This is a genomic window from Thermaurantimonas aggregans (assembly GCF_003851885.1).
Lineage (GTDB): Bacteria > Bacteroidota > Bacteroidia > Flavobacteriales > Schleiferiaceae > Thermaurantimonas > Thermaurantimonas aggregans.
This window is the reverse complement of record NZ_BHZE01000004.1, coordinates 1-57,671: the sequence shown is the minus strand read 5'-3', so window position 1 is coordinate 57,671 and position 57,671 is coordinate 1. Positions and strand designations below refer to the sequence as shown.

Sequence of the window (57,671 nt, the reverse complement as noted above, 5' to 3'; positions counted from 1 at the left end):
TTGCGTTCATTTATGTATTCGAATTTTTTACAAAAATAAAGGCATTTCAAGGCAATAATGTTCTAAATCGCGAATGGGATTTAAAACTTTACAGACCATTTACTTTTTTTTCGAAAAATGAATAAGCAAGTCCTTGATGTTTGGATACGTATTTGAAAAGATTGTATTTAACTTCTCAGGTTCAAGCCAGAAGACATCCGTAATTCCTTCTTCAGTTTGAGGCTTGAACAAGTCCAATGAATTATCTACGGTCATCGGAAACCAATGGGTTTTCTTTAACACCCGCTTGCCATCGATGCTGTACGTGTGATAGGATATCGTTGGCTCTTCTGTATCGAGGGTGCAGTTTTTAATGCCGCATTCTTCGGCTACTTCTCTTAGAGCAGCATCTCTTAGATTTTCATATTCTTCAACCTTTCCTTTAGGCAGGTCAAATTTGCCATGGCGTTTTATTATCAGAAATTTCCCATCTTTATTTTTAACAACACCACCAGCAGCATGGATTATTTCAAAATATTTTGTAAATTCTTTCCATACTTCTTCTTCGTTGCTGTCCGCTTTAATATGGTAGTATAAAGTGACAGGTGAATTTTCTAACTGATTGATTATCGTGTCAAAAGGAAAAAAATTGTAATAATCGATAAGCCAGTCGGGTCTTCGTATAGGTTTGCCTCCTATTGCAAGCAGCGAATTTTGAATGTTCACTTTATACATATTTTTGCGCCATATGATTGCTGACAAAGATATTGCTCAAAAGGCAGCAGAATTTCTCTTGCAAATCAAAGCGGTACAGCTCAATTTGTCATCTCCCTTTCAATGGTCAAGCGGATGGAAGTCGCCAATATATTGCGACAATAGAGTGGTTTTGTCCTTTCCGGCAGTGCGCACCTACATCAGGGAGATGATGGTTAAAAGCATTGAGCGGCACTTCCCTAAACCTGATGTTGTAGCTGGTGTAGCTACGGGTGCCATAGCTATAGGTGCACTCGTGGCCGATGAACTTGGACTACCTTTTATTTATGTAAGGCCAGAACCCAAATCGCATGGCCGAATGAATCAAATCGAAGGTTATATTGTTTCAGGCCAAAATATAATTGTGATTGAAGACTTGATTTCCACTGGCAAAAGTTCATTGAATGCCATTAAAGCTCTTAAACAAGCTGGTCTGAAAGTATTAGGCGTACAGGCTATTTTTTCCTATGGTTTCGATGAAGCTCATAAACTTTTTGAAAGCGAAAACATTCAAGTCATCACGCTAAGTGATTATGAGCATTTGATAAAAACAGCTCTAAAAGTTGGGTATATAAATGAAAATGAATTAAAACAGCTGAATGAATGGAGATTAATGCCCGATAAATGGGGTCAATAATTTAAAAACTTTCACCTATGAATTTACAGAGTAAACTAATAACAGTAAATAAGCCAGTTAGTGAAGTATACAATCAACTGACTTCATCTCTTGAGAAGTACAAAGAAATAATGCCGACTGAAGTTACAGTTTTTAAGGCTGAAGGCGATACTTTTACATTTGGATTAAAAGGATTTCCTGAAGTTCAGCTTCGTGTAAAGGAGAAGGTAGAAAATCAGAAAATAACCTTTGAATCAGCTACTCCTATCTTAAAATTTACGCTTACTTGTGCTCTATCAGAGCAAAGTCCTCAAACGAGTGGCATTCAATTTTTCTTCGATGGTGAAGTGAACATGATGATGCGAATGATGCTCGAAAAACCTTTGCAAAATTTTATTGATAAATTGGCTGAAAAAGCTGGTGCTTTGTAGCCTACTTACATAAGCCATTTTACCTCTCCACTGTGAAAACTTTTTAAAGATTCTTCGTGCTCAACGATTAATCTACCTTGGGCATCTACGCATTTGATTTTAGAGAGTAAAATCTGATTGTTTTTTAACTCTTTTAATGCAATAACTTCACCTAATTTATACATATTTTTTTCATATGCTGAGAGAATGGTAGCATGATCATCTCTGTTGTAAATCGAATAGAAAAATTTAAACGATTCTTCAAAGACATCAATAAAATCTTCTGCCAAAACATCTCTACAGATGATATCCTTTACTGATATAGATGGATAATTGGATTGTTTATCCTTTCGCGCTGAATTCAGATTAATTCCAATACCATTTATTAAGTATATTTTTTTGCCGGAAAGGATAGATTCCAACAAAATTCCTGAAATTTTTTTCCCATGTGCCAAAAGATCATTAGGCCATTTTATCAGAGCGGGAATGCCCAACCTGTCAAAAGTGTTGTGAAGTGCAAGACAAACTGTCATTGAGTGAATGGCTGGTAAAAAATTTTCTCCAACTTTTGGAACTTCAATAAAAAAACTAAAAGCTAAATCTAAGTCAGGTTCCATATGCCATTGTCTGTCAAACTGGCCTCGACCTTTCGTTTGATTTTGAGTGAAAATCAATAAATTGTTTTCGATTGTTCCTTCTTCTAATTTCTTTTTAAGCCAGTCGTTGGTCGATTCTACAACGGGTAAGTGTTTTCGATGAAACATAGAGAATGGCAAAAATTCAAAAACAATTGGCAATTTTATTGCTTATTTTAGCAGTCTTGCAATGAAAGGCTTCAGAATTAGAATTAATTGAATGAAAGTACAACAAGATATTGATACTGACCGACTTATACACGCAGTGATTGAAGGTCTGCGCGAGGTGAAAGGTTTTAACATTAAAATATTTGACCTCTCTGAAATAGACAAAGCTGTATGCGACTGCTTTGTAATTGCCGAAGGTAATTCCACCACTCAGGTAAGTGCTTTAGCTGACTCAGTTGAAGAAAAGGTGTTTGAAAACACTGGAGAAAGGCCATGGCATGTAGAAGGCAAAACCAATTCTGAATGGGTTTTGTTAGATTATGTTGATGTAGTGGTGCATATCTTCCTGCCCGAAAAAAGGCGTTTTTACGACCTTGATGGTCTTTGGAGTGATGCGCGCATTACTGAAATTTCAAATGTCGATTAACCATTATGGCTCAAAAGAAAAAACATCCTACAGAATTCGGTCAATTCCGAAAGAGAAACCAAAATCAAAACTCTGGAAACGGAGACTCCGAACGAAACGGAGGTTTCAATTTTTACTGGATATATATCGTTCTTATAGCGGTAATCTTTGGTATTCAGCTTCTTGGCATGATGAACAGTGCTGCTAAAAAAAGCAGCTTCAATGAACTAACAACGTACTTGCTAAGCGATGATGTAGAGCGCATTAGGGTAGTGAATTCAAAGGAAATTCAAGTTTTTCTACGACAAGAGAGCATTAAAACAAAAGAAGAGTTTAAAGACCTTAGAAGCAGGAGTACAGGGTCAGGGGTTGTTCCTGGTCCACATTTGGTTTTTCAAATGCCAGGCGATGCCTTTCGCGATGAGTTGAGAAATTTTTACGAAGATAACCCTAACCTCGACCGTCGGAAGGTGCCCATTACCTACGAAGAACAGCGCGATTACTGGAGCGATATTTTAGCCTGGGTGCTTCCATTCTTGTTCATCTTCCTTATATGGATGTTTATCATGCGCCGAATGAGCTCCATGGGCGGTGGCCCCGGAGGTCAGATCTTCAATATTGGCAAATCCAGAGCTCAGCTTTTTGATAAAAACACCAATGTGAAGGTCACCTTTAAAGATGTAGCAGGAATGGAAGGTGCTAAGGAAGAAATTCAGGAGATTGTTAACTTTTTGAAAAACCCTGAAAAGTACACCAATCTTGGCGGTAAGATACCGAAGGGGGCTTTGTTGGCCGGCCCTCCGGGTACAGGTAAAACCCTGCTTGCCAAAGCAGTAGCTGGCGAAGCGAAAGTGCCTTTCTTTAGCCTGTCGGGTTCTGACTTTGTGGAGATGTTTGTAGGTGTAGGTGCTTCGCGGGTGCGCGACCTCTTTAAGCAGGCCAAAGAAAAAGCGCCTTCCATCATCTTTATTGACGAGATAGACGCCATTGGTAGAGCTCGCGGAAAAGCCTCATTCAGCGGGGGTAACGACGAAAGAGAAAATACCCTTAACCAGTTGCTCACTGAAATGGACGGTTTTCAGACAAATGAAACCGTAATCGTTCTTGCAGCTACTAACCGTCCAGAAATTCTCGACCGAGCTTTGACACGCGCCGGACGTTTCGACAGAACGATTTACATCGACTTGCCTGACCTGAATGAGCGCAAAGAGATTTTTAAAATTCACTTGCGTCGCATCAAGCATACGCCTGACCTCGACATTGATTTTCTGGCTAAGCAAACCCCTGGTTTTTCAGGAGCAGATATTGCCAATGTATGCAATGAAGCAGCCTTGATCGCTGCTCGAAAAGACAAAAAAGTCGTTGAGCTTCAAGATTTTCTCGATGCAGTGGACCGAATCGTGGCTGGCTTAGAGAAAAAATCAAAAATTATAACACCTGAAGAGAAAAAAGTAATTGCTTACCACGAAGCAGGCCATGCCACTGTGAGCTGGATGCTCGAACATGCTGCTCCACTTGTAAAGGTTACCATAGTGCCACGAGGTCGTTCTTTAGGAGCCGCCTGGTATTTGCCGGAGGAGCGCCAGATCACCACCGCCGAACAAATTCAAGACGAAATGTGTGCTGCTCTTGGTGGCCGAGCTGCTGAGAAGGTAATTTTCAACAAGGTATCGACCGGTGCTCTGAGTGATTTGGAAAAGGTAACACGACAAGCTCAAGCCATGGTAACCATTTTTGGCCTCAACGAACGTATTGGTAACATTACATACTACGACTCATCAGGTCAGAATGAGTTTGGCTTTAATAAACCATACAGCGAAAAAACGGCTGAAATCATCGACGAAGAGGTGAAAAAAATCGTCGATTTGCAATACGAACGTGCCATTGAGATATTAACAACGCATAAAGAAAAACTCATTCAATTAGCAGAATTATTGCTCGAAAAAGAGGTTATTTTTAAACAGGATTTGGAACAGATTTTCGGAAAGCGCAAGTGGGATAAAGAAGCCGATAGCCAATCTAATACCACTGAACTTTCGAAAAATGAAAGTGAAGCTGAAAAGGAACAAAAAGATGAAGCTGAGTTGAGCGGAGCTACTGTTTCAGCCCAAGATTCAAAGGACTAACAGCTTTTGTTTAATGGCGCAGTCATCACTCTTCTCAAAAATATTTTCCTCCTTGCGGCCAAAAGCCTCTGAGAAAACCTCAGAGGCTTCGGCATCGCCGAAACCAGCGATAAATCCTGAACATCTAGAAGCCATCTTCGCCGATCGGTTTGTAACAGCAGGAGGAAAATTTATATTTTGTGAACATAGAGATGAGGTGATTAAAACGCTGCAAGACATTTTTGCTGAAGAACAAATTGAAACATTGTCTTGTAACGATCCGCTTCTACAGACACTTGTAAGAGAAGCAGGTATATTGCAGCCTACAGATTTATCCAAAAATGCAGATGCTGCTTTTATCACTTGCGAATTGCTGATTGCAAGTAATGGCGGAATTATGGTCACTGCCAATCAGACCTATCACATCAAAATTCAGAATCTTCCGAATACCATCATCGTATTAGGCAATACTTCTCAAATTATTGATAAACTCAACAATGCCTTGACGCACATTAAAGCCAAATATCCTCCAAAAGAAATACCATCGATGATTACAACACTCAAGGGGCCGAAAGGCGATGGTCTTGAGGATCCAAATTCTGCTTTTTCAACAAAAAATATTTACCTTCTTCTGACGGTATAGAATGAAAGAACTCATTCAGCGCAGCATTTTTGGGCTTCTTTATGTTTTTTTGATACTCCTGTTGGTTTATTACAATTTCTCCCCAATTCTTTTTTCACTTTTTGGCTCTTTGGCCATGCTGGAATTGGGAAAAATTCTCTTTCTAAAAAGAAATGCTATTCAACTCTGGCTTTTGAGTTTTTGGATTGCCTTTTTGCCTTGGTTTTCCACCGTGTTTGTCAATACCTTTTTCTTCGAAAAGCCCTTTTTTAATTTTTACACTGAGTGGCTTACTTTATTTAAAATTGCTGATCGAATTGTCGCTTTTTTTGAATGGAGGTGGCTTTGGATTCTAGGTGTTTTTTTGGCAACAGTTGTACTATTTTATAGAAAAGGTGGGTATAAGAGCCTCCTGCCTTTTGCTTATATCATAATGCCATTTGTTTTGGCGATAGAGATCGACATAGCAGATCAACAATTGGCCATCTCTCCAATACTGCTGATATTTATTTTCATGTGGACTTTTGACACTTTTTCTTACATCTTTGGCAAGTTGTTTGGCCGCCATGTCATAGCGCCATCTATTTCACCCGGCAAGACGTGGGAGGGATTTGCAGGTGGTATTGCAGGTGCAGCTGTTCTCACATTTTTTCTCAGTCGTTCCGAAATACTCCCTTTTTCACACGCTATTTCCGGATATTTGCTTGCACTTGTTTTGGTGCTTTCTGCCTTTCTGGGCGACCTCTTTGAATCGAAGCTCAAGCGCAAAGCTGGTGTCAAAGACAGTGGCGCGTTTATTCCCGGTCATGGGGGCATTCTCGACCGCATTGATAGTTTCCTCTTTGCCGCCCCGGCATTTTATTTTGTCTATCCTTTATTGCTTAATCTATGATTAAAATTCACCGCGAAGGTTACACCATTCTCTTTGTCACCCTGGTTATCCTTTTTGTGCTCAACGCGCTAATTCATTGGATTACGGATGTCGTCTGGATTCGTAATGTTTTCATCATTGCATCTCTGATTGTATATGGCCTTGTGCTGCAGTTTTTTAGAAATCCTCAGCGCAACATCGTTCGCGATGAAAACAAAATCATAGCCCCGGCCGATGGAAAGGTGGTCATTATCGAGGAAGTCGAAGAACCTGAGTATTTCAAAGGCAAACGCCTTCAGATATCCATCTTTATGTCGCCCCTCAATGTGCACGTAAACCGCTATCCGGTGAGTGGCCGTATTGAATACGCGCGCCATCATCAGGGCCAATATCTAGTTGCATGGCACCCAAAGTCGAGCACGTTAAATGAGCGCACGTCAGTTGTGATAAACAGCCCCGTGTGGGGGCCAGTGCTCTATCGGCAGATTGCTGGTTATGTAGCCCGCCGTATCGTCATGTATGCAAAAGAAGGAACCATCGCTCGGCAGGGCGACGAGAGCGGATTCATCAAATTTGGCAGCCGACTCGACATCTTCTTGCCTCCTGGCACTGTGCCAAGAGTGAAGCTCGGAGATAAAACCGTAGGTGGTATTACAATAATTGCTGAGAAAAAAACCAACTAATACCCCTCTATTGTAAAAGTATTTACCCAGTCTCGATGCTCTAATGCTTTGAGTAACTTGGCCTCCTCACTGCCGGGTTCAGGTTTAAAATTGTATTCCCACCGAGCCGTGGCAGGAAGGCTCATTAAGATAGACTCAATTCTGCCGTCGGTTTTCAGGCCAAAGAGTGTCCCGCGGTCGTACACCAAGTTAAATTCTACATACCTGCCTCGGCGTATCCCTTGCCAATGCAAATGCCTCTCTCCGTATGGTAACTCTTTTCTGCGCTCAACTATTGGCACATAGGCCGGTAAAAAAGCATCGCCCGCATCCATTACAAAGCTTAGCCAGTGCTCGGCCGTCTGAATGTCATTGGGCCTCAGATAATCGAAAAAAATCCCGCCAATTCCTCTGTTTTCCTTGCGGTGATCGATGTAGAAGTATCGGTCGCATTCCGCTTTAAAACGCGGATAGTATTCCGGCGAATGTTTTTCACAAGCCTCTTTTAGAACGGTATGAAAGTGTCTTCCATCCTCCTCAAAGATGTAATAGGGCGTTAGGTCTGCTCCTCCACCAAACCAGCTATCGACTACCGCCCACTCTTCGTCGTACAACTCGAAGTAGCGATAGTTTGCATGCACGGTAGGCACGAAAGGATTGACCGGATGAATAACAAGCGAAATCCCGCAGGCAAAGAATCGATTGTGCTGTACGCCAAGCCTTTGCATCATTACTTCTGGGAGCACACCGTGCACTACTGATGTGTTTACACCGCCTTTTTCAAAGACTTTTCCACCTTGAATGATGCGCGTAATTCCGCCTCCGCCTCCGGGTCGCTCCCAGCGGTCTTCTGTGAAGTGCTCCTTCCCATCGACTTCTTCTAGCGATTTGCATATGCGATCCTGAAGCTCATGTATATAGCTTTCAAATCGTTCTTTAATAGTCATTTTTTTACTATTTTTTTGGGCGTGCCCCAGACGAAGGCGCATCTGGCGCCCTCGTCTGGGTCGGTGTCTTCCGTAGTCCGCTTCGCTTCCGTGCTGCGCTCCACTGCGTGTCGCTTCGCACCACCGGCTTCGCCGGTGTACTTCAGCCACCTCACGCGTGAAGTGAGTGCTTATTCAAAGGGCATCTCAGCAAAGCAAGGGTCGTGATGCCCCAATCGCTTATTTCATAAAAGGATAGGTGTAGTCTGTCGGTGGCACCATCGTTTCTTTAATGGAGCGGGCACTTACCCAACGGAGTAGGTTTAGCTTAGAACCGGCCTTGTCGTTGGTACCGCTGCCGCGAGCTCCACCGAAGGGTTGCTGATCTACCACAGCTCCGGTAGGCTTGTCATTTATGTAAAAGTTACCAGCACTATCCACTAATTTGTTGGTAGCCACTTCTATCACGTATCTGTCCTTAGCAAAAATGGCACCCGTAAGAGCATATTCGCTTGTCTCGTTCACCAGGTCAAGAGATGCTTCCCATTCTTCATCTTCGTAAACATAAATGGTAAGTACAGGGCCGAAGATTTCTTCTACCATGGTCTTCATCTTCGGATTTTTCGTGAGTATTACCGTGGGCTCGATGAAATAGCCCACAGATTTATCGTACTTACCACCGTAGATGATTTCGCTGTCTTTGTCTTTGCGGGCGTATTCGATGTAAGATACAATCTTGTCAAAGGCACCTTCGTGAATCACTGCTGTCACGAAGTTTGAAAAGTCACGTGGTGAACCCATTTTGATTTCGGAGAGCATCCGGCCTAGATCCGCATTTACCTCATTCCAACGACTACGTGGGATATATGCACGTGAGGCCGCTGAGCACTTCTGGCCTTGCAGTTCAAAGGCGCCTCTTACGAGAGCTACTACAGTTTCGCGAACATCAGCTGATGCATGCATCCACACGTAGTCTTTACCTCCTGTTTCTCCAACAATACGAGGATAAGACTTGTAGCGATGGATATTTTCTCCAATAGTTTTCCAAATGCTTCTAAAGACGGCAGTTGAACCAGTAAAGTGAATTCCGGCAAAGTCTGGATGACTTAGCACTATTTGGGCGGTCTCGGCCGGGTCGGTCATAATCATATTGATGACTCCGGCGGGCAACCCGGCTTCGATAAATACTTTCATCACAACGTGTGCAGAGTACACTTGATAGAGCGATGGCTTCCACACCACCACGTTGCCCATGAGAGCTGCGGAGGCAGGCAGGTTGCCGCTGATGGCTGTAAAGTTGAACGGTGTAACAGCAAATACAAAGCCTTCTAGAGGTCTGTATTCCATGCGGTTCCACACACCGGGCATTGAATTGGGCTGCTCAGCATAGATTTCGGCCATGTACTTCACGTTAAACCGAAGAAAGTCGATCAGCTCACAGGCAGCATCGATTTCGGTCTGAAAGGAAGTTTTGCTCTGCGCAATCATGGTAGCAGCATTCACCTCAGCCCGATATGGACCAGCCAGCAAATCAGCTGCTTTAAGAAAGATAGAGGCTCGCTGCTCCCAGCTCATGGCTGCCCACTTGGTGCGCGCTTTCAGGGCAGCATCTATGGCAGCGTGCACATGGCTGGCATCGCCCATGTGATAGTGGCCTACGTTGTGCTGGTGGTCGTGTGGTGGCAGTACGCGCTCAGTTTTGCCCGTACGCACCTCCTGCCCACCTATATACATCGGTATGTCGCGAATGCTGTTCCACAGTTCGTCGTATTTGGCCTGAAGTTCAGCGCGCTCAGCGCTTCCGGGGCCATATTGTTTTACCGGTTCATTTTTAATGTCCGGCAACTTAAAAAAACCCTTTATCATGATTTGGAATTATTAAAATTCTGAAACAAAGCTACGCTCACAGCCTTTAATCGGTCTGAGTAGATAGTCACAAAAAAATATTCTGAAAATCAAATGTATAGTTTAAAAAGACTCTTTCGATGATTCCATGGGAAAAAAACGGATGAAAGAGTGGGGTTTATTTTAAAACGAAAGCATCTTGCGCAACCGTTTTCTTAATCATCTGAAGCATTACATCAGCTTCTTTCTTTTCGCAAGCTACTACCACGCGATAGAGTTTGCCAGACGGTTCTATAGCTCCGTTTATATTGTGTGCAGCCAGTTCCTTAAGTCTGTTTTGTGCATTTGCTTCCACGCTGAAAGCTCCTACGGAAATTTTTACAATTTCTCGTACCTCAGTAACCTCTACGGCAGAGCTGGTCATACTGAGGTCTGGGTTTTCGGCTGATTTTACTTCCTTCAGCGAGGGAGTTTCTGCTGATGATATATACTCATTCTTTTCTTCTAGAGTCCTTTTTTCTGTCGGCTGGGCAGTCTCAGTGGTTTTTGTTGACTCTGGTTCAGAAACCTTAAATTCTTCCTTAAGGTCCTCGGAAGTTGAAGCTACAGAATCGGTAACTGTGAAGCCTATGTATGAAAAACTATCGGTTTTTGACCTCTTAAACATCTGTGTATTCTCAATGGCTAAGTAAAAAATGGAACCCACCACCACTACCACAGATGCTACTTTAACCGTATGGAAAACATTTGAAAGGAAGTATCCAGCATTTGGGCTTTCCATTACCTTGCCTTCAGCTTCTGCTTGCCGGCGAATCGATTGAGCAATTAAAGATTCAGAAGTAATCGCCGGAGAGCGAAACATAGCAAGTCCATACGATGAGGTCAAGAAATTTGCCTCAAGGGCAGGAGTGAATTGTAAATTACCTTCCGAATCGGTGTAAATCTTTCCGATGCCCTCCAGAATTATTTTATTGCCGCTCTCTAAAATTCTGTTCCATGAACGAACGGTAATTTCGAGCATCTGAAGCGCCTCTTGGTACGAAATACCTTCTTTCTGACTGATGTAATGTGCTACAAGCCCATCGTTTTCTTTCAAACGAGCATTGAACGAAATGCGCTTAGAAGGTGGCCGAAACATGTAAGTACCTTCTTGTATTTCAGCTGGAAAGTATCTAGCTACAAATCCACCGAAACCAGGTATGATCACACAATCGTAAGAGTAGAGCAAATTGATGATGTGCTCGTTAATTGTCATCGGCCTATTGACTTTATCATGGCAAAGGTACGGAAAATTAATTTAGCGTATTCCTGACCAAACCACATATTTATGTGAAATCTTTGAGTTTATTTAGCAGCATTGAAACTATTTTATTCCCCCCAATGGTATGAGTACAGTCCCACATTCCCTTTATACTGATTTTGATATTTCTCTTTTTAGCTCGGGTCACCACTTCAAAATGTACGAAAAAATGGGGGCTCATCCCATGGAGCTCGACGGCGTAGAAGGAACGTATTTCTCAGTGTGGGCACCAAATGCAAAATATGTCTCTGTTATTGGTGATTTTAATTTTTGGAATAGAGAAGCCCATCCGCTCTATCCGCGTTGGGATGGTTCCGGCATCTGGGAAGGTTTTGTGCCCGGGGCTTTGGTAGGACACCGTTATAAATACATGATTGTTTCACCATGGGGCTACCACCTTGAAAAGGCAGATCCCTATGGCCGAATGTGCGAAACACCTCCAAAGACTGCCAGCATCATTTGGAAGGATACATATCAATGGAAAGACAAAAAATGGAAAGCCAACCTTAGCCTGCGCAACTGTCATGATTGCCCGATGAGCATTTACGAAGTGCACTTGGGCAGCTGGATGCGTAACCCTGACGGCACCTCTCTGAGCTATAAACAGTTGATAGAAAAATTGGTACCTTATGTAAAGAAAATGGGATATACTCACGTGGAGTTTCTGCCAGTTATGGAGCATCCCTTTTTCGGATCTTGGGGTTACCAAATCACCGGTTATTTTGCTCCCTCTTCGCGATACGGTACGCCCGCTGAGTTTATGGAGCTGATTGATGCTTTTCATCAAGCCGACATAGGAGTGATACTCGACTGGGTACCTTCGCATTTTCCCGGCGATGTACATGGACTGCATAAGTTCGATGGCACTTCGCTCTACGAGCACGAAGATCCTCGAAAGGGATATCACCCCGATTGGAACAGCTATATTTTTAACTATGGCAGATATGAGGTTCGCTCATTCCTGTTCTCGAATGCCATGTATTGGATTGAGCACTTTCATGCCGATGGACTAAGAGTAGATGCCGTAGCCTCTATGCTCTATCTGGACTACTCACGAAAGCCGGGCGAATGGGTTCCCAATCAATTTGGCGGAAAGGAGAATCTGGAGGCAATTTCTTTTATGAAAGAACTCAATGAATACATTTACAAAGAACACCCAGATATCCAAATGATTGCCGAAGAGTCAACCTCTTTTCCAAAAGTCTCAAGGCCTGTGTATGACGGTGGTCTTGGCTTTGGCATGAAATGGATGATGGGATGGATGCATGATTCATTAAAATACTTCAGCATCGATCCACTTTTTCGCAGGTATCATCATAATCAAATCACCTTCAGCCTTGTGTATGCCTTTAGTGAAAATTTTGTGCTTCCTTTTTCGCACGATGAGGTTGTGCACGGCAAAGGTTCTTTACTAAGTCGTATGCCAGGTGACCTTTGGCAAAAATTTGCCAACCTGCGAGCTTTATATGGCTACATGTACACCCATCCTGGCAGCAAACTGATGTTTATGGGCAGTGAATTTGGCCAATCGAGCGAATGGAATCACGATGGCTCCGTTCGTTGGGATCAGCTTTCAAACCTTTCCTTCAGTCAAGGCATTCACCAGCTCGTAATTGATTTAAATCACCTTTATAAAAGCCAGGAGGCACTTTATAAAAAACAATACAGTCCTGAAGGTTTTGAGTGGATCGAAGCAAATGATTGGAAGCAAAGTGTGCTGTCGTATGTGCGCAAATCGGGCAATCCAAAAAATGACTTGATAATCATCGCAAACTTCACCCCTGTGCCGCGAAAAGATTACCGAATCGGGGTCCCTTCCTTTGGAAATTGGAAATTGATACTCAATACTGATGATACAAAATATGGCGGTAGTGGAATGCTTAAAAACGGCATCAAGGTGAAATCAGATTCCACCCCATGGCATGGCCGCGAACACAGCATCGCTGTTGATTTACCACCACTGGCTGTCGTCGTTTTTTCAAAATCAAACACGTAAACCACAAATTCCCCTTGACACATGGCCGAATGCAAAAAGTACATCTGCGTACATGGTCACTTTTACCAGCCACCTCGAGAAAATGCTTGGCTCGAAGAAATCGAGATTCAGGAATCAGCACATCCCTATCACGATTGGAACGAACGCATCACTCAAGAATGCTATCGACCAAACAGTGTGAGTCGAATACTGAACGATGCCGGAAAAATTGCAGATATTGTAAATAACTACATTGATATTTCCTTCAATTTCGGCCCCACATTGCTCAGCTGGCTCGAGATTCACCAGCCCGATGTATATCAGCGTATTATTGATGCTGATATGCAGTCTATTGTTCAATTCGAAGGTCATGGGTCGGCCATTGCACAGGTATATAACCATATAATTATGCCGCTGGCCAACCGCCGTGATAAAGAGACGCAGATCATCTGGGGGATTGAAGATTTCAAAAAGCGCTTTGGTAGAAATCCGGAAGGCATGTGGCTCGCTGAAACAGCTGTTGATACTGAAACTCTTGAAATTTTAGCGGAAAACAAAATCAAATTCACCATTCTGTCGCCTTATCAGGCTGCTCGTTTTCGGCGCATCGGAACAAACGAATGGATTCCAGGCATCGATAGCCGCAGAGCTTACGTTTGCAACTTGCCCTCGGGCAAGTCCATTGCCATCTTTTTTTACCACGCCGAATTATCGCAAGGCGTCGCCTTCAAAGGATATTTAAACGACGGAAAGTTTTTCGCTCACCAGTTGATGAGCGCTTTCGATTCCGACCCCAGTGAGGCACAATTGGTTCACATCGCTACAGATGGCGAAAGCTATGGCCATCACCACCGCAATGGCGACATGGCGCTGGCCTATTGTATTCACTACCTGAAAAAGCAACCCGACATCAAAATAGCTAATTACGGCTATTTCTTGAGAAAATTTCCACCTCAGTACGAAGTTCAGATTCTTGAAAACTCTTCTTGGTCATGCGCTCATGGCGTAGAGCGTTGGAGATCAGACTGCGGCTGTAAAACAGGTGGCGAACCTCATTGGAATCAGAAATGGCGAAAGCCTCTGCGAGAAGCACTTGATTACTTAAGAGATGAACTAGCAAAAATTTTTGAATCTAAACTAAAGGATTATCATCCAAATCCATGGGAGTTAAGAAACAAATACATACACATTTTTCAGCAGAGAAGCCGAACCAAAACTCTTCGATTCATTGAGCAATATATTGGTAAAGACCTCAAAGAAGAGGAGATCATTACCATCATTCGCGCGCTCGAATTGCAACGCATGGCCCTATACATGTACACATCCTGTGGTTGGTTTTTCAACGAAATCTCAGGTATTGAAACCATTCAAATACTACAATATGCTGAGCGAGCTATTCAACTGGCTGAAGATGTAGCACAAGTAGATTTGTATCCGCATTTTCTGGAAATTTTAAGCCAGGCCCAGTCAAACATTCCTTCGCTGGGTACCGGTGCTGACATATATCGCACTATGGTAGTACCTAAGCGCTTGTCGCTTACCCAAGTTGGTATGCATTACGCAGTGAGTACCCTCTTCGAAGAAGATGCGCGCAACCTTACAGTACTCAATTACGAGTGTACTTCTGAAGAGCTCACGCGTATTAAGGCAGGTGGCCAATTGCTCGTAATTGGTCAAACCAAAGTGCGTTCAAAAGTGACTCAGAGTCAAAAGCGCTTCAGCTTTGTAATCTTATATCTTGGCAACCACCACCTCATAGGTAATACAGCTGACAGCCTTACTTATGATGAATACGCATCGCTGGTTAAAAAATTCAGAGAATTCTTCGATGCCGGCAATCTAACCCAAGTACTCGAGCTTATAAAAGACAATTTTGCCTCACGTACCTTTTCTTTCTTCGATCTCTTTAAAGACGAGCAAAAAAAATTGCTCGATCGCGTACTGGATATACAGGTTAAAAATGCTCTCGACTTTTACGAGCGCATTAATGAACGCACCTTCCTACTGCTCAATCTGATGCACAAAGAGGGATTGACTATACCCGAAATTCTTATCACAAATCTTAAAACTCTGGTTATTCAGAATCTGTACGACGAATTGTCATCGCCCACTTTGCCTGATATCGATAAAATTCATGAAATAGAGCAAATCATATTAAAGTGGAAATTTCGAATCCCAACAGAAAGACTCAATTATGCCGCTACTTTAAAAATTAATACCCTCGTAGAAGAATACCGAAAGAATCAAAACATTCACCTGGTCGTCGAATTGTCTATTGATCTGATAAACAGCTTAAAGTCTATTGGAATAACCCCACAGCTCAACGAACTTCAAGATTTAATCTTCACCATCATTAAAGAAGGCAAATTTCCTCAGTCCGAAATGTTTGGAGTGTTACTACTTGCTAATAAACTTGGAATGGAAATACGCGGAAAATTAAATAAATCAGCCCCCAGTATGGCATAAAAATCCAACCTGGAGGCGTTTCTTGTAAACCTGTTTATCTGTTTTTGTACATCTGTTCGTAGTAGTGTTGGTATGCACCTGATGTTACATGGGCAAGCCATTCTGTATTGTTGAGGTACCAATCGATGGTTTCAGAAAGTCCTTGTTCGAATGTTACAGATGGTTTCCAGCCCAGCTCACGATTGATTTTTGTGGCATCGATGGCATACCTGCGATCGTGACCAGGCCTGTCTTTTACAAAAGTGATGAGTTTCTCTGAGTTACCTTCTTCTCTTCCGAGTTTTTTGTCCATCAGGCGACAGAGCAATCGCACCAGATCTATGTTTTTCCATTCGTTGAAGCCACCAATGTTGTAGGTTTCGTGATTTTTTCCCTTGTGAAAAACCAAATCAATCGCAATGGCGTGATCTACTACATACAACCAGTCACGTGTGTAAAGTCCATCGCCGTACACGGGCAGTGGTTTTTGGTTTATTATATTATTGATAAAGAGAGGAATTAATTTTTCTGGAAATTGGTATGGGCCATAGTTATTTGAGCAGTTGGTGATGATATAGCTCATTCCATAGGTTTCGCCATAGGCACGCACAAAGTGGTCAGATGCAGCTTTTGATGCTGAATAAGGTGAGTTAGGCGCATATGGTGTATTTTCAGTAAAGAGCCCGGTTTCGCCCAGCGTTCCATACACCTCATCGGTAGAAATATGGTAGAAAAGCGTCTTGTCGTATCTGCCTTTCCAAGCCTCTCTGCAGGCATTTAAAAGATTAACAGTACCGATGACATTGGTTTTCACGAAAGCCAGTGGATCGTTTATTGAGCGATCTACGTGCGATTCAGCCGCTAAATGAATCACGCCATCGGGTTGTAATTCACTGATGAGTTGCATCATACGCTCACCCTCAGTAATGTCTTCTTTTAAGAAAGTGTAGTTTGGTGCGTTTTCTATGTCTCTAAGATTTTCAAGGTTTCCGGCATAAGTTAGGGCGTCGAGATTGTATATGTGATATTCAGGATATTTCGTTACAAAACGCCTCACCACATGTGAGCCAATAAAACCGGCACCTCCGGTAATCAGAATTTTTTTCATGGTTGTTTGAAATTGTGCAACAAAGAAAACGAATAGATTTATACGCCTTTCTTTTTTTTGATGACAAGTGTTAAAAGTTGTCTAATTTCTGCTTGTCGTTAATCAAAGTAGTAACCTGTGGTTGATGAATTGCTTAATAACGACTTTTCAAAAAATTGATTTTCAATTTTTTAATCAAGTGGTGTAAAGGTTTGAGGACATTCTCAAAATGCTAATAAGAATTTGGAAAAACATTTTGCAAAATAAAAAAGATCTCTACATTTGCAATCCCAAAAATCAAGCCGGCATAGCTCAGTTGGTAGAGCAGCTGATTTGTAATCAGCTGGTCGGGGGTTCGAGTCCCTCTGCCGGCTCTTAATTTTAAAACGTTCTTTTTCAAGAGATTGGGGAGATTCCAGAGTGGTCAAATGGGGCAGACTGTAAATCTGTTGCGAAAGCTTCGGAGGTTCGAATCCTTCTCTCCCCACCGGTGTGCGGAAGTAGCTCAGTTGGTAGAGCATCAGCCTTCCAAGCTGAGGGCCGCGGGTTCGAATCCCGTCTTCCGCTCTTTGGTAAGCCGTTGTAGCTCAGTGGTAGAGTGTTTCCTTGGTAAGGAAAAGGTCGAGGGTTCAATTCCCTCCATCGGCTCTGATTTTTTTTGTTTATCAACATTAATTGAGCTTCCGAAATGGCAAAAGAGCAATTTATTAGAACCAAACCCCACGTAAATGTGGGTACTATAGGTCACGTAGACCACGGTAAGACTACTTTGACTGCCGCTATTACTAAGGTATTGGCTGAAAGAGGTCTTGCTCAGGCTCGCAGCTTCGACTCTATCGATAATGCACCTGAAGAAAAAGAAAGAGGTATTACCATCAACACTGCTCACGTAGAGTACGAGACTGACAAGAGACACTACGCTCACGTTGACTGTCCAGGTCACGCCGACTATGTGAAAAACATGGTTACTGGTGCTGCACAGATGGATGGTGCTATCCTCGTTGTTGCTGCTACAGATGGTCCGATGCCACAAACCCGTGAGCACATCCTCCTCGCTCGTCAGGTAGGTGTGCCCAGAATCGTTGTATTCCTCAATAAGGTGGACATGGTAGATGACGAAGAGCTTCTCGAGCTTGTTGAAATGGAGGTTCGTGAGCTTCTCTCGTTCTATGAATACGATGGCGACAACACTCCCGTGATTAGAGGTTCTGCTCTTGGTGCTCTCAATGGCGAGCCTAAGTGGGTAGATACTGTTCTGAAGCTCATGGATGCCGTTGATACTTGGATCGAAGAGCCTGTAAGAGATAAGGATAAGCCTTTCTTGATGCCAATCGAAGACGTATTTACTATTACAGGACGTGGTACTGTAGCTACAGGTCGTATCGAGACAGGTATCATCAACACTGGTGATCCAGTAGATATCATTGGCTTCGGCGACGAAAAACTTACCTCTACCGTTACTGGTGTGGAGATGTTCCGCAAGATCCTTGATCGAGGTGAAGCTGGTGATAACGTGGGTCTTCTCCTCCGCGGTATTGAAAAGTCTCAAATTCGCCGTGGTATGGTGATCTGCAAGCCAGGTTCTCAGACTCCTCATAAGAAATTTAAAGCTGAGGTGTATATCCTGAAGAAGGAAGAAGGTGGACGTCACACTCCATTCCACAACAAGTATCGCCCTCAGTTCTACCTCCGTACTACTGACGTAACTGGTGAGATTATCCTTCCTGAAGGTGTTGACATGGTAATGCCAGGTGATAACCTCACGATCACTGTCAACTTGATCACTCCGGTTGCTATCAGCAAAGGTCTCCGTTTCGCTATCCGCGAAGGTGGTCGTACTGTAGGTGCTGGTCAGGTAACTGAAATCCTCGAATAATTTACCATTGACTAATATTCTAAAGGTGTTTCGAGAGCCAAACTCGAGACACCTTTTACCACATACGGGTGTAGTTCAAGGGTAGAATAGCGGTCTCCAAAACCGTTGATGGGAGTTCGAATCTCTCCACCCGTGCTCAACTTAGGGGTTCTACCGATGCAAATTGTTAACTCTATTAAAAATGCCTTCAGAGAGTCGTATGTAGAACTGGTGCAAAAAACCACCTGGCCTACACTCTCAGAAATGCAAAAGACCACAGCGCTTGTAGCATTGGCTTCGGTGATCATTTCACTGATCATCTTTGTAATGGACAAGGTTATAACATTTGTTTTAGAGACTATATATTCTCTGTTTTAAAACAGTTCTACCCAAAAAAATGACTGAAAACAAAAAGTGGTATGTAATAAGGGCTATCAGTGGCCAGGAGAATAAAGTGAAGAGCTATATAGAAAATGAAGTTCTTCGCAATAATCTCTCTCATCAGCTTGGCAAAGTCCTTATTCCCACTGAAAAAGTAATTCAAGTACGAAACGGTAAAAAAATCACTAAAGAGCGCAACTACTTTCCCGGATATATCATCATCGAAGCCAATTTAGAAGGCGAGATGATTCATGTGATCAAAAACATACCTGGAGTTATTGGTTTTCTTGGGGAGACAAAAGGTGGTGACCCCGTGCCCCTGCGTCCTGCCGAAGTGAACCGAATGCTCGGAAAAGTAGATGAACTTACCGAAAGTTTAGAGGTTACTCAAGTTCCATTCGTCGTAGGTGAAACAGTAAAGGTTATTGATGGCCCTTTCACCGGTTTCAATGGTGTGATTGAGAAAATTCACGAGGAAAAGAGAAAACTTGAGGTAATGGTAAAAATTTTCGGTCGTAAAACTCCTCTCGAACTTAGCTATATGCAAGTGGAGAGGGAATCTTGATCTGATATTGATGTGAGCTCAATATATTTTATCTACGTGCCAAATGCGCTTCCAGTTTGGCACCTGATAGCAAAAACAAAACAAAATGGCTAAAGAAGTAACCGCAATAATCAAACTCCAGGCTAAGGGTGGACAAGCCAACCCTGCACCTCCCATCGGACCTGCACTCGGTTCGAAGGGTGTGAATATCATGGAGTTCTGCAAACAATTTAATGCGCGTACACAAGATAAAATGGGTAAAATATTGCCCGTTCTTATCACAGTGTATGCTGATAAGTCATTTGACTTTATCGTTAAGACCCCTCCCGCTGCCATTCAATTGATGGAAGCGGCTAAGATCAAAAGCGGTAGTGCAGAGCCCAACCGCAAAAAAGTAGGTAAAGTTACCTGGGATCAGATTCGCGCCATTGCTGAAGATAAAATGCAAGATCTCAATGCCTTTACAATCGAATCAGCAATGAGCATGATCGCCGGAACTGCGCGCAGTATGGGTTTGACCATCGTTGGAGAATCACCGTTAAAAAAGTAATGACGTATGGCTAAGTTAACGAAAAAGATGAAAGCAGCTCTGGCCAAGGTAGATAAGAATAAGGCCTATACACTCGATGAAGCTGCAAAACTGGTGAAAGAGACCTCCATCGCTAAATTCGATGCATCAGTTGACATTGCCGTGCGTCTCGGTGTAGATCCACGCAAAGCCAACCAAATGGTAAGAGGTGTAGTTACCTTACCACACGGTACCGGTAAGACAGTTCGCGTACTTGCGCTTGTACCGCCAGATAAAGAGGCAGAAGCTAAAGAGGCCGGAGCTGACTACGTAGGATTAGACGAATACATAGAGAAAATTAAAAACGGTTGGACTGATGTTGATGTCATCATAACATTGCCTTCGGTAATGGGTAAAATCGGTCCTTTGGGTAGAATACTCGGTCCCCGTGGATTGATGCCAAACCCAAAAACTGGTACCGTAACGATGGACATTGGCAAGGCAGTAAAAGATGTGAAAGCCGGTAAGATAGACTTTAAGGTAGATCGCTACGGGATCGTGCACGCTGCCATAGGAAAGGTTTCTTTTGAGCCCGCCAAGATTAAAGAGAATGCTGAAGAATTGCTCAGAACCATCGTGCGCCTTAAGCCCTCTACAGCTAAAGGAACATATATCAAGAGCATTTACATGAGCAGCACAATGGGCCCCGGAATCGCAGTTGATACCCGTCAGGCTACCAATTAATGATAAAAAAATTGCCAAATGACTAAAGAGGAAAAAAATGCATTAATAGAGGAGATTACAGAGATATTGAAAAACAACAATGTAATCTACCTTACAGATATTGAGGGTCTTAATGCAGCTCAAACCTCCCAATTGCGCAGAATGTGCTTTAACAAGAAAGTACAGCTGCGCGTGGTGAAAAATACGCTGCTGAAAAAGGCCATGGAAAGATCAGGCAAAAACTTTGGGGAACTGTTTCCCACCCTCAAGGGAATGACAAGCCTGATGATTGCGGAGAGTGGCAGCACACCTGCAAGACTCATTCTCGAAGTTCGCAAAAAGTCAGATAAGCCTATCCTGAAAGGTGCTTATGTAGAAGAAGCCATATTTGTCGGCGACAATCAGTTGAAGGTACTTGAGAACCTCAAGTCACGCGAAGAACTCATCGGCGACATCATCCTTCTGCTGCAAAGCCCGATTAAGAATGTGGTATCAGCTCTTAACAGCGGTGGTCAGACCATCGCAGGATTGCTCAAGACGCTGGAAGAAAGAGCTAAAAATTAATCCCAAAGAGTACGCACTCAGCTTCCAAATACAACAAATCAATTATTAACCAATTAAAACTCAAATTAAAATGTCAACAATTCAAGAACTTGGTGATAAACTCGTAAGCCTTACTGTAAAAGAAGTTCAAGAGCTCGCTAACTATCTGAAAGAAACTTATGGTATCGAGCCTGCAGCTGCTGCAGTGGTTGCTGCCGGTCCTGCTGCAGGAGGCGGAGATGGTGCTGCTGCTGCAGAAGAAAAAACATCTTTTGATGTAATTCTGAAGTCAGCTGGTCCACAGAAGCTTGCTGTTGTGAAGCTTGTAAAAGAGCTCACAGGCCTCGGTCTGAAAGAAGCTAAAGATGTAGTGGACAACGCACCCAAGCCTTTGAAGGAAGGCGTAACTAAGGACGAAGCCGATGCTCTCAAAAAACAACTTGAAGAGGCAGGAGCTGAAGTTGAGATTAAGTAATTTACTTTTACCCTATATTTCGGTTTAGGTTTGAAGGTTTTCAAACCTAAACCTTTTTGTGTTTTATTTACTTGTTATTAAAAACTTTCTTTTCCATACAGTATGAGCAGCCAGATTCCTCACGAAGTGGTACATGGAAGGGTCTCGTTCAGTAGCATGAAGTCGCAGCCTGAATACCCCGACCTACTGGAGATCCAGATAAAATCCTTTAAAGATTTCTTTCAACTCGAAACCAAACCGGAAAATCGCAAAAATGAAGGCCTTTACAAAACCTTCATGGAGAATTTTCCAATCACTGATGCTCGCAACCAGTTTGTACTCGAATTCCTCGACTATTTCGTCGATCCACCGCGCTACACCGAGGAAGAGTGCATAGAAAGAGGTCTTTCGTACAGTGTACCATTAAAGGCTCGTCTCAAACTTTATTGTACTGATCCGGAACACGAAGAATTTGAAACCATCGTTCAGGACGTTTACTTGGGTACCATACCCTACATGACCGATCGCGGTACCTTTATCGTAAACGGTGCTGAACGCGTAGTAGTTTCTCAGTTACACCGTTCGCCGGGTGTATTTTTTGGTCAGAGCTATCACGCTAACGGTACTAAATTGTATTCAGCTCGTATCATACCTTTTAAAGGTAGCTGGATAGAATTTGCTACCGACATCAACGACGTGATGTATGCCTACATCGACCGCAAGAAGAAATTACCAGTAACCACTCTATTAAGAGCTATTGGTTACGAGCGCGATAAAGATATACTAGAGCTTTTCGACCTTGCTGAAGAAGTAAAAGTTTCTAAAGCCGCGCTCAAACGCGTAGTAGGTCGCAGGCTTGCTGCTCGTGTTCTTAAAACCTGGATTGAAGACTTCGTTGACGAGGATACTGGTGAAGTAGTATCACTCGAACGAAACGAAGTACTCATCGACCGCGACGAAATCATCGAAAAAGAACATATAGATCTGATTTTAGATGCCAATGTAGAAACCATCCTACTGCACAGAGAGGATGTAGAGTCATCTGAATACTCTATTATCTACAACACGCTTCAAAAAGACTCTACCAACTCTGAGCTCGAGGCTATGGAGTATATCTATCGCCAGCTCAGAAACGCAGACCCTCCCGATGAAGAAACAGCAAGAGGCATCATCGAAAAACTCTTCTTCTCTGATACCCGCTACAGCTTAGGAGACGTAGGCCGCTATCGCCTGAACAAGAAACTTGGTCTCGACATCGATCCAAATATTCAGGTGCTCACTAAAGAAGATATCATTGCTATCGTTAAATATCTGATTCAGCTAATCAACTCAAAAGCTGAAGTAGATGATATCGACCACCTCAGCAACCGCCGTGTACGTACCGTAGGTGAGCAATTGGCTGCACAGTTTAGCGTAGGCCTTGCACGTATGGCTCGTACAATACGCGAGCGCATGAATGTACGCGATAACGAGGTATTTACGCCCATTGATCTTATTAATGCTAAAACCTTATCTTCGGTAATCAACTCCTTCTTTGGTACTAACCAGCTCAGCCAATTTATGGATCAGACCAATCCTCTGGCTGAGATTACGCACAAGCGTCGTCTCTCGGCTCTTGGACCGGGGGGTCTATCCAGAGATCGTGCTGGTTTCGAAGTTCGCGACGTTCACTACACTCATTACGGCCGCCTGTGTCCGATTGAGACACCTGAAGGTCCGAACATTGGTTTAATTTCATCACTTTGTGTTTTTGCAAAAGTTAATAACCTCGGCTTTATTGAGACACCTTACCGCAAGGTTGAAAACGGCGTTGTAAAACTCGACGAAAAGCCTGTATACCTCTCAGCTGAGGAAGAAGAAGGTAAGGTAATCGCTCAGGCAAATGCGCCTATCTCAGATTCAGGTGAGTTTACCAATCAAAAGATCAAGGCTCGACTCGAAGGCGACTTCCCAATTGTGGAGCCCTCTGAAGTTCACTTCATGGATATGGCTCCTAACCAAATTGCATCCATATCGGCTTCGCTGATTCCTTTCCTCGAACACGACGACGCAAACCGTGCCTTGATGGGTTCAAACATGATGCGCCAGGCCGTTCCGCTCATCCGTCCAGAAGCACCTATTGTGGGAACTGGTATGGAGCGTATCGTTGCCAAAGATTCGCGCGTGCTTATTAATGCCGAGGGCGATGGCGTAGTAGAATATGTGGATGCCAATGAAATTCACATCCGCTACCACAGAACAGAAAACGAAAGACTTGTAAGCTTTGACGACGATTTAAAAGTTTACAGGCTCATCAAATACAGAAAAACAAACCAAAACACTACCATTAACCTCAAGCCCATTGTGCGCGTGGGCGATCGCGTAACAAAGGGACAGGTGTTGTGTGAAGGGTATTCTACTCGCGATGGTGAGCTGGCTCTCGGCCGCAACCTCAAAGTGGCTTTCATGCCGTGGAAGGGATATAACTTCGAGGATGCTATCGTGATTTCAGAGCGCGTAGTTCGCGAAGACATTTTCACCTCCATCCACATCGAAGAATACTCTGTAGATGTACGCGATACCAAGCTGGGAATGGAGGAGCTAACCTGTGATATACCTAACGTCAGCGAAGAAGCCACTCGCGAGCTCGACGAAAATGGTATTATTCGCATCGGCGCGGAGATTAAGCCGGGTGATATTTTGATAGGAAAAATCACTCCTAAAGGCGAATCGGATCCTACCCCGGAGGAGAAGCTCTTGAGAGCCATATTTGGTGACAAGGCCGGCGATGTAAAAGATGCTTCACTGAAAGCACCCCCTTCAGCTTACGGTGTGGTGATCGACAAGAAACTCTTCACAAAAGCACTGAAAGACAAGCGCTCAAAGCAAAAAGAAAAGCAAGAGCTACAGGAGGTAGAGGATGAATACAATCAGAATATGGCTGCTTTGAGAGAGAGATTTCTGGAAAAGCTCAATATTCTGGTAGCCGGTAAAACCTCTCAAGGTGTTTATAACGACCTAAATGAGGTGGTCATTCCAAAGGGAACGAAATTTACCCAAAAGATCCTCAACTCCATTGAAGACTATACCCGCATTCAAGGTGGCCAGTGGACTACTGACGAGGAGAAAAACAACCTCATTACCACCTTGTTGCACAATTATAAAATCAAAGCCAGCGACCTCTTGGGTGTGCTGAAGCGCAAGAAGTTCAACATCATGGTGGGTGACGAACTACCGCCGGGTATCGTGAAACTGGCTAAAATATACGTAGCCCAAAAGCGCAAGCTAAAAGTGGGAGATAAAATGGCTGGTCGTCACGGTAACAAGGGTATAGTTGCTAAGATTGTGCGTGACGAAGACATGCCATTCCTCGAAGATGGAACTCCGGTTGACATAGTACTCAACCCTCTCGGTGTACCTTCTCGTATGAACATCGGTCAGATCTACGAGACTGTACTGGGCTGGGCAGGTCAAAAGTTGGGGCTCAAGTTTGCAACACCAATCTTCGACGGCGCAAGCATTGATGAGATCAACTACTACACCGATTTGGCCGGGTTGCCCAGATTTGGTCACACCTACCTCTACGACGGTGGAACAGGTGAGCGCTTCGACCAGAAGGCTACCGTTGGAGTCATTTACATGCTCAAACTTGGTCACATGGTCGATGATAAGATGCACGCTCGTTCTATTGGCCCATACTCACTCATCACCCAGCAGCCACTCGGCGGTAAGTCACAATTCGGCGGTCAGCGCTTTGGTGAGATGGAGGTGTGGGCACTTGAGGCTTATGGAGCATCGAACATCTTGCGCGAAATCCTGACCGTAAAGAGCGATGATGTAATTGGTCGCGCCAAAACGTACGAAGCTATTGTAAAAGGAGAGAATCTTCCAGAACCAGGTATTCCCGAATCATTCAACGTATTGTTGCATGAATTGCTTGGACTTGGACTGAAAGTGACTTTGGAATAAGGATTTTAAAAAATTTCAATATGTCGTTTAAAAAGACAGATAAAAACACTCAAAGCAGCCGCTTTAGCACCATTACCATTAGCCTTGCATCGCCCGAGTATATCCTCGAGCGCTCATACGGCGAGGTGCTAAAACCCGAAACCATTAACTACCGCACCCATAAGCCTGAGCGCGACGGATTGTTTTGCGAGCGCATTTTCGGTCCGGTGAAAGACTATGAGTGCGGATGCGGCAAATACAAAAGAATTCGCTACAAAGGCATCGTTTGCGACCGCTGTGGTGTAGAAGTTACTGAGAAAAAAGTGCGTCGCGAGCGCATCGGTCATATTACCCTTACTGTTCCTGTAGCGCACATATGGTACTTCCGTTCCATTCCGAATAAAATAGGCTATTTGCTCGGTCTTCCGTCTAAAAAGTTGGACATGATCATTTACTACGAGCGTTACGTAGTTATTCAGCCGGGTATAGCCACATATCCTGATGGTTCGGAATTGAATAAAATGGACTTCCTCACCGAAGAGGAGTACCTCGAAATTATTGAAAAACTACCCCCCGAGAATCAATACCTCGACGATAACGACCCCAATAAGTTCATCGCTAAAATGGGTGCAGAGGCATTGCTGATGTTGCTCCAGCGACTTAACCTCGATGAACTTTCTTATGAGCTAAGACATCAGGCAAACAGAGAAACTTCTCAGCAAAAGAAACAAGAAGCCCTTAAAAGACTTCAGGTAGTTGAGGCAGTACGCGAAGCAAACACCCGTATAGCAAATAAGCCTGAGTGGATGATCATGAAAGTGATCCCCGTGATACCACCCGAATTGCGTCCTCTCGTTCCCCTCGACGGTGGTCGCTTCGCTACTTCAGACCTCAATGATCTTTACCGACGTGTAATCATTAGAAACAACCGCTTGAAGCGCCTCATGGAGATCAAAGCCCCCGAGGTGATCTTGCGCAACGAGAAACGCATGCTTCAAGAGGCAGTTGACTCTCTTTTTGACAACACACGCAAGTCAACAGCTGTTAAGACCGAATCAAACCGTGCACTGAAGTCACTTTCTGATAGCTTGAAGGGTAAGCAAGGTCGCTTCCGTCAGAACTTACTCGGTAAGCGTGTTGACTACTCTGGTCGTTCAGTGATTGTGATCGGTCCGGAATTGGCGCTTCACGAGTGTGGTCTGCCAAAAGATATGGCAGCCGAGCTTTACAAGCCTTTCATCATCCGCAAACTGATTGAAAGAGGTATAGTAAAGACCGTCAAATCTGCCAAGAGAATAATCGATCGCCGTGAACCAGTGGTGTGGGATATTTTGGAAAATGTAATGAAAGGACACCCGGTCCTCTTAAACCGTGCCCCAACCTTACACCGTCTTGGTATTCAAGCATTCCAGCCAAAGTTGATTGAAGGTAAAGCAATTCAGCTTCATCCGCTAACTTGTACAGCGTTCAATGCAGACTTCGACGGCGACCAAATGGCCGTACATCTTCCGCTCGGTCATGCTGCGATTCTTGAAGCTCAAATGCTGATGTTGGCTTCGCACAACATTCTCAACCCTGCCAACGGTTCACCGATTACCGTTCCTTCACAAGACATGGTACTTGGGTTATACTACATCACTAAGCCTCGCCCAAGTACACCCGACAATCCGGTAAAAGGAGAAGGCAAAATCTTCTACAGTGCTGAAGAAGTTCAAATTGCCTTGAACGAAAACCGCCTTGACATTAACGCTAAAATTAAGGTAAAGGCGAAAGTGCGCGAAAACGACCAGTTGGTTGAGAAAATTATTGAAACCACTGCAGGCCGCGTAATATTCAACACCATTGTACCGGAGGAAGTCGGATTCATCAACGAGCTTCTCACGAAAAAGTCGCTCAGAGACATTATTGCCAAAATCCTCCGACTCACAAATATTCCAAAGACAGCCGCCTTCCTCGACAACATGAAGAACCTCGGTTATCGCTATGCGTTCAAGGGAGGTCTGTCATTCAGCCTTGGCGACATTATCATTCCACCTGAAAAAGAACAACTCATAGCTGAAGCCAACGAGGCAGTGGAAAACGTAATCGCCAGCTACAACATGGGTCTGATTACCAATAACGAGCGCTACAATCAGATTATTGACATTTGGACAAATACCAATGCTCGACTCACAGAGCGCGCCATGCATTACCTATCAAGCGACCGCCAGGGCTTCAACCCCATCTTTATGATGCTCGACTCTGGTGCTCGTGGTTCTAAAGAGCAGATTCGTCAGCTTTCAGGTATGCGCGGCCTCATGGCTAAGCCACAAAAATCAGGCTCAACCGGTGGCGAAATCATCGAAAACCCCATTATCGCAAACTTCAAAGAAGGTCTTTCCATCCTCGAGTACTTCATCTCTACTCACGGAGCACGTAAAGGTCTGGCGGATACCGCTCTCAAAACAGCTGACGCCGGTTACCTCACTCGTCGACTGGTAGATGTGGCTCAAGACGTCATCATCTCTGAAGAAGATTGCGGTACGCTGCGCGGCTTAGAGGTAACAGCCCTGAAAAAGAACGAAGAAGTCGTAGAGCCACTTTACGACAGAATTCTGGGACGTGTATCTCTTCACGATGTGTACGATCCACTTACCGACGAGCTCTACGTAAAGAGCGGCCAAGAAATTACTGAAGAGATAGCGCGTAAAATCGAAAACTCACCCATTCAGATGGTTGAGGTTCGCAGCCCGCTTACTTGCGAATCTCAGAAGGGTATTTGCGCTAAATGCTACGGCCGTAACCTGGCTACCTCAAAGATGATTCAAATCGGTGAGGCAGTAGGCGTAATTGCCGCTCAATCTATCGGTGAGCCGGGTACTCAGCTTACTCTGCGTACCTTCCACGTAGGTGGTACAGCCGGTAACGTGGCTGAAGAATCTAAGATCATCGCCAAGTTCGACGGTAAGATTGAAATAGATGAATTGCGCACCGTAATAAGTGAAAACGACCTTGGGGAAACCGTTGAAGTAGTGATCGGTCGCACCGCTGAAATGCGCATCGTAGATGAAAAGACAGGTGTAGTCGTACAGACCAACAACATACCTTATGGTTCAACCATTTATGTAAAACCCGGTCAGTTACTGCAAAAAGGCACAAAAATCTGCGAATGGGATCCCTACAACGCAGTAATAGTGGCTGAAAATAACGGTATCGCAAAGTACGACGGTATCGAAATGGGTGTGACTTGCCGCGAAGAAGTGGATGAGCAAACTGGTTTTAAGGAAAAGGTAATCTCAGAATCAAAGAATAAGAGACTCATCCCGACACTGCATATCCAGACAGAAGATGGAGAGATCCTCAAGTCGTACAATCTGCCGGTAGGTGCTCACCTAATTGTAGAAGATGGCAGTACCATCAAAGCTGGTAAAGTAATCGCCAAGATTCCGCGTAAATCAGCCAAGGCAGGTGATATTACCGGTGGCCTTCCACGTGTTACCGAACTTTTCGAAGCACGTAACCCATCAAACCCTGCCATTGTATCTGAGATCGATGGTATTGTGTCATTCGGTCCGAAAATCAAGCGCGGTAATCGCGAAGTAATCGTGGAAAGCAAGACCGGTGAGCGCAAGGTGTACATGATCAACCTTTCTAAGCAGATTCTCGTACAAGAAAACGATTTTGTAAAAGCCGGTACGCCCCTTTCAGACGGTGCCATTTCGCCTGCTGATATATTGGCCATTCAAGGTCCGAGCAAGGTACAAGAGTATCTGGTCAACGAAATCCAGGAAGTATATCGCCTCCAGGGGGTGAAAATCAACGACAAGCACTTTGAGGTAATCGTGCGCCAGATGATGCGCAAAGTAGAGATTGTAGAAGCAGGCGATACCAGCTTCCTAGAAGGACAGTTGGTACACATCAACGACTTCAATGCCGAAAATGATTACATCTTCGACAAGAAAGTGATAGAAGACGCCGGCGACTCTACCGAACTGAAGCCTGGTATGATCGTATCAGCCCGCAAGTTGCGCGACGAAAACAGCCGCCTGAAGCGTCAAGACAAGAAGCTCGTTGTGGCTCGTGATGCAAGACCCGCTACAGCTAATCCGGTACTTCAAGGTATCACCCGTGCAGCCTTGCAGACCAAGTCATTCATCTCGGCAGCTTCTTTCCAAGAGACAACCAAAGTGCTCAACGAAGCTGCTGTGAGTGGCAAGGTAGATTACCTCGAAGGTCTGAAAGAAAACGTTATCGTGGGTCACAACATTCCGGCAGGTACAGGCCTTAAGTCGTTCGAAAGAATACTTGTGGGCTCACTGACTGATTACGAGGCGATGAAGGCAAGAAAAGAAAAAGAAACCGCTAACTAACTCTAAAATATATGGCTATGGATCCAAATGACTTTCCTGAGCAACAAATCAATGTAGAAATCACCGATGATGTAGCTGGTGGTGTATATACCAACCTGGCCATCATCAACCATAGCCCAAGTGAGTTTGTGGTGGATTTTCTACAAATAATGCCTGGCATGCCAAAGGCTAAGGTGAAATCTCGAATCATACTTACCCCACAGCATGCCAAAAGACTGCTCATCGCCCTCAGCGATAACATCGCTAAATACGAGGCAGCCTTCGGACGCATTAACGAAGTTGAACCCGGAGGTCCCATTCCGATGCCTTTTGGACCTAAGGGACAAGCATAAAAACACAATCAAAGCCGCTGATATTCAGCGGCTTTTTCTTTTAAATTTTATGAGTTTTTAAAATTTACAGCGTTTTTTAATCGATGATGTTTGATTTTTTTGAGAACAATCCTTTAGAACTTGAAAAAAACGCTTTAATTCTTTACCCAAATTTTTTCGATAAGACGCGTTCTGATAAGTATTTTATTGATCTGCTCGGTTCCGTTGATTGGCAGCAACATTATTTGACTCTTTACGGTCAGAAGATCCCATTTCCTAGGCTTATGTGTTGGATGGGCCAGCAAGGAGCTTCCTATAGTTTCTCAGGCAACACTTTTCAGCCTCTTGGTTGGGATTCGACAGTTTTAAGCATTAAAAAGGAACTTGAAGAAGTTTTAAATACAGAATTTAATTCGGTATTGCTCAATTTGTATAGAAACGGTCAGGATTCTATGAGCTGGCATGCTGATGACGAACCTGAGCTGGGTGCAGAACCGATTATTGCCAGTGTTAGCTTAGGAGCCGATCGCACTTTTGCATGGAAACCAAAATATGGAGGTTCTTCAAAGAAGGTCACATTGCCGCATGGCTCACTCTTGGTGATGAAGGCACATTTTCAATCGCAGTTTTTACACGCTTTACCTAAGGCGAAACATGTAACTCACCATCGGATTAACCTTACGTATCGGTTCATAAGGCCTAAAGGAAGTACAACTGCATTTTTTATAAAGTAGGTTTTAAAACTGAAATCACCTTTCCTGCTTGGCAGCGCAGCGTAGGGGCTGGAAATTTCATGATGATGTTGTAATCGTGTGTGGCCATGAGTACACTTCGGTCAGATTTCACCAGCTCGCGAATGAGCAAAATGATTTCTTCGCTCGTGTCAGGATCGAGGTTACCTGTAGGCTCGTCTGCAATGATGAGTTTTGGTTCGTTGAGCAGAGCGCGAGCCACAGATACCCGCTGCTGTTCTCCGCCGGAGAGTTGATGAGGCATTTTTTTGGCCTTGTCGAGCATGGCTACTGAGCTAAGAACGCGCTCGATGCGCTCATTAATGTGTTTCTTCTCTTTCCAGCCAGTAGCGCGAAGCACAAAGAGAAGATTATCGTACACTGTGCGGTCAGGCAAAAGCTGAAAATCCTGAAAGATGATGCCTAATTGCCTGCGCAAGTAGGGAATTTGTTTTCGCTTTAACCTGTGAAGTGCATAGCCTGCTACATGGGCTTCGCCTGCTATCAAAGGAAGGTCGGCATACAGGGTCTTTAGAAGCGTTGACTTACCGCTGCCCGTTTCGCCGATGAGATAAACAAATTCGCCGGGGTGTAGAAAAAGATTAATTCCGGCGAGTACCGGCTCCTTTCCGTGTCCTACAGCTGCGTCGATAAGGGAAACGATTGGTTGCGAATTTGTGTTCATTAACAATATTAAAGTTTGTACACAGCACCCGCTATGGCCAAAAACTGCTGAGCCGGATAGCCAAGGTAGTGCTCATAGGCGTTAAAAAACATATTATTGATTGTCAGGAAAAAACTCATTTGCTTGCTGAAGTGATAATTGAGGTGCATGTTGGCATCGGTGTACGGCCTTAATCGGGCACTAATAGCCGTGTTCAATGACTGGTCGAAGGCAGTTCGTTCGCCGATAAAAAAGACATCGAAGCCCAGGTCAAAAGAGTTTCCATTAGAATATTTGAGCTTAATTTCATTTCGCCAATTCGGCAAGTGCCAGGCCTTTCCACCTTTCATTTCGTAGTGGTTATAGTTTACTATACCTTCTGCATCAATGTTTTTTGTAAGCTTAATGGCGAGTTTGGCCTGTAAAGGTACTTGATTGCCATCGAGGTAAAGTACTTCTACACCCTGAATGTCTTGCGGTGTAGTGTAATAAAAAGGACTTCTGTAAAAGATAGGCAGGTTACGCCAGTCGATGTAACCGGCACTGAGGTGATAACTTGCCCCGGGAAAGATTAGACCTGACATTCCAACCTGAGCTTGCACCTTTTGGGTGTAATCGAGCTCTATACCTGGACTGATAAATAGCCACTGACGGCTTAGAGTTCTCAAAGTATTGAGCTGATAATCAAAAGAGAGCATCCCGTCGAATTCAAGCACGTCAGTAATCACAGGTAATTTGAACCGACCTTCAGGAAAAATAAAAAAGTACATTTCATCGGGTTCCTTGGGATCGATAGAAATCAGATTTTTTCGAACATAGTTGCTCAGTACCATATTGAGTCCCAGGTCAAACTGCCATTCGTCTTTCGAAAAATTCATGGCAGGGCGCACCCGAATCACATTGGCACTGAAGGCCATAGCTAAATCATTTTGTGTATTGTAGTGCTGCATGTGTTCGTAGGCCAGGCGAAGGTTGAGATTTCGATTATCTGTGCGCTTTAGTCTAAAGTCAATTGGCAGAGCTGCGTGCAGTTCGGCTATGTCATATCGATCGCGCAGAAAGTCAAAGCGAAATCCCAAATTGGTCATTGCAAACTGGCTGACGGGCACCAAACGGGTGGCATCTACCCTGGTAGTTGAGATCAGATAGCTTTGAATGGCCGGATCACCTGCCCTGAAAGTGTCAACAGGCGGTAATGCAAGTTTCGGCAGTCCATAGTACTTTACTCGATCGTACTCAAGGTCGGTAGAAGCCCCCAGACTGTAATTGGTGAAAAAATGCCTATAATACACCGAACCGGAGGTGGTAGATAGGCCATTGTTTTCAAAAACGATATTGCGAACACCGGTGCGGGTAGAGTAGTGGTTGAATCCGGCACCAAAGGCGTTGTTTCGAGAGCGATCGCTGTCATAGCGCACTTCGGCCAGAGGTGTGGCGTATAACCCTGCTCCTATGCGCACGAAGGTACGAGGAACCGGCTCAATGGCCGACTTGCTGATGCGCGCCGGCTTTAGGGGTTCTGGGGTGTAATCTGTAGCTAAAACGATGGGTTTAATCTCAAATTTTACTGGAACTCGGCTTCGGGCTGTGTCTTCAGTACGCGGTAGATCGTTAAGCTTTTGGGCATCTTCGATTGTGGCTTTATAAGAGCCGATTACCTCGAGTTTTATCTGTCCGAGATTTTCGTTTTGACCAAAAGCGGTTAGATGTGCAACAGTCAGAGCTATTCTGGTGAATGCTTTAATTTTCATGTACCGGCAGATTATTTTTTCTGGGTAAAGTTTTTAATGTCGTTTTTTAGTGCACGAGCTTCGTTTACAAGATCAGGTGATGAATTTGATTTGATGACAAAATCCAAAGAAAAGTCGGCTTGAAAATAGTCGCGCTCAGCAATAAAGTTGCGTGCCAGTAAGATGAGTGCACGGTCGCGCAGCTGAATGTTTTCAGGAAAGTCTTCTACAAGGTAATACACCAGCTTTTTAGAGTCTGAGTAGCGCTGCTGGATGTAGTAGTGTAAGGCTAAATAATACATGCTTTCTGCCTTGTAAATGCCGCTGCCAGAACGAGCCAGGGTTTCAAAGTCAGCTACGGCCAGCGCCTGTTGCTGGCGATTGAATAGAGCCAGTGCTCTGTAGAAGGTAGCTTCTTGGCTCAACGCTTGATCAAGGTCACGACGCTGCAGAATTTGGTCGGCCAGGTTTTGGCATTCGTTCCAATCGCCCATTTGATAGGCAATTCGCAGAAGCTGGTTTTCAGCAATGTGGCGATTGCTTTCGCGAGCATTGCTCAGGTCGGCGATCTGTTGATACATCCTGCGAGCTGAAGGCCAATCTTTTTGGTCGAAGTAGTAGCTGCCAGCGCGCATTGAGGCATTTTCGAAATAGGCATGATTAGGTTTGCTCGCTATTCGTTCGTAAATCTGTACAGCATCGGCACGGCGGTTGAGCCTCCAATAGCTGTCGGCCATAAAATTTTCAGCACGCTGAACGAAGATACCTTCCGGAAAACGGCGTAGATACTCGTCAAAACCTTGTGCGGCTTCTTGCCAGCGCTGCATGCTGTATAGCTCGTAGGCGTTGTTGTAAAGCGATGAGTCGAGCTGCCCGCGCGATATATTGCCGAGCTTGTTGCGATCTACCCAATCCACGTATTCGCCCATGCGATTGGTTTCGGCATAGATAATGCGCGCAAATCCGATGGCTTCGGCGGCTTCAGGCGATTCAGGATATTGTGCTACCAAGTTTTTAAGAATTGTAAGGGCTTCGTCGAAGCGTCGCGCGTTTTTCAGCGCAAGTGCTTTGCTCATAAGGGCACGGCGCACTTGCGGATGCCTCGGATGAAACTTTATAAATTCGTCAAAAGCCCCAGCTGCTTCTGTAAATCGGTCTACTAGCAGCCAGGTATTGCCCAGTTCCATACGCGCTGCAGCCCGTGTATTGTCGTTAGAACTTGACTCTATCAGCTTTCTGAGTACCTGAATTTTTTCATCGTTTTTGTTGAGTAATCCTAAAGCCAGAGCTCTCTGAAAGCGCGTGTAGTCAGGATCTGCACCAGCAGCTTCAGCACATGAGTAAAAGTCTTGTGCGAGTTCGAATTGGTTGATCATCATATAAGCATCGCCTGTGCGCAGCAGTGCATCGCGCCTGCGGGCTGCCGTAAGGTTTTTTTCGGTGAGAAACTTTCTAAATTCAGTCGCAGCTTGCGCAAATTGTTGTTTTTTGAGATAGCAATAAGCTTTGTTGTAGTAATGATTAGGAAACTCTGCTAACAGCGACGCTTGAGGAGTGGAAGCAAATTGGTTAAATGCATTCAGCGCAGCGTCGTACTCCATTAGTTGATAGTAGGTTTCGCCCATCCAGTAATAAGCCAAGGCAGTAAAGCGCGGGTTTAATGGCTGCTCGAGACTGCGCTTGAAGTGGGTAATGGCCTGAGCATATTGACGGCTTGTATAGCTGCGCACGCCCAAGAAGTACTGTACGCGTTGCCAGGCTTCGCGCATCTCCGGTGAATCGAGGCCAGCCTGCTCAAGGGCAACAGCTGCTCTAGCGTAATCGCTACTGTTGCTGTACAGGCTTGCAAGCAGTCGGTTTATTTCTTTGCTATGACGGCTTTGAGGGAAGAGTTTCAAATATTCTTCAGCGGCTTCAATTGGGTTTTGAAAGGGAGAAGTTTCGGTGTAGTTGATTTTCACAAAGTTGTAGAAAGCATCTTCTTGTACTTCTAGGTTTTTGTCGCTTCGCGCAGCTGCTTTGAAGGCACCTGCAGCCTCTTGTCGCATGCCAAGCTTCAGGTAGCAGTCGCCGAGCATGTAGTGCGCATTCTGGGCAATTTCTTCACGGGCATTGGTAATCTTATTAAAAAATTGCACAGCCTCGCTGTATTTGCCGAGTTGATAGTAGGTGTAGCCGATTTCGTAATAATCTGTTTGCGAAGGCTTACCACCTTTTTCCAAAAATTTGGTGTAATAAGTGAGTGCATTTTTGTAATCCTTGCGTCGATAGTAGGCATCGGCCACTAATTTGGCAATCTCTGAGGCTCGAGCAGGCTCATCGCCTTCCAAGATCTCTTTGCCCACGGCGAGCAATTTGTCATATTCGCCTTTTTTGTAATAAATATGAGCTAGATAATAGGGTACCATTCCGCCGAAATTCTTGTCGTTGCGCAGCTTTTCGAAGTTTACCAAAGCCTCGTCGTATCGCTCTTTCATGTAGCATATGTAGGCATAGTAGTACAAGGCAGGAGCGGCATACTGCGACTTGCCATCCTTCACAGCTGCAAATTGCTTTTCGGCTCCGTCCTGATCATCCGTTGAAAAAAGGGAATAACCGTACTGAAATTGAATTTTTGCCCGTTCGGCAGCATTCATCAGCGTCCAGTCAGCCTGCTGATAGTACTTTACCGCGCGCTTGTATTGGCGGTTTTTAAACAGAAAATCACCCATATACAGCCTTGCTTCATTGGCTTTAGCGCTGGTTTCATAGTCTTGAATAAATTTTTCCAACAAAAATTCTCCATCAGGGTGCAGCATCTGAACGGCTGCAATGGCGCGATAGTATTCCGCATTGAGCCGCTGATCAGCCGTAAGATTTTTGTTGTCATCCAATAGCCGTGTAAACACATCGCGAGCAGCGCCATACATGTTTTGTTGGATGTAAAATATTCCGGTTTGAAAGTCAGCTTCTGGTGTACGTTGAATTTCCGTAAGTTGGCTCTTTACTTCACCTGCAGCAAACGCCAGGATGAGTCCAAGAATTCTGGCAATAGCTTTTTTCACACTAAAAGCAAATTTTTGGGGTAAAAGTAGTTCAATCGAATAACTATTTTCAAAACACAAGTACCGTAAAACGATTAACTCTTTTAAAAATTAAAATCGTATACCTACGAACCAAAATTTTGTGAAATATGGGTAATAATTGAAAAAAAAGTTTGACGATGAAAGGCGTTAAACTTTAATAATCAAAAAATTATTACATTATTTAAATTTTGCAGGTGATGGACCAAGCTCATTTGTTAAAAGGTACAAGTTTTCAGCACAAAATAAAAAAACCCGCCAGGTAAAGGCGGATTCACATAACCATGTGGAGAATATCGGAGTCGAACCGATGACCTCTACAATGCCATTGTAGCGCTCTAGCCAGCTGAGCTAATTCCCCATTTGTTTTAAGCGGCTGCAAATATACAAATACGATCATTAACGTAAAGTAAAATTATGAACTTTAAAATTCTTCTGTTTAGTACTGAATTTTTGTGCGATTTTCTTTCTTTCACACTACTTTCACCTCGTAAATAGAGTAATATGAAAGGAATTGTTTTGGCCGGAGGTAGCGGCACACGTCTTCACCCGCTTACATTGGCCATAAGTAAACAGCTGATGCCAGTATACGACAAACCGATGGTGTATTATCCTCTTTCTACCTTGCTTTTGGCGGGTATTCGCGATATTTTGATCATCACCACGCCTCACGATGCCCCCCTTTTCCACAGGCTGCTTGGCGACGGTAGCCGCATAGGTTGTAACTTTCAATACACCGTGCAACACGAACCCAACGGACTTGCACAGGCTTTTGTGTTGGGAAAGGATTTTATTGGAAACGACAGCGCAGCTCTTGTTTTAGGAGACAATATTTTTTATGGACAGGGAATGGGACGACTTCTGGCCACTTGTGAAAATCCAAAAGGTGGTATCGTCTTCGCCTACCACGTGAGCGACCCTGAGCGATATGGGGTTGTAGAGTTTGATGAAAATAACCGAGTTATTTCTATTGAAGAAAAACCCAAGCATCCCAAGTCGAATTACGCTGTGCCGGGTCTGTATTTCTACGACAACGATGTTGTGAAAATTGCATCCGAGATTAAACCTAGCGCCAGGGGTGAATACGAAATTACCGATGTAAACAACGAATACCTTCGCCAAGGCCGCCTAGAGGTGCGAAAGCTAGAACGCGGCACAGCTTGGCTCGACACCGGCACATTCACTTCCTTAATGCAAGCAGGGCAATTTGTGCAAGTGATTGAAGAACGCCAGGGATTGAAAATCGGATGTATAGAAGAGATTGCCTGGCGTAAGGGATTTATTACCGATGAACAATTAGAAAAGGCAGCCGCTCCTCTCTTGAAGAGTGGATATGGTCAATATTTATTGAATCTCTTAAAATTTAGAACCTGAGCCATCGATATGAGATTGACAGATTCAATAGCTGGATAAACTTTTTGAATTTTACCTTTGTTTCGATTTTTAAACTTAAAACCGAATAAAATGGCTTTTACACTTCCTAATTTGCCTTACGACAAAGCGGCTCTCGAACCGCACATTGACGCCATGACCATGGAAATTCATCATGGCAAGCACCACGCAGCCTATGTTAATAATCTGAATGCCGCCATTCAGGGCACAGAGTTCGAAAATAAAACCATCGAAGAGCTTATGGCTATTGTGAGCAAGCTGCCTGTAGCCGTGCGCAACAATGGCGGTGGACACTACAACCACTCCATGTTTTGGCTTATCATGTCGCCAAACGGCGGTGGAGTTCCTACCGGTGAACTTGCTGCTGCTATTGACAAAACCTTTGGCTCTTTTGACAAGATGAAAGAAGAGTTTAACAAGGCAGCGGCTTCTCGTTTCGGCTCAGGATGGGCATGGCTCTGCGTAGGTCCTGACAAAAAGCTCTTCATCACAAGCACTCCTAATCAAGACAACCCTCTGATGGACGTCGCTGAACAGCGCGGTACTCCAATTCTGGGTCTTGATGTTTGGGAACACGCCTATTATTTAAAATATCAAAACCGCAGACCTGAGTACATTGCTGCCTTCTGGAATGTGGTTAACTGGCCAGAAGTAAGCCGCAGATACCAGGAAGCAATGAAATAATCTAATTAATAACAAATTTAAGCCCGGCTATTGCCGGGTTTTTTATTTCTATCAAAGAACCTATAAACTGTATTTGAAAAGAATAAATATGAAAAAATTTAGCTTCTTTATCGATCAGAAAATTTTCTGAATCAATTGTTTTTAAAAAAAATTTTGAAATAAAAAAAGCTGCATAACGAAAATGCAGCTTTAAAAATTTGATGAAAGTGATCCGGAAAGGATTCGAACCTTTGACCTACTGCTTAGAAGGCAGTTGCTCTATCCAGCTGAGCTACCGGACCGTATAAGCTCTTTTTAAGAAGAGCTCAATTTTAGGGCTGCAAAACTAAAGAAAATTCGTTTTGACTTCCCTGTTAAATTATTGTAAAAGCAACTTGTTTGTTACGGTATTTACACCATCATGGATTGTTACTAATACCATACCTCTCGGCAGGTCAGCTACAGTGATGGCATTATCCCCTTCGGTACAAGAGATTTCTTTGAGAAGTTGGCCATTGATGGTGTAAATTTTGATCACAGCTGACTTTTCAAGCGTAATGTTGAGCATTTCTCGAGCAGGATTGGGATAATAAGCCACTCGCAGATCGGTAAATGTTTTCTGGCCAAGAGTTCCATTCAGCCATGCAAAGAGGAAATTTGCCATTTCAGTCACTATAGTGTTTCTTCTAGTAGTGTTGTAAGGCAAGTCGTGATCTACATTTTGAAAAGCAAAAAGAGAGCTTGTAGAGCCGAGATTTTTAACGCGCACATCTATTAAGCTAGACCCATCGAGTTGCAGAATGTTAAAACCATTCACTTGTACAAAGCCTCTTCCAAATTTCACTGTGTTATCCACGGTGCCATGGAAACTCACAATAGGCCGCACGTACTGCTGAAGGATGATTTGAGTATCGAGCACTGCACCGGCGATATTTACCACCAAATGCGATTCTGAACTGAACCCTGAATTTCCACTGCTACCTTCCACTCCGCCAAGCAATTTAATCAGTGATCGCACTTGTTGAGTGACCACGTTGGTATCGCGCAGATACACAGAGTGCAGCGCAGCTATGCTACCAGCCGAGTAGCCACCTGCCACCAGGCGGTTTGTATCAATTCCGTATGGGTTGCCTTGAGTAGCTGATTTCTTGAAGAAGCGCACAGCTGCGTTGAAGTCTTGTGTGCCTCTAATAGCAGCCATGATAAATTCTTCGGAAATATTCAAAAAGTTTTGCTGATTGACACCCAATCGGTAAGAAATAGAGGCTGTTACATACCCACGGCGAGCAAATCGCCTGCACAAGTCGGTAATGAACTCATCTTGTCGATTTCCGGCTATGAAAGAGCCCCCGTGTGCAAGGATTATAAGAGGTCTGTTGGTTGCAGAATCATTGGCTGGCTTGAAGATATCGACATACAGTTTTACGGTGTCGTTGTTCCATGCTATCGCCTGCCCGTATTGTACGTCTTTTATAGAATCTAATTGTGTAAAAACCTCGTTAAGGTATCTCTGGCCATTAAGCGTTAAAACTAGAAAAAGCGCCGAGCTGAGCATGTAGATTTTCTTCATAGCAGTTAAAGCTTTAGAGATGTAAAAATAACAATTACTTAAAACTTGGCAACAAAACAATCTGGTTTCTGTGAAGTTCAAGCCAGCCGCGCTGTTCCATTTTTTTAAGAAGACGGGAGATGACCTCTCTGGAAGAGTTGAGTTCGTCGGCTATTTGCTGATGAGAAATATTAATCACATTAGACCCGTATATTTCACGTTGGCGCTTCAGGTAAAATTCAAGCCGCTCATCCAATGCTCTAAAGGAGATTTGGTCGATGGTTTCGAGCATTTCTTCGAAGCGCTTTCTGTAGCTGTCGAGCACAAAGCGGTTCCAGCCGGGGTAGGTGGTCATCCATTTTTCGGTAAGGGTAGCTGGAATAAAGATGAGTGTGCAATCAGTTACGGCCTTGGCAATCACCTCACTGCGCTCTTGTCTGATGGCGCAGCTCATACTAAGGGCACAGGGTTCACCTGCTTTGATGTGGTACAGGTAAAACTCGTTTCCTTCGTGACCTTCGCGGTACAATTTTACAGTGCCTTCATACACAAGCATAGATTGTTTAAAATACTGACCTGACTGTATGATGTAGTCACCTGCCATAAAGTCGCGTATGATGGCATGTTCGAGCATTTCTTTTATAAGCTCGTTTTCGAATTCTGGAAATCTTTTTTTGATGTCTATTTCTTGCATAAATTTTTTGATATAGGGTTAAAAAAATGAAATTTCGATACCTGTAACCATGTATTCAACGTCGCCAATATTCACATATCGAAATGGAAAAGATATTCTATTAAATCCAAGTCGAGCTGCAAATCCATAATACCATCGATTAAAGGAATACAAATTTCCGTCGGTCAGTTGTACTGGACTATTGATAAAATTTATCTCTGTTTTTTGATTTAAAGCTGTAACGCCTGCATGCGTGTACTGATTGGTCGTAGCAATTCCACCTAAAATACCTATTTCAATGAAATTCCCGATTTTGCTTTGGGTACCAGAGTATCTGATGCGAATGTTTTGTCGAAGTTCGATTTCACCTCTGTTAATCTTATCTTCCTTTTGAGTCGTAAAAAGGGAATATTGAGGTATTGAATCTTTGAATTTAAAGATGAGTTCTACGCCTCCGAAGCTTAGTTCTGATGTAAGTGAAAATGTATTGTTGATTTTGTATTTGTAAAGTGCAAAGAATTGGAAAACACTCGAAGATAAAGGTCTGAATTCTAAATTAGGAAGGGTGGTAGCTGATACTCCTGCTAAATAAGCAAAGCCCGTATGCACGTAATGTTTTCTATTTTTTCCGTACGTGTAATTTTCATCTAAAACGCTTTTTGGCTTTTTCAAAACAGTCGTTTGGCCAAATGCATTTAAGCACACTAGTACCATCAAACTGACATTGAGAAAATTTTTCATTCGTTTTTGAGTATTAATTCAATAAAATAGCCTTGATAAAAAGCTCTGAAAATTACGGCATCCGGGTGAGAAATTGGAATGGTAAATTCCTTGACTGGGATGAGTACTTCATAGTCCACTAATTCGTTTTTTGCATTGGCAATGTGGTAGTAGAAATAGTCGAAAGCTTTAAACGAAGATGTAGTGCTGTGTTCCTTTGGTAGTGCAATTTTAATTTCTCTTGTTATAGATTTTTCTTCTTCCTGATTGTTCTTTTTTTCGAATGAATGTACAGATTTTAATATGGAAGTTGGAACAAAAGCAGCTGAAAAGGTTTTGCTTTCTTTTTTTTCAGTGTAGAAAAAATCAGCTTGAGGAACACCATACCCATGAGCGTAATCGAAATAAGGGTAGAGATGAGCTGATTGTTGAATCTTGTCGAAGTATTCCATTGCTTTTAATCCGGGGTACAACTGCATAACGCACGCTGCGAAGCCTGTGATCAAAGGCGCCGAAAATGACGTGCCATTTACTCTTCTGTATCCATCTGCCCCTTTTGCTGCCACGGTGGTGCCGCTTGCTGCTACATTGGGTTTAAGTTTTCTTTCTGCTGTCGGACCAAAAGATGAAAAGTCGATTTTCAGCCCTGTGTAAGGGTTTACACCACCTACCGAGAGCACGCTATCTGCGTCGGCCGGGGAACCTATGATTTGCCAATTAAAATCATCGCCTTCATTGCCTGCCGAGTTAATGACCAAAATGCCTTTAGCCACTGCCATATTGGCGACTTTCGACACCATAGTGTGCCTTCCGTTCATTTGTTGGGGGGTATATCTCGGTTCGGTGTAGCCGAGGCTGCTGTTGATGATCTGAGCGCCCATTTGATCAGCCCATTCAGCTGCTGCCACCCACCAAACTTCTTCTTTAAAAATTTCTCGGTTTACCTCGGTGATGGCCAGCAAATATTCTGCATCAGGTGCTAGACCTAAGAAAAGTTTACCAAATTTACCTCCTATGTTCGAAAATGTCGAAAGTCCATGACTATTACCTCGGTATGCGTGTTGTTTGTTTTTGGTGAAATCGAAAGTGGCGAGAATTCGATTTTGAGAGCGGATGTGTTCAAAAGCCGGATGGCGATCGACATTTGGAAATCCCCCATCAAAAATGGCTATTCGTACACCTTTACCTGTGATGCCTTTTTCGGCAAAAAGCTGTCCTTTCATCAAGGTAATTTGCCGTTCAGCTAATTCTTGTAAGTTTTGATCATCTAATGCTTCAGTGTATAATGAACTGATGACCAACTGGCTCTCTACTTTTTTTGCCGATTTTACAAAGTTGAATTCCCGTATTTGGTCTATGGTTACATCGTCAGCGATGATGTAGGCCGCATTCAGCCAGCGAGAGGCATAAATAACTTCTGCATTAGAAGAAGTCAAATGTTCTAAAAAAACTTCGTTTACTGGAAAGTCAGAACTGTCGCACAAAGGAACGTTATTGTTGATTCTTCGTTCTATGGCTTTTGAATCAAAATAGGTAAATGGATCGAATGAGGTTCCTTTATAGGCAAACTCAACCCAATATCGATTTTTGGGCTGTGCCATCGAAAAAAGCGAAACCAGAAAAACAAAAATTGAAGAGAGACTTTTCATAATTTCATCTGCCACTGCGAATAAAGCATTTGAAACTTTAAACTCAAAATTTTAGCAAAAATTAAAGCAAATTCAAAATAAATTAAGAAAAATACGAATGTAATCTGCAAAAAAATTGCATAAAGATTTTAAATTCAACATCATACGAGATATTAACAAGATCGTTTTTTGAAAGAAAAAATCACTGCTTTTCTGTTGAAAACTTTGTAGTACTACACAGAAGAATTCGGGTGTTATACATCTGATTATCAACATTCATCTATTGATAAATTTAATAATTAAGGTTTACTTTCTCAATAAACCCAGGGTAATTTAGGCGTAAATACAAGGTAATAGTGAGTACTTCTCAAACTCAGTCAGCCGTTTCCTCTCAAGATAAACCAAAAAGAACAAAGTATCTATTTAGGAAGATAATTGTCATACTTTTGATTTTCACCCCATTATGGAGTTTTCTTTTCTGGTATTTCTGGCCAAAGAAGTCCATACGAATTTTTATAATGGACAAAACAGTCTCGCGCACCACCTACGACGAGCACTTGAGTTTGATGTGGGTACTTAACTATAACCGATTTGTAAAGCCTGACAAAAGCAGGTACATCAGATCAGAAGACTACTGGGGATTTTTTCCTGTTAACAGACCACAGTTCAAAATAAAAGACCTCACCCTTTACTATGACGAGCAACTTGACAGTATTGCTGATTATTACGACGCATTCTACTACACTGACGCCTATGGCGTGTACTCGAATGAATGGTATCAGAAAGGTAGCATCAACGAACGTTCTTCTCTCATTTACGGTGGTGCAAACATTTCTGAGCTTACTGTAATGGAAAAAATGTTTCAACAGCGCAAGCTGCTAATCGGTGAGTTTAACCTTGTAGCCTCACCCACGCCTTATGATATGCGGAAAGCGCTGGAAGACCTCTTTCAGTTTCGATACACAGGGTGGACATTGAGGTATTACGATGAACTAGATACGGCCAAAAATCCTGACATTCCCAAGTGGATGATTCGTTTGCACAACGAGTCTCAAGGCAGGCCATGGGATTACAAAGGACCAGGTTTGGCCTATGTAAATGAGAACGGGACAGTATTTGTATTGACAAAAAAAGACGACCTCATTTCAGAAGTTCCCGTAATCAATACCAAAAGAGAATATGCCCAATACTATGGTTTACCTGAATATTTGAGATATCCCTTTTGGCAAGATGTAGTCATTCCATATGCTGAAGAAAATGTAATCGCCAACTACAGGGTGCATCCAAATGAACGAGGTGACAGTTTTCTGATGTACTATCGAATTCCCAAAATTTACCCAGCAGTAATCGGCGATTCTGCTGAGGGTTTGCGCTTCTACTTCTGTGGCGATTACAGCGACAACCCCTTTGGATTTCTTACGTCTTATTTCAGAGGCATTACCTACATACGCAAGTTGTTTTACAACAATCAAGATTACAACGATCGACGAAAATTCTTTTGGGAATATTATCAGCCTTTGGTTCGAAAAATTCTACATGATTATTATTTCAGAAAAGACAGAATAGACCGATCAACTTTGCGACCGCTGCCCAAAAGAGCCTTAAGAAGGAGAGTAGGGGGGATTGTTCCGGAAGAAAATTCCTCTCAAGTCGAACCAGCAGATCGGAAATTAAAAATTGACCCTACCTCTTCGCCTTTGCCCTACGGGCTTAGAAAAATACAAGCTTTGCTAGCTCAAGAAACGAAAGTAGCTTCACCACCATCTAGCGAAAAAATCACTTTCGAAGACAACCAACAAACCCTTCCTCCAGTTAGAAAAGAAGAAAGAACAAGTCAGAACACTTCTGAAGAACGTCCGAAAGAAAAAGATTCTAAACCAAGCTCAGCTGTCTCTTCAAAAGAGCCATCGCCTACTTCTGAAAGTACAGAAAGACCTATTAGAGAAACTCCTAAAGCGGAAGAAAAACCTGCACAATCATCTACTGCTAAAGAGCAGCGAACCATGCCCACCCTTCAAACTCCAAAAGAAAAACCATCAGATACGCCCGTAGAATCTGAAAAACCCTACGTATCTCAGAAGGCTTTTATCGACCGTTTGGTAGTACTTACACGTAGTGGAGCCTTTGTGCGTGGTAGAGATTACTTTAAAGATGCAACAGCTAATGTAGGCAATACTTCTTACAGCCAGGCAGCACCTGCTTCAAGTATGTCTTCGGCCAGGTCAACCTCGGCCAGACAAGGTTGGAAATTGATCGTAGCATCGTTTACAAGCGAAGAAAATGCAAAACTTTTTGTGGCCGGACGCTCTGAATTTGAGATTGTTAAAATTCCAGGAACACCTTACTTCAGAGTTGCAGTGAAAACCTACGCCTCACTGCGAGAAGCTAAAGCTGACATAGCCAACATTAAGTCTTCTTATCCGGATGCTTGGCTGCTGAGAATTTAAGCTCTTTAGTGATTTGTTTGAAAAAGAGGAACACCCAGCAAGCTTTGGACTTAATACAAAAGCGGTTTTATTACCAAGCCTTTTATCAAAATTTTAAAAGGCCTTAAAACATTTTCAGAAAATTCTTATGAAGGCCAAATAAGCGATTAAGCTTCTTTAATCACGAAAGGTGCAACGATGCCTGCCAATGTCATGGATATACCCGAAAACACCAGCATCCATACAGCTTCACCACCAGCCAGGCTCAGTAATAATCCGCCTGTAAGGCCAGCGATAATCTGTGGTATGGTAATGGTTGCATTAAACAAACCCATATATACACCTGTGTCCTGAGCGGGCAGTTTGGATGATAGTAGCGCATAGGGCATAGCAAGTATAGCAGCCCAAGCTATACCTATACCTATCATTGGCACTAGCAAGACGTATTGATTTTTGATCAGCAAAATACTTATCAAGCCGATGCCGCCCGCAATAAGCGAAAGGGCATATACGGTTTTTCTTCCGTATTTGTCGGCAAGCTTAGGCATCAGAAGGCTGTAAAGAGCAGCAAATACGCTGTAGGCAGCGAAGAGAATTCCTGTCCAGTTGCCTGCGTCGTTAAATTCTTTGGATTGCGCATCCGTTGTATTCCATATGTTTTCAGCTAGGGCTTGGGTAGTGTACACCCACATCAGAAAGAGCGAAAACCAGCTCAAAAATTGAGTAACTGCCAGTTGATACATAATTTTTGGCACATTGGTCAGAAGTTTTAAGAAATTTCTGCGCGGTTTGTCGTCTTCTATATCGTTGTACTCTGCGTATTCTTTGGGAGGGTATTCACGGGTGTTGATCGCCGTCCAAATCACAGTGAGAAAAAGTGTGGCTCCTCCGATGTAAAACGACCAAATGACGGTAGAGGCTACCTTTTCGCCCTCGCCTGGCGTATTGCTAATGCCTATAAATGTGAGAATAGCCGGTAACACACTACCTAAAACTGCACCAAGATTAATCAGAAAACTCTGTATGCTGTAGCCCAGATTGCGCTGCCGATCTGGTACCATGTCGCTCACTAAGGCTCTGAAAGGCTGCATGGTTACATTAAAAGAAGTATCCATTAGAAGCAGCATAAAGGCCCCAAAAATCACAGGAGGCATCAGATGGGCGTAGTATTCGCTGTTTGGCATAAAAAACATGGCAATGGCCGATACGATGGCTCCGCCGAGAATAAATGGAATACGCCGGCCGAAGCGCGTCCATGTTTTATCGCTGGAGAGACCTACGATAGGCTGTACGATTAATCCGGCTATCGGAGCTGCCAGCCAAAACAAGCTCAAGTGATGTACATCGGCTCCCACGGCTGACAGAATGCGACTCGTATTAGCGTTTTGAAGGGAGTAACCAATTTGTACGCCTAAAAAGCCAAAACTCAAATTCCATATTTGCCAAAACGAAAGAAGAGGTTTCTCTTTACGAGCCATACAAAGCGCTTTAACATTTTTTTCAGGGGCCTAAAGTAAAAAAGTTTTTACATCGCAAGTGTATTTTCTACACTTTTAGCCATTTGTATCTAAAGTGTTGTTTTTCAAAGCGAATTGTATTAAAATGTCGATGTCGATGTAGCGCAGTGCTGCTTTGTGGGTGGCTTCGGGTATGATGTAGGGAGCGCATCCTGCGTCGTAAGCCTCCTTCCAGCGCAAGGCACACAAGCACCACCGGTCACCGGGTTTTAAGCCAGGAAAATTGTACTCTGGACGAGGTGTGATTAAATCGTTGCCCAATCTTCTGGTAAATAGCAAAAACTCCTCTGTCATCACCGCACACACGGTATGACAACCTACATCTTCAGGGCCGGTGTCGCAGCACCCGTTTCTAAAAAATCCGGTTAGCGGCTTTTTGCTACATTCTTCCAGGGGGAGATCAAATATGTTTAATGAAGAGTCTATCATGGCTTTGCGCGTTTTTATAGTATTCAAAAGTAAAGCGTTTTGATATTCTAAGAATTTTTTGAGAATCTTCGAATACAAGTGCAAAAAAATTATTCTAAATCAAAAGGCAATTTTTTTTGTAAGGAGTTAATGATCTACCGCCATTTTTGGCAATCAGGATTTTGAATATGAATAGGGTTTATTCTTTTATTGACATAAAATTCTATCATTTATAAAAAAAGCGATGATTTGAGAAAGTTGAAAATTTGAAAACTTTAATGTCCTTTATGCTACACTTACTCAACTTTTACAGAGCTGAGGCTGCTGGTCACTTACTTTACATGTTATACTTTCGTATATTCAGGCACTTTTAAGTACATATAGCGATGCGTCTTCGATTAGGCATTTTACTTTTCCTAATTTTTGTAAAATTTTCTTTAGGTCAAGTTGATTTTGAATACTTCAAGAATATACCAGTACAGATTTCTGGAAATGCTCTGACTCAACCATGGATTGGGGGTATGAGCCATATGCACTTTGCCGAAATCGATCTCGACTTCGATGGACAAGAAGACCTCCTGGCACTTGATCGAATGGGCAACAGGCCAATGGCATTCTTGAGAAAAGGAACATCAGGAAATTACACGTTTGAATATGATTACGAGATCAGCAAAAAAATCCCTGAGTTACGCGGTTTTATCATTACGGCTGATGTGAATTGCGATGGAAAAAAAGACTTGTTTACAGGAAACATGTTTGCCGGAATTCTTCTTTATCTTAATTCTAGTACTAACGGCAACTTACAGTTCACAAAAAATCCCAATGGAGACTTCCTTTTTTCTCAGTTCGGCACCATTAGTTCTACGATTTTTAATAACCCCCTGTCTATACCTGTAATAGCCGATATCGATGGCGACAATCGGTTAGACATCATTAATCAAAGTGTTTTTGAAGATCGATTTGAATTACACAGAGCAGTTCAGCCCTGTACCACACACTTTCAGCAAGTGAAATTGTGTTGGGGTGGATTTGTAAAAAGCGATTTGTTTCTAGCCCTGAAGCTAATGACCTGTAGTATCAATTCGCTCTACGACAATGTAATTATCCCGGAAAAGGTACAGCATCTAGGGGCAGTAAATGCAGCTGTATTCGATTTATCTGGCAATGGCCGCCTCGACATGCTGATGAGCGAAGAAGACTATCCTACGCTCACGGCAGTTTTTAATACTGGAGTCAATAACGTGGACGCATGGATGACTTCTCAAGACACGGCTTTTCCATCAGGTTCGCCCATCTTTTTACCGTACAGTCCTTCCCCAGTATTTATCGACATCGACAAAGACGGAAGGCGCGATTTAATCGTGAGCCCGCGCCAGTACAACGGGAAGATGAAAAACAGCGTGTGGTATCTTAAAAATGTAGCCACCGGACCCGGCGCTCAGTTTCAGCTTCAGACAAAGTCCTTTTTACAAGATCAAACGATCAATCTCGAATATGGTGCCTATCCACTTATTAAAGATTTGGATGGAGACGGCAAACCTGATTTAATCGTTGGTCATCACGGGCATGAGATAGATAGCTCGGTGTATAGGGGCAGATTGTATTTTTTTAAAAATGTAAGCACCGGCAGCATGCCTGCTTATGTGCTGAGCGATACCAATTTGGCCAATACTTGGCAGCTTAATTCAGCAAATTTGTATCCTGCGATGGGCGATTTGGATGGCGATGGCGATTTGGATTTGATCGTCGGACTGGCTGATGGTACTCTTTCGTATTTTCAAAATACAGGTACAGCTTTCAACCCTCAATGGGCACCACCAGTCAATGCCTATTCCGGAATTCAGGTAGGGCAGTGGGCTGCTCCTGAAGTAGTGGATGTTGACGGCGATGGATTGCTCGATTTGCTCGTTGGCAATCGTACGGGTTACCTCCTTTACTACCGAAATACGGGCACAGTCACTAATCCTCAATTTACTTTGGTAAATGCTCGATTTGGGGGGGTAGATACGCGAGGCCAATTTGATTTTCAAGGATATGCCATGCCCCGGCACTTCATACTTCAGGGTAGAAAGCTTTTAGCTGTGGGCAGCTTAAGTCAAGGCATACACTTTTACGATAGCTTAAGTCTCATTTCCCAAAAACCCGAACAAATCACCCAAACCATAGGAACCTCAACACACACGCTCTCAAATGCAGATGTAACCCCCTTTGGCACAAGCCGTCGAACCGGCAGAAATCAGATTTTATTCAGAGCCTCTGACCTCAAGGCCGCTGGTTTGGTGGCAGGCCGTATCACACATATTGGTTTTAATGTTACGTCTTCCGGAAATTTTTACATAAGCCAAGGTATCAGCATTCGAATGAAAAACACTACGCTGAATGCTTTGAATCAATTCGATACCTTGGGCTTCAGAGAGGTGTTTAACCAAACACTCATTCTCTCGCAAGGTTGGAATTCCGTTCAGCTTACCAACTCCTTCCTGTGGGATGGAAAATCAAATCTTGTGATTGAAATCTGTTTTTCGCAAAACATACCCAATCAAGATATAGTGCTTACAGGTCATGATGCTGGTTATCAGTCAAATGCATATGGCAACATTCAGGGCTTTAATACCATATTTGCCCATGGGTGCGAAATGCCTTATCAAACAGCCTCCAACATACGACCCGATATGCGTTTTACCCTGTTACCTTCTCTATACGACTTTGGTCAAAAATTAGTCGAAGGTCAATTGAATGCTGCTGCTTTATTCGACTTTGATAATGATGGCTGGCCTGAAGTATTGCTTGGCAATGCCTCAGGAGGCATGCACTTCTTTAAAGGAAAAGCACCATCAAACATCGGATTGCCAAATGAAAACGACGAAGCCTCATCATCTATCTATGCGCTTTTTCCTAATCCGGCAACCGAATATCTGATTATTCGCAATAAAACTTCGCAAGAAGGTAAACTAAAATATGCCATTTATGCTTTGGATGGCCGAAAGGTATTTCGGGGTGAAGGAACTTGGTTGGATGGTCAATATCAGATCAATATATCAACGCTGGCACCCGGAATGTACATCCTGTACCTTTCTTCTTCACCCGGAGAGGCACACGCTTTGAAATTTGTCGTCGGTCAGCCTTAATTTCGGCTGTTCGAAAGGTAAGTAAAATGACTTTGGTAGTAGAAACGCGCGCGCTTAAATTTACGTATCAAAAAGATGTGGTTTTTTCTTACAGTGATATTACCCTTAATCAAGGTGATGTTCTATTCGTTTTAGGCAGGTCAGGCTCCGGAAAATCTACCTTGCTGAATTTATTAGCAGGTTTTCTGACCCCTCTCAGTGGCGAAATTGTAATTAATGGTACATTACTTCAACAATTGTCACCTTCAAAGCGCGATGTGTTTAGAGGAAGAAATATTGGTATTGTGTTTCAAAAAAATGTATTTCTAAGGTCAGTGAGTATCTGGGAAAATTTGAAATGGGCAGCCTATGCGGCTGATGTTTCTTTTGATGCTGCTCACGCCGAATTTTTGCTCGAGAAGCTTGGAATTTCAGAGAAAAAACACAAAAAACCCCATCAGCTTAGTCAAGGCGAGCAACAAAGAGGGTCAATAGCTCGCGCTTTGGTGAACCGGCCAAAACTCGTCTTGGCAGATGAGCCAACTTCTGCACTCGACGACGAAAATGCCCTTGAAGTAATTGATTTATTAAAAAGTACAGCTCTCCAACAGAATGCCTCTCTTGTCGTTGTAACACACGATAGGAGAATTGTAAACAGCGATGACGCTGTATATCACGTTTCGCAATAAGAAGAAAATAATGAGCATGAAAAATCTGAAGCTTGCCCTATTCAATATACTCGATTCGCCGACCCGTAGCTTTATTTCCATTCTTCTCATGGCTTTTGGCATTGGAATGATCGGACTCATGAGATTTTTTGCCTCCAACGTTGAAGCGCAATTTCAGGGGAATTTGCGGGGCGTAGATATGATCGTGGGAGCCAAAGGCAGCCCACTGCAACTGGTGCTGTGCGGTATTTATCACATTGATGCTCCTACGGGAAACATTCCCCTCGATGAGGTTCAGGAACTTCGAAAAAATCAGTGGGTGAAAGAACTCATCCCCCTAAGTCTGGGCGACAATTACCAGGGCTATCGAATTGTGGGCACCGACAGCACCATTTATGCACATTACGATTTGAAAATTCTTGAAGGAAAACCCTTTAAGAAACCTATGCAAGCCATCATAAGTGAGCGTTTGGCAAGGGAATTAAATCTCTCTTTAGGTCAGAAAATAGAGGGAACACATGGATTGGCTGCCGGAAACGACGATGCCCACCATCACCCATACAAAATAGTCGGAATATTTAAAAATACTGGTACGGTAGCTGACCAATTGATTTTTACATCCCTTGAAAGCGTTTGGGAGGTGCATCACGAGCACTCACACGACCATGCACAAGAAGATGAGCCTAAAGAAATCACTTTGGCTCTCGTAAAATTCACAGGTCCAATGGCAAATTTCTCACTGCCGCGACTTATTAACCAAAACAGCAATATGCAGGCAGCTTTACCTGCCATTGAAATTAATAGAGTTTTTAATCTCATGGGAATAGGCGTTGAAATTGTGAATTGGATTGCAATTGTGCTGATTGCCCTATCTATAGTCAGTTTGGTATTTTCTCTATTTCAATCACTTAGCAGTAGAATACAAGAGTTATCGCTTTTAAGAGTTTTAGGTTATCGACCTTTAGGTATTTTTGGTTTGATCTTGAGCGAAGGTCTAATCATCTCCTTAATGGGTGGAATTGTAGGCATTGCATTAGCCAAAGTGGGTCAAAAGTTGCTGAGCGATTATGCAGTCAATGCTTTCCGATACAGATTTGAATATGGTTTGTCGGCTGATGATGTCTTTTTGATGCTTTTGGCACTGATAACAGGTCTTGTAGCTTCCCTTCTACCAGCCATTCGGGCCTACACCCAATCTGTGGTATTAACCATTCAAAAGGCATTTTAGACACAGAGTTTAGTGAGTTTAAAGTATTCAGGTAAGTATTTTTGTACGAATATGACAGACCGTGATGTACTGCGCGAAAAATGGAACCGGCTGGTCAAGGAACTCAGCGATACCTTTAGTCAAGGTGAAGATATTGATTTAGACGGTATTCTATTTCTCATTGGGGTGCAAGAGCTGGGTAAAGGATACCGAAAGTTTAAAAAAGACGAGAAGGTAAACCTGATGCACATAGCCATTTGCAGAGTTTTAGAGCCCTATGGCTATTACGCCTTTGAAGGTATAGATGCTGAAGGATGGCCACACTATAAGCTCGTTCAGTCCTTACCATATCTAAAGCCCGGCGAACAGAGCTGGCTGATGAAGGAGGCTGTCATTCACTATTTCGAAGAACTGGGAGTGATTTAATTGTATGAGTAAAAAAATTGTTTGGATTACTGGCGCAAGTGCCGGGTTCGGTGCCGCTACTGCGCTTAGGATGGCTAAAGAAGGTCATACTTTAGCCCTTTTTGCTCGCAGAAGAGAGAAACTCGAGCTTGTAGCCCAGCAATGCGAAGCGTTGGGGTCGAAAACCGAAGTTTTTATTCTCGACGTGCGCAATGCTGATGAGGTAAGCAAGCAAACAAAAAATGCCTTTGAATCGCTTGGGACCCCAGATGTATTAGTAAACAATGCTGGTTTGGCCCTTGGCTTAGATCGATTTGACCAGGCAAATCCCGAGCATTGGAATCAGATGATCGACACCAATATCAAGGGCTTATTGTACATGGGCAAGGCAGCTGCTGACTACATGGTAAAGGCTGGTAGAGGACATATCGTCAACATAGGCTCATTGGCCGGCAAAGAAGTGTATCCCGGTGGACATGTGTATTGTGCTACCAAGCATGCTGTGGAGGCCATCACGAAAGGAATGCGCCAGGACTTGTTTAAATTCGGCATTCGCGTTAGTCAGATTTCTCCCGGTTTGGCAGAGACGGAGTTTTCCATCGTGCGCTTTGAGGGTAATATCGATAGAGCCAAGGCAGTGTATCACGGCATACAGCCGCTTACCGCCGAAGATATAGCCGAGTGCATCGCCTTTGTGATTCATCAGCCACCGCATGTGTGCATTCACGACATTGTGCTTACGCCTACAGCTCAGGCTACTTCTACGTTGATCAATCGCAGTCAGGTATGACGCTAAGCGAAGAGGAGCTCTACCACTTTTTAGCTCTGCAGCTTGTGCCGGGCATAGGTAATACTCTTTCGAAAACATTGATTTCTTACCACAAGACAGCTGTAGGAATTTTTAAAACCTCATCAAAAGATTTAGCTCGAACGCCCGGAATCGGAGAAACACTGGCAAAGCGCATAAAAGAATTCATTCAGGTCGAAAAAAAGACGATCGACAGAGAATGGGAATTTCTGCAAAAAAACAGCATCCGTTTACTGCCTTTTTACGCTAGTGAATTTCCAGAAAAGCTGCGAGCAGTATCAGCTTCGCCAGCAATGCTTTTTGTAAAAGGCAATGTCAACCTGAACGCTCACCGAATGGTAGCCATCGTCGGTACCCGTAAGGCTACTGCCTACGGTGTGAATGTGACTAGAAAAATCGTAGAAGACCTAAAGCCCTACAATGTATGTATTGTAAGCGGTTTAGCTTACGGCATCGACATAGCTGCCCACAAATCAGCACTTGATTCGGAGATGACGACGGTAGCTGTGGTGGCACACGGTTTAGATCGTATTTACCCGCCATCACATACCGCAGTGGCCAATCGAATGATCGAAAAAGGCGGTATAGTATCAGAATATTTCAGAGGTGTAAAACCTGACAAAGAGAATTTTCCGGTACGCAATCGCATAGTAGCAGGCATGAGCGATGCTATCATTGTAGTAGAAGCAGCGGAGTCGGGCGGGGCATTGATAACTGCTGATTTTGCTCGAAACTTCAAACGCGATGTGTTTGCAGTGCCAGGTCGCATTGGCGATACCTATTCAGAAGGCTCAAATGCACTGATTAACTCGGGAAAAGCTTACATGTACACCAAGGTAGATGACCTATTGCAAAAGTTGCAATGGGATGAACATAGCGGGCAAGGAAAGGTCAAAGTAGTTCAAACTAGCCTCTTTCCAGAACTTTCAGAAGTAGAACAACGCCTTTTTGACATCTTGCGTCAGGTCGATAAAATGCACATCGACCAGCTGCGCGATGCTGCCGATATGCCCATTTCACAGCTTATTCCAATTCTTACAGAATTAGAAATTAAAGGTGCAATCATCGGATTACCAGGTAAAATGTATCAAGTACTATGAGCATTCAAAATGCCCTTTGGGTCATACGCAATCAAGAAATTACTGAAGAAATACACCAATTGAGTCGAGCCCTCAATTTCGAACCAGAATACACCGCTTTACTCTTCAGTAGGGGAGTTACCTCCTTCGAACAAGCGCGACGATTTTTTAAACCGAGCTATGAAGACTTGTATGATCCATTTCTCTTTCGTGACATGGATAATGCGGTGGAGCACTTAGCTCTCGCTGTTCAGCGCGGTGAAAAAATCATGTTTTACGGCGATTACGATGTAGATGGCACCACTTCAGTGGCTTTAATGAGCCGATTTTTTCGTTCGTTTTATACCAACTTCATTACATACATTCCCGACCGCTACACCGAAGGCTACGGGCTTACCCTCAGTGGCATTCAGCACGCAAAGTCCTCAGGTGTACACACTATTGTGACCCTCGATTGCGGCATTAAATCCGTAGAGCTGGCCGACGAAATACGAAAGCTGGGCATGCACCTGATTGTTATCGATCACCATACACCAGGGCACGTATTGCCCACTGCTGTTGCTGTAGTCGATGCGAAGAGACCCGACTGTCCATATCCCTACAAAGAGCTCTCAGCATGTGCCGTAGCTTTTAAGTTCGCTTGCGCTTTGGCCGACCGATTCGGTATTGACAAAGGGCAACTCTACCAGTTACTTGACTTAGTGGCTGTTAGCATTGGGGCCGATATGGTTCCGCTGACTGATGAAAACCGCATACTTATGAAAATCGGTTTGAAAGTGCTTAACAGCAAACCCACATTGGGATTAGCGGCTTTGATAAACTCATCAGGGATTACAGGACCAATAACATCCTATCACGTAGGCTTCATCTTAGGGCCTCGCATCAATGCAGCCGGCAGAATTGATCACGCTAATATAGCCCTTGAACTACTTACTACCGATGACCCTAAGAAAGCCACTGAAATTGCCGACCAAATTGAAAACCTGAATGCAGAGCGCAAATCCATTCAAGACCTTACAGCTAACGAGGCTATTTCAATGGTAAAGGCCAATCCAGAACGCTATGAATACGCTATTGCTCTCTACGGGAAAGACTGGTTGAAAGGAGTACTCGGCATAGTGGCTGCGCGCCTGGTGGAGGAGTTTTACAGACCGGCTATTGTGTTTACCGAAAGTCAAGGCAAACTTGTCGGCAGTGCCCGCAGCATCCCGACAGTTGATATTTACAATGTATTAGAAAGATGTGAACATCACATTTATCAGTACGGAGGGCATCGCCAGGCTGCTGGTGTTACAGTACTTCCAGAGAAATTCGAAGAATTTTTTTCTGAATTCAAACATCAGGTCAATAACTTTTCGACCTTAGAAGACCGTCAACGGAAGCTGGTAGCTGAAGCCGTAATTCGCTTGGCACAGATCGACGAAAAATTTACTCGCCTTTCCACTCAGCACATACAGCCCACCGGTTATGGTAATCCATCTCCTCTATATGTCTCCAGAAAATTAAAAGTGTTGGACAGTAGCTGTCTGATGGGGGCTGATCAAAGCCACATTCGATTGCACCTGCACGAAGAGACGACCAGCACGACAATGGAAGCCGTTTGGTTTTCAAAGGGACATTTTTTTGAACAAATCCGAAGCGCTTCGGCAGTAGATGTGATGTACCGCGTTGATTTTAATGATTTTCGAAACGAACGCCGTATTCAGTTGAAAGTAGAAGATATTGCGCTACACCCTTGAAGTAGAGAGGATTTTCACTTTTAGAAGCGTAGCATATTTTTGAAAAATTAAAAAAATATTTCAATGAAGATCAAGCACTTGGCGGCTATTGACATCGGTTCGAACTCCATCCGACTTCTAATTGCTAACATCATTAAGATCCAAAAGGAGACCTATTTTAAAAAAAGTTCGCTTGTAAGACTGCCAATACGGCTAGGGAGCGACTCGTTTGTTAAAAATACCATTTCAAAAAAGACAGAGGAAAAGATCATCGCCGGCATGCTTGCCTTCAAATATCTGATGCAAGTAAATGAAGTATCGGCCTACAGAGCATGCGCCACATCGGCTATGCGCGATGCTGCCAATGGACAAGAGGTGATCGACAAAGTGAAAAAGGAGACAGGTATTCACATTGAAATCATTACCGGCGAAGAAGAAGCCCGACTTATTAAAAACAACGAATTTCTCGCCAAACTCACCGAGCAAGAACCCAACGTGCTCTACATCGATGTAGGGGGTGGTAGCACGGAGCTTACCCTTATTCAGAGAGGTATTGTTACTGCCTCTCGTTCGTTTAACATTGGAACAGTTCGTCTGCTCAATGGGTTGGTAAAAGAAGACGATTGGAATACCATGAAGCATTGGCTTCGCGACCAAACCAATACCATTGAAGATGTAGTGATGATAGGTAGCGGAGGCAACATCAATAGAATTTTCAAAATGAGTGGTAAAGCACAGGGTGTACCGCTCACTCGAGAATATCTGGAAAGCACGTTCGACTATTTACAAAAGTTTACAAAGGAAGATTTAATCTTAAAACTGGATTTAAATCCGGACCGCGCGGATGTAATAACCCATGCCTGCAGAATTTATTTAAGTGTCATGCGTTGGGCAGGTGCTGATCGGATTTACGTGCCAAAACTTGGACTCGCTGATGGAATAGTGAGAGAGCTATACAAAGACTTGGTTGAAAAGCTCTGATGTAAAAATAAAAGAAGGTGTCCAAAAAGTAAAGGACGCCTTCTTTTTTATTTTGATAAAACCCTTAATTGAAGTAAATTAGAGCCATCATAGACATTTTAAGTGAGGCGAGTAGTCTTTAAACAGCAACCCGGC

General features: G+C 43.5%; 47 protein-coding genes and 7 tRNA genes (1 of these 54 running past the window's edge). 36 read left to right on the top strand and 18 right to left on the bottom strand.

The features are described from left to right. Both ahcY and EIP89_RS03065 read right to left on the bottom strand, forming a co-directional pair. A protein-coding gene (ahcY, locus tag EIP89_RS03070; RefSeq protein ID WP_124397188.1) for an adenosylhomocysteinase crosses the window boundary here: on the bottom strand, positions 1–10 show its start. 1,307 nt of this gene lie to the left of the window's left edge; only the first 10 of its 1,317 coding nucleotides appear in the window; its start codon is at positions 8–10; its stop codon lies beyond the left edge, outside the window. A gap of 89 nt (positions 11–99) precedes the next feature. Continuing rightward, entirely contained in the window at positions 100–705 is a 606-nt protein-coding gene (locus EIP89_RS03065; protein ID WP_160160503.1) for an NUDIX hydrolase, read from the bottom strand. 22 nt (positions 706–727) lie between these two features. Between EIP89_RS03065 and pyrE the strand changes: the two genes are divergently transcribed. Continuing rightward, on the top strand, positions 728–1,369 hold the full coding sequence (gene pyrE, locus EIP89_RS03060) for an orotate phosphoribosyltransferase (protein ID WP_124397186.1): 642 nt from the start codon (positions 728–730) through the stop codon (positions 1,367–1,369). Positions 1,370–1,386: 17 nt separating this feature from the next. Further along, entirely contained in the window at positions 1,387–1,779 is a 393-nt protein-coding gene (locus tag EIP89_RS03055) for an SRPBCC family protein (protein WP_124397185.1), read from the top strand. A 5-nt stretch (positions 1,780–1,784) separates the two neighbouring features. Here EIP89_RS03055 and EIP89_RS03050 read toward each other — a convergent pair whose 3' ends face one another. Continuing rightward, positions 1,785–2,555, bottom strand: a complete 771-nt coding sequence (locus EIP89_RS03050; protein WP_124397184.1) for a biotin--[acetyl-CoA-carboxylase] ligase — start codon at positions 2,553–2,555, stop codon at positions 1,785–1,787. A gap of 58 nt (positions 2,556–2,613) precedes the next feature. On the opposite strand from EIP89_RS03050, the gene rsfS reads away from it, so the two are divergent. From rsfS to EIP89_RS03025, 5 genes are read left to right on the top strand one after another with little or no spacing between them, the layout of a single operon-like run. After that, positions 2,614–2,988 carry a ribosome silencing factor gene (rsfS, locus tag EIP89_RS03045; RefSeq protein ID WP_124397183.1) on the top strand — a complete coding sequence of 125 codons (375 nt, stop codon included), beginning with the start codon at positions 2,614–2,616 and terminating at the stop codon, positions 2,986–2,988. Between the two features lie 5 nt (positions 2,989–2,993). Then, positions 2,994–5,093, top strand: a complete 2,100-nt coding sequence (ftsH, locus tag EIP89_RS03040; protein WP_124397182.1) for an ATP-dependent zinc metalloprotease FtsH — start codon at positions 2,994–2,996, stop codon at positions 5,091–5,093. Between the two features lie 13 nt (positions 5,094–5,106). Further along, positions 5,107–5,715 carry an LUD domain-containing protein gene (locus EIP89_RS03035; protein ID WP_124397181.1) on the top strand — a complete coding sequence of 203 codons (609 nt, stop codon included), beginning with the start codon at positions 5,107–5,109 and terminating at the stop codon, positions 5,713–5,715. A gap of 1 nt (position 5,716) precedes the next feature. Beyond that, entirely contained in the window at positions 5,717–6,586 is an 870-nt protein-coding gene (locus EIP89_RS03030; protein WP_124397180.1) for a phosphatidate cytidylyltransferase, read from the top strand. Then, positions 6,583–7,248 (top strand): phosphatidylserine decarboxylase family protein, encoded by a 666-nt coding sequence (locus tag EIP89_RS03025; RefSeq protein WP_124397179.1) that lies wholly within the window; start codon positions 6,583–6,585, stop codon positions 7,246–7,248. The genes EIP89_RS03030 and EIP89_RS03025 overlap by 4 nt, the downstream gene beginning before the upstream one ends. Here EIP89_RS03025 and hemF read toward each other — a convergent pair. From hemF to EIP89_RS03010, 3 genes are all read right to left on the bottom strand, one after another. Then, positions 7,245–8,168 (bottom strand): oxygen-dependent coproporphyrinogen oxidase, encoded by a 924-nt coding sequence (gene hemF, locus EIP89_RS03020; protein WP_124397256.1) that lies wholly within the window; start codon positions 8,166–8,168, stop codon positions 7,245–7,247. The genes EIP89_RS03025 and hemF overlap by 4 nt on opposite strands. A 225-nt stretch (positions 8,169–8,393) precedes the next feature. Next, positions 8,394–10,019: an L-glutamate gamma-semialdehyde dehydrogenase gene (gene pruA / locus EIP89_RS03015; protein ID WP_124397178.1), complete on the bottom strand. Its 1,626-nt coding sequence runs from the start codon at positions 10,017–10,019 to the stop codon at positions 8,394–8,396. Positions 10,020–10,176: 157 nt separating this feature from the next. Further along, positions 10,177–11,253, bottom strand: coding sequence for an HU domain-containing protein (locus EIP89_RS03010; protein WP_124397177.1), 1,077 nt, complete (start codon positions 11,251–11,253; stop codon positions 10,177–10,179). Positions 11,254–11,383: 130 nt separating this feature from the next. Between EIP89_RS03010 and glgB the strand changes: the two genes are divergently transcribed. Beyond that, complete coding sequence (glgB, locus tag EIP89_RS03005) at positions 11,384–13,294, top strand: 1,4-alpha-glucan branching protein GlgB (RefSeq protein ID WP_124397176.1); 1,911 nt, start codon at positions 11,384–11,386, stop codon at positions 13,292–13,294. 21 nt (positions 13,295–13,315) lie between these two features. Further along, positions 13,316–15,739: a DUF3536 domain-containing protein gene (locus tag EIP89_RS03000; protein ID WP_124397175.1), complete on the top strand. Its 2,424-nt coding sequence runs from the start codon at positions 13,316–13,318 to the stop codon at positions 15,737–15,739. Between the two features lie 34 nt (positions 15,740–15,773). Here the strand turns inward: EIP89_RS03000 and rfbB are convergent, their stop codons facing one another. After that, positions 15,774–16,826, bottom strand: coding sequence for a dTDP-glucose 4,6-dehydratase (rfbB, locus tag EIP89_RS02995; protein WP_124397174.1), 1,053 nt, complete (start codon positions 16,824–16,826; stop codon positions 15,774–15,776). Between the two features lie 280 nt (positions 16,827–17,106). Here rfbB and EIP89_RS02990 point away from each other — a divergent pair. From EIP89_RS02990 to EIP89_RS02915, 16 genes are all read left to right on the top strand, one after another. Continuing rightward, a tRNA-Thr gene (locus EIP89_RS02990) sits at positions 17,107–17,179 on the top strand. A gap of 32 nt (positions 17,180–17,211) precedes the next feature. After that, positions 17,212–17,292, top strand: a tRNA-Tyr gene (locus EIP89_RS02985). A 7-nt stretch (positions 17,293–17,299) separates the two neighbouring features. Beyond that, positions 17,300–17,372: transfer RNA gene (locus tag EIP89_RS02980), tRNA-Gly, on the top strand. 9 nt (positions 17,373–17,381) lie between these two features. Next, positions 17,382–17,453: transfer RNA gene (locus EIP89_RS02975), tRNA-Thr, on the top strand. A 40-nt stretch (positions 17,454–17,493) separates the two neighbouring features. Further along, positions 17,494–18,681 (top strand): elongation factor Tu, encoded by a 1,188-nt coding sequence (gene tuf, locus EIP89_RS02970; protein ID WP_124397173.1) that lies wholly within the window; start codon positions 17,494–17,496, stop codon positions 18,679–18,681. Between the two features lie 64 nt (positions 18,682–18,745). Further along, positions 18,746–18,816: transfer RNA gene (locus EIP89_RS02965), tRNA-Trp, on the top strand. Beyond that, complete coding sequence (secE, locus tag EIP89_RS02960; RefSeq protein WP_245966088.1) at positions 18,790–19,038, top strand: preprotein translocase subunit SecE; 249 nt, start codon at positions 18,790–18,792, stop codon at positions 19,036–19,038. Before EIP89_RS02965 ends, secE begins: the two co-directional genes overlap by 27 nt. A 19-nt stretch (positions 19,039–19,057) precedes the next feature. Then, a complete protein-coding gene (gene nusG / locus EIP89_RS02955; protein WP_124397172.1) occupies positions 19,058–19,606 on the top strand; it encodes a transcription termination/antitermination protein NusG in 549 nt (182 codons plus the stop codon). An 85-nt stretch (positions 19,607–19,691) separates the two neighbouring features. Further along, the gene (gene rplK / locus EIP89_RS02950) at positions 19,692–20,135 is read left to right on the top strand and encodes a 50S ribosomal protein L11 (RefSeq protein WP_124397171.1); all 444 of its coding nucleotides are present in this window, start codon (positions 19,692–19,694) and stop codon (positions 20,133–20,135) included. Between the two features lie 6 nt (positions 20,136–20,141). Beyond that, positions 20,142–20,837, top strand: a complete 696-nt coding sequence (gene rplA, locus EIP89_RS02945; RefSeq protein WP_124397170.1) for a 50S ribosomal protein L1 — start codon at positions 20,142–20,144, stop codon at positions 20,835–20,837. Positions 20,838–20,855: 18 nt separating this feature from the next. Then, positions 20,856–21,380, top strand: a complete 525-nt coding sequence (gene rplJ, locus EIP89_RS02940) for a 50S ribosomal protein L10 (protein WP_124397169.1) — start codon at positions 20,856–20,858, stop codon at positions 21,378–21,380. Positions 21,381–21,450: 70 nt separating this feature from the next. Continuing rightward, positions 21,451–21,834, top strand: a complete 384-nt coding sequence (gene rplL / locus EIP89_RS02935) for a 50S ribosomal protein L7/L12 (RefSeq protein WP_124397168.1) — start codon at positions 21,451–21,453, stop codon at positions 21,832–21,834. A 102-nt stretch (positions 21,835–21,936) separates the two neighbouring features. Then, entirely contained in the window at positions 21,937–25,761 is a 3,825-nt protein-coding gene (gene rpoB, locus EIP89_RS02930) for a DNA-directed RNA polymerase subunit beta (protein WP_124397167.1), read from the top strand. Positions 25,762–25,781: 20 nt separating this feature from the next. Then, entirely contained in the window at positions 25,782–30,089 is a 4,308-nt protein-coding gene (gene rpoC, locus EIP89_RS02925; RefSeq protein WP_124397166.1) for a DNA-directed RNA polymerase subunit beta', read from the top strand. A gap of 17 nt (positions 30,090–30,106) precedes the next feature. Then, positions 30,107–30,421, top strand: a complete 315-nt coding sequence (locus EIP89_RS02920) for a DUF3467 domain-containing protein (RefSeq protein ID WP_124397165.1) — start codon at positions 30,107–30,109, stop codon at positions 30,419–30,421. Between the two features lie 83 nt (positions 30,422–30,504). Continuing rightward, on the top strand, positions 30,505–31,134 hold the full coding sequence (locus EIP89_RS02915; RefSeq protein ID WP_124397164.1) for an alpha-ketoglutarate-dependent dioxygenase AlkB family protein: 630 nt from the start codon (positions 30,505–30,507) through the stop codon (positions 31,132–31,134). Here the strand turns inward: EIP89_RS02915 and EIP89_RS02910 are convergent. The 4 genes from EIP89_RS02910 to EIP89_RS02895 form a co-directional block, all read right to left on the bottom strand. Continuing rightward, on the bottom strand, positions 31,124–31,816 hold the full coding sequence (locus tag EIP89_RS02910; RefSeq protein ID WP_124397163.1) for a cell division ATP-binding protein FtsE: 693 nt from the start codon (positions 31,814–31,816) through the stop codon (positions 31,124–31,126). The two genes, EIP89_RS02915 and EIP89_RS02910, sit on opposite strands and share 11 nt — an antisense overlap. A gap of 8 nt (positions 31,817–31,824) precedes the next feature. After that, positions 31,825–33,546, bottom strand: coding sequence for a TonB-dependent receptor (locus EIP89_RS02905; RefSeq protein WP_124397162.1), 1,722 nt, complete (start codon positions 33,544–33,546; stop codon positions 31,825–31,827). A gap of 11 nt (positions 33,547–33,557) precedes the next feature. Next, positions 33,558–36,569, bottom strand: a complete 3,012-nt coding sequence (locus EIP89_RS02900; RefSeq protein ID WP_124397161.1) for a tetratricopeptide repeat protein — start codon at positions 36,567–36,569, stop codon at positions 33,558–33,560. Positions 36,570–36,874: 305 nt separating this feature from the next. Continuing rightward, positions 36,875–36,948, bottom strand: a tRNA-Ala gene (locus tag EIP89_RS02895). 143 nt (positions 36,949–37,091) lie between these two features. On the opposite strand from EIP89_RS02895, the gene rfbA reads away from it, so the two are divergent. Both rfbA and EIP89_RS02885 read left to right on the top strand, forming a co-directional pair. Then, complete coding sequence (gene rfbA / locus EIP89_RS02890) at positions 37,092–37,961, top strand: glucose-1-phosphate thymidylyltransferase RfbA (protein ID WP_124397160.1); 870 nt, start codon at positions 37,092–37,094, stop codon at positions 37,959–37,961. A 90-nt stretch (positions 37,962–38,051) separates the two neighbouring features. Further along, positions 38,052–38,663 carry a superoxide dismutase gene (locus EIP89_RS02885; RefSeq protein WP_124397159.1) on the top strand — a complete coding sequence of 204 codons (612 nt, stop codon included), beginning with the start codon at positions 38,052–38,054 and terminating at the stop codon, positions 38,661–38,663. Between the two features lie 207 nt (positions 38,664–38,870). On the opposite strand, the gene EIP89_RS02880 is transcribed toward EIP89_RS02885, so the two are convergent. From EIP89_RS02880 to EIP89_RS02860, 5 genes are all read right to left on the bottom strand, one after another. Next, positions 38,871–38,944, bottom strand: a tRNA-Arg gene (locus EIP89_RS02880). A 77-nt stretch (positions 38,945–39,021) separates the two neighbouring features. Next, entirely contained in the window at positions 39,022–40,212 is a 1,191-nt protein-coding gene (locus EIP89_RS02875; RefSeq protein WP_124397158.1) for a T9SS type A sorting domain-containing protein, read from the bottom strand. Positions 40,213–40,246: 34 nt separating this feature from the next. Beyond that, a complete protein-coding gene (locus EIP89_RS02870; protein WP_124397157.1) occupies positions 40,247–40,885 on the bottom strand; it encodes a Crp/Fnr family transcriptional regulator in 639 nt (212 codons plus the stop codon). A gap of 18 nt (positions 40,886–40,903) precedes the next feature. After that, positions 40,904–41,605: a hypothetical protein gene (locus tag EIP89_RS02865; RefSeq protein WP_124397156.1), complete on the bottom strand. Its 702-nt coding sequence runs from the start codon at positions 41,603–41,605 to the stop codon at positions 40,904–40,906. After that, on the bottom strand, positions 41,602–43,233 hold the full coding sequence (locus tag EIP89_RS02860) for a S8 family serine peptidase (RefSeq protein ID WP_124397155.1): 1,632 nt from the start codon (positions 43,231–43,233) through the stop codon (positions 41,602–41,604). Before EIP89_RS02860 ends, EIP89_RS02865 begins: the two co-directional genes overlap by 4 nt. Before the next feature lie 497 nt (positions 43,234–43,730). On the opposite strand from EIP89_RS02860, the gene EIP89_RS02855 reads away from it, so the two are divergent. Continuing rightward, a complete protein-coding gene (locus EIP89_RS02855) occupies positions 43,731–45,659 on the top strand; it encodes an SPOR domain-containing protein (RefSeq protein ID WP_124397154.1) in 1,929 nt (642 codons plus the stop codon). Between the two features lie 146 nt (positions 45,660–45,805). Here the strand turns inward: EIP89_RS02855 and EIP89_RS02850 are convergent, their stop codons facing one another. Continuing rightward, positions 45,806–47,116, bottom strand: coding sequence for an SLC45 family MFS transporter (locus tag EIP89_RS02850; RefSeq protein ID WP_124397153.1), 1,311 nt, complete (start codon positions 47,114–47,116; stop codon positions 45,806–45,808). Between the two features lie 75 nt (positions 47,117–47,191). Then, positions 47,192–47,611, bottom strand: coding sequence for a DUF2237 family protein (locus EIP89_RS02845; protein WP_245966087.1), 420 nt, complete (start codon positions 47,609–47,611; stop codon positions 47,192–47,194). A 338-nt stretch (positions 47,612–47,949) separates the two neighbouring features. Between EIP89_RS02845 and EIP89_RS02840 the strand changes: the two genes are divergently transcribed. The 8 genes from EIP89_RS02840 to EIP89_RS02805 all read left to right on the top strand — a co-directional run bounded on the left by EIP89_RS02840 (position 47,950) and on the right by EIP89_RS02805 (position 57,536). After that, complete coding sequence (locus tag EIP89_RS02840; RefSeq protein ID WP_124397152.1) at positions 47,950–50,691, top strand: T9SS type A sorting domain-containing protein; 2,742 nt, start codon at positions 47,950–47,952, stop codon at positions 50,689–50,691. A gap of 26 nt (positions 50,692–50,717) precedes the next feature. Further along, positions 50,718–51,359, top strand: coding sequence for an ABC transporter ATP-binding protein (locus EIP89_RS02835; protein WP_124397151.1), 642 nt, complete (start codon positions 50,718–50,720; stop codon positions 51,357–51,359). Between the two features lie 16 nt (positions 51,360–51,375). Next, entirely contained in the window at positions 51,376–52,566 is a 1,191-nt protein-coding gene (locus EIP89_RS02830; RefSeq protein ID WP_160160502.1) for an ABC transporter permease, read from the top strand. Between the two features lie 51 nt (positions 52,567–52,617). Further along, on the top strand, positions 52,618–52,971 hold the full coding sequence (locus EIP89_RS02825; protein ID WP_124397149.1) for a hypothetical protein: 354 nt from the start codon (positions 52,618–52,620) through the stop codon (positions 52,969–52,971). Between the two features lie 4 nt (positions 52,972–52,975). Next, complete coding sequence (locus EIP89_RS02820) at positions 52,976–53,740, top strand: SDR family NAD(P)-dependent oxidoreductase (RefSeq protein WP_124397148.1); 765 nt, start codon at positions 52,976–52,978, stop codon at positions 53,738–53,740. Continuing rightward, positions 53,668–54,858, top strand: coding sequence for a DNA-processing protein DprA (dprA, locus tag EIP89_RS02815; RefSeq protein WP_160160501.1), 1,191 nt, complete (start codon positions 53,668–53,670; stop codon positions 54,856–54,858). Before EIP89_RS02820 ends, dprA begins: the two co-directional genes overlap by 73 nt. Next, complete coding sequence (recJ, locus tag EIP89_RS02810) at positions 54,855–56,576, top strand: single-stranded-DNA-specific exonuclease RecJ (protein ID WP_124397146.1); 1,722 nt, start codon at positions 54,855–54,857, stop codon at positions 56,574–56,576. Before dprA ends, recJ begins: the two co-directional genes overlap by 4 nt. Positions 56,577–56,639: 63 nt before the next feature. Beyond that, the gene (locus tag EIP89_RS02805; protein ID WP_124397145.1) at positions 56,640–57,536 is read left to right on the top strand and encodes a Ppx/GppA phosphatase family protein; all 897 of its coding nucleotides are present in this window, start codon (positions 56,640–56,642) and stop codon (positions 57,534–57,536) included. The last annotated feature ends 135 nt before the right edge of the window (positions 57,537–57,671 follow it).

Excerpts from the sequence above, each read along its gene's own strand:
- EIP89_RS02850 (WP_124397153.1), bottom strand. The coding sequence starts at position 47,116 with ATGGCTCGTAAAGAGAAACCTCTTCTTTCGTTTTGGCAAATATGGAAT.
- pruA (WP_124397178.1), bottom strand. The coding sequence starts at position 10,019 with ATGATAAAGGGTTTTTTTAAGTTGCCGGACATTAAAAATGAACCGGTA.
- EIP89_RS02820 (WP_124397148.1), top strand. The coding sequence starts at position 52,976 with ATGAGTAAAAAAATTGTTTGGATTACTGGCGCAAGTGCCGGGTTCGGT.
- rplK (WP_124397171.1), top strand. The coding sequence starts at position 19,692 with ATGGCTAAAGAAGTAACCGCAATAATCAAACTCCAGGCTAAGGGTGGA.
- glgB (WP_124397176.1), top strand. The coding sequence starts at position 11,384 with ATGAGTACAGTCCCACATTCCCTTTATACTGATTTTGATATTTCTCTT.
- rfbB (WP_124397174.1), bottom strand. The coding sequence starts at position 16,826 with ATGAAAAAAATTCTGATTACCGGAGGTGCCGGTTTTATTGGCTCACAT.
- recJ (WP_124397146.1), top strand. The coding sequence starts at position 54,855 with ATGAGCATTCAAAATGCCCTTTGGGTCATACGCAATCAAGAAATTACT.
- tuf (WP_124397173.1), top strand. The coding sequence starts at position 17,494 with ATGGCAAAAGAGCAATTTATTAGAACCAAACCCCACGTAAATGTGGGT.
- EIP89_RS02855 (WP_124397154.1), top strand. The coding sequence starts at position 43,731 with ATGGACAAAACAGTCTCGCGCACCACCTACGACGAGCACTTGAGTTTG.
- EIP89_RS03055 (WP_124397185.1), top strand. The coding sequence starts at position 1,387 with ATGAATTTACAGAGTAAACTAATAACAGTAAATAAGCCAGTTAGTGAA.
- rfbA (WP_124397160.1), top strand. The coding sequence starts at position 37,092 with ATGAAAGGAATTGTTTTGGCCGGAGGTAGCGGCACACGTCTTCACCCG.
- EIP89_RS02915 (WP_124397164.1), top strand. The coding sequence starts at position 30,505 with ATGATGTTTGATTTTTTTGAGAACAATCCTTTAGAACTTGAAAAAAAC.
- EIP89_RS03010 (WP_124397177.1), bottom strand. The coding sequence starts at position 11,253 with ATGACAATTAACGAGCACATCATCAATTTGCTCTACTCTTACGATTGT.
- rplL (WP_124397168.1), top strand. The coding sequence starts at position 21,451 with ATGTCAACAATTCAAGAACTTGGTGATAAACTCGTAAGCCTTACTGTA.
- rsfS (WP_124397183.1), top strand. The coding sequence starts at position 2,614 with ATGAAAGTACAACAAGATATTGATACTGACCGACTTATACACGCAGTG.
- rpoC (WP_124397166.1), top strand. The coding sequence starts at position 25,782 with ATGTCGTTTAAAAAGACAGATAAAAACACTCAAAGCAGCCGCTTTAGC.
- nusG (WP_124397172.1), top strand. The coding sequence starts at position 19,058 with ATGACTGAAAACAAAAAGTGGTATGTAATAAGGGCTATCAGTGGCCAG.
- EIP89_RS02875 (WP_124397158.1), bottom strand. The coding sequence starts at position 40,212 with ATGAAGAAAATCTACATGCTCAGCTCGGCGCTTTTTCTAGTTTTAACG.
- rpoB (WP_124397167.1), top strand. The coding sequence starts at position 21,937 with ATGAGCAGCCAGATTCCTCACGAAGTGGTACATGGAAGGGTCTCGTTC.
- EIP89_RS02825 (WP_124397149.1), top strand. The coding sequence starts at position 52,618 with ATGACAGACCGTGATGTACTGCGCGAAAAATGGAACCGGCTGGTCAAG.
- rplA (WP_124397170.1), top strand. The coding sequence starts at position 20,142 with ATGGCTAAGTTAACGAAAAAGATGAAAGCAGCTCTGGCCAAGGTAGAT.
- EIP89_RS02840 (WP_124397152.1), top strand. The coding sequence starts at position 47,950 with ATGCGTCTTCGATTAGGCATTTTACTTTTCCTAATTTTTGTAAAATTT.
- EIP89_RS02835 (WP_124397151.1), top strand. The coding sequence starts at position 50,718 with ATGACTTTGGTAGTAGAAACGCGCGCGCTTAAATTTACGTATCAAAAA.
- EIP89_RS02905 (WP_124397162.1), bottom strand. The coding sequence starts at position 33,546 with ATGAAAATTAAAGCATTCACCAGAATAGCTCTGACTGTTGCACATCTA.
- EIP89_RS02830 (WP_160160502.1), top strand. The coding sequence starts at position 51,376 with ATGAAAAATCTGAAGCTTGCCCTATTCAATATACTCGATTCGCCGACC.
- EIP89_RS02920 (WP_124397165.1), top strand. The coding sequence starts at position 30,107 with ATGGATCCAAATGACTTTCCTGAGCAACAAATCAATGTAGAAATCACC.
- EIP89_RS02910 (WP_124397163.1), bottom strand. The coding sequence starts at position 31,816 with ATGAACACAAATTCGCAACCAATCGTTTCCCTTATCGACGCAGCTGTA.
- ftsH (WP_124397182.1), top strand. The coding sequence starts at position 2,994 with ATGGCTCAAAAGAAAAAACATCCTACAGAATTCGGTCAATTCCGAAAG.
- EIP89_RS03035 (WP_124397181.1), top strand. The coding sequence starts at position 5,107 with ATGGCGCAGTCATCACTCTTCTCAAAAATATTTTCCTCCTTGCGGCCA.
- EIP89_RS03030 (WP_124397180.1), top strand. The coding sequence starts at position 5,717 with ATGAAAGAACTCATTCAGCGCAGCATTTTTGGGCTTCTTTATGTTTTT.
- EIP89_RS02860 (WP_124397155.1), bottom strand. The coding sequence starts at position 43,233 with ATGAAAAGTCTCTCTTCAATTTTTGTTTTTCTGGTTTCGCTTTTTTCG.
- EIP89_RS02885 (WP_124397159.1), top strand. The coding sequence starts at position 38,052 with ATGGCTTTTACACTTCCTAATTTGCCTTACGACAAAGCGGCTCTCGAA.
- EIP89_RS02805 (WP_124397145.1), top strand. The coding sequence starts at position 56,640 with ATGAAGATCAAGCACTTGGCGGCTATTGACATCGGTTCGAACTCCATC.
- EIP89_RS03025 (WP_124397179.1), top strand. The coding sequence starts at position 6,583 with ATGATTAAAATTCACCGCGAAGGTTACACCATTCTCTTTGTCACCCTG.
- EIP89_RS03000 (WP_124397175.1), top strand. The coding sequence starts at position 13,316 with ATGGCCGAATGCAAAAAGTACATCTGCGTACATGGTCACTTTTACCAG.
- EIP89_RS02865 (WP_124397156.1), bottom strand. The coding sequence starts at position 41,605 with ATGAAAAATTTTCTCAATGTCAGTTTGATGGTACTAGTGTGCTTAAAT.
- secE (WP_245966088.1), top strand. The coding sequence starts at position 18,790 with ATGGGAGTTCGAATCTCTCCACCCGTGCTCAACTTAGGGGTTCTACCG.
- rplJ (WP_124397169.1), top strand. The coding sequence starts at position 20,856 with ATGACTAAAGAGGAAAAAAATGCATTAATAGAGGAGATTACAGAGATA.
- pyrE (WP_124397186.1), top strand. The coding sequence starts at position 728 with ATGATTGCTGACAAAGATATTGCTCAAAAGGCAGCAGAATTTCTCTTG.
- EIP89_RS02870 (WP_124397157.1), bottom strand. The coding sequence starts at position 40,885 with ATGCAAGAAATAGACATCAAAAAAAGATTTCCAGAATTCGAAAACGAG.